This window comes from Brevibacterium litoralis (genome assembly GCF_040212315.1).
GTDB lineage: Bacteria > Actinomycetota > Actinomycetes > Actinomycetales > Brevibacteriaceae > Brevibacterium > Brevibacterium litoralis.
The window spans coordinates 1-57,671 of the sequence record NZ_JBDIUY010000012.1; the positions used below are offsets into that span (position 1 = coordinate 1).

The window sequence follows — 57,671 nt, forward strand, 5'->3', positions numbered from 1 at the left end:
TGATCTGCGACAGAGTCCGTGATCTCGCGGCCGAGGCCCCGGCCGAGGCCCCGGCACCCCGCCTCAGAGCCCGAGGGCGCGCTTCATGGGGGCGAGTTTCGCCTCGGTCTCGGCGAGCTCCGACTCCGGGTCGCTGTCGGGCATGATCCCGGCGCCGGCCCACAGACGGATGCGGTCGGGCGCCTCCAACTGGCCACAGCGCAGCGCGATGCCGAACTGCCCGTTGCCGCGCCCGTCCACCCAGCCGACCGGCCCGGCGTAGCGCCCGCGGTCGGCCGCTTCGAGCGCCTCGATCGCGGCGAGTGCCTTCTCCTTGGGGAACCCGCCGACGGCCGCCGTGGGGTGGACCGCGGCGGCCACGTCGATCGCGGTGAGGGCACTCCCGTCCGCGCGGGCGTCGAGCGTGCCGGCCGCGTCCGAGGCGAGATGGATGACGTTCCTCAGCTGCAGCAGGTGCGGCTGCTCGTCGACGTGGAGGTCCGCCGACACCGCCCCCAGGCTCGCCGCGAGCGAGTCGATCGCGAACCGGTGCTCGGTCGTGTCCTTCGCCCCGCCCAGCTGCGCGCGGGCCGCCCCGAGTTCCGCCGCCGGGTCCTCCTGCACGCGGTAGGTCCCGGCGAGCACCCGCGACGTCACCCGCCCGTCCTCGACGCCCACCAGCAGTTCCGGCGTCGCGCCGATGAGACCCGCGACGTCGAACGTCCACGTGCTCGGGTAGGCGGCGTTGAGTGCTCCGAGCACCGCGCGGACGTCGATGTCCTCCGGCGCCTGCACCACCTCGTCCCGCGCGAGCACGACCTTCCGCAGGGGTTCGTCCGGGTCGTCCTGCTCGGCGCGCATCCGCGTCGCCGCCTCACCGACGATCCGCACGAAGTCCTCGGGGCCGACCTCACCGGACTCGACGCGTGCGCCACACACCGGGGTCAAGGGCGACCGCGAGAGCGGGGGCACCGCGTTCGACTCCGCGGCCGAGGCGCACTCCGCTCCCGAGGCGCCCTGTCCTTCGGAGGCCGCACCGTGGGCACCCGGTTCCGCCATGGTGATCGAGGTGAGCCACACCCGGCCGTCGCGGCGGCCCAGCAGGAACCGGGGGACGTCGACGACGGAATCGGTGGTCGAGTGGGCGGAGAAGGCGAGCGTCGAGAACCCGATGAGGCCGGAACCCAGATGGTCGACCTCGTCGCTCACACGGGCGCGGGCGGCCAGGGCCGACCAGGTGCGGGAGAGGGTGTCGAAGCGGCGGGCGCCTCGGGCGCGGAGGCGCAGGACCCGGTCGAAGCCGACGAGGCCGGAACTGCCGCGCACCCAGCAGCTGGTGCCGCTCACCGGCAGGAGGGAGAGGAACTCCGCGGGGGTCGTGGGCAGGCCCGTGTCGAAGGGGGCGGGTGCGTGGGGTGAGACCCCGTCCACGTACCAGGTCCGCACGTCGAGGACGGGCAGCCGGTCGACGGATGTGGTCGCGGCGTCGAGGTCGGTGTAGTTCATCGTGCTCGATCGTACGACGGCCGGTGACGGGTACAGGCCTCCCGGCATCCGGCCCCGGCGCGACGCCGGCCACACTCCGGGCCGACACCCCGGCCCGGATTCGGTCCAGGGGCCCGGTCCTGAGAGAATGCCCCCATGAGTCGCGCCGACCTGGACAAGCAGAAGGACGCCGTCGCACAGATGTTCGACGACGTCGCTCGGAAGTACGACGTCATGAACGACGTCCTGAGTCTGGGGCAGGTGCGCCGCTGGCGCCGTGTCGTCACCGACGCCGTCGACACCCGGCCGGGCGAGCGGGTGCTCGATCTGGCCGCCGGGACCGGCACCTCCTCGCTGGAGTACCTGCAGGCCGGCGCCGAGGTGGTCGCCGGCGACATCTCCGAGGGCATGCTCGAGCAGGGCCGCCGGCAGTACCCGGAGGTCGACTTCCGGTACGCCGACGCGATGGATCTGCCCTTCGCCGAGGGCGAGTTCGACGTCGTCACCATCAGCTTCGGACTGCGCAACGTCCACGACCCCGATGCAGGTCTGCGGGAGATGCTCCGGGTGCTCAAGCCGGGCGGCCGTCTGGTCGTCTGCGAGTTCTCGACACCCACCTGGGTGCCCTTCGGGATCGCGTACAAGGAGTACCTCATGAACGCGCTGCCGGCGGTCGCGCGCCTGGCGAGCTCCAACCCGGAGGCCTACGTCTACCTGGCCGAGTCGATCCGTGACTGGCCCAACCAGCAGGCACTGGCCCAGCGGATCGTCGACGCCGGGTTCGACCGCGTGCGCTACCGCAACCTCACCGGAGGGATCGTCGCCGTCCACCACGCCGTGAAGCCCTCCTGGGTCTGAGGTGCACGTGACCGGATCGGCTTCACGCGCCAACCACTACACCGCGGACGCGATCGTCGTGGGTGCCGGGCCCGCCGGCTCCTCGGCCGCCACCCACCTGGCCCGGGCGGGCCTCGAGGTGATCGTCCTCGAGAAGAGCGCCTTCCCCCGCGACAAGGTCTGCGGCGACGCGCTCACCCCACGGGCCGTCCACGAGCTCCAGCTGCTCGGCTACGACACCTCGGCCGCCGGCCTGCCCGGCTGGCACCGCAACCGGGGCCTGCGGCTCATCGGTGGCGGTCACCGACTGGAGATCGACTGGCCGCAGGTGTCCGGCATGCCCGATTTCGGTCTCACGAACCCGCGCATGCGGCTGGACGAGGACCTCGCCCGGCACGCCCGTGCCCAGGGTGCCCGGATCTTCGAGCAGGTCATGGCGACGGATCCGATCATCGGTGCCGACGGCTGGGTCGAAGGGGTCCACGCCACCGGCACCGACCACCGGGGTCGCAAGGTCGGGCCCGAGGCGGTCTTCCGCGCGCCCGTCGTCATCGCCGCCGACGGGGTGAGTTCCCGGATGGCCGTCCGCCTGGGTCTCACCAAGCGCGACGACCGTCCGATGGGTGTCGCTGTCCGCACGTACTACGAGACGCCCCGCCATGCCGATCCGTACATCGAGAGCTGGTTGGAACTGCGCCCGCGGGACGAGAAGACAGGGCGCCTCGGCGACGCGATGCCCGGGTACGGGTGGCTGTTCCCGCTCGGGGACGGCACGGTGAACGTGGGGCTCGGGATGCTCGACACCTCGCCGATGTTCGGGAAGACCGACTACAAGGCGGTCCTGCGTGACTGGATCGACGCGATGGGTGACGAGTGGGGCATCGCCCCGGGCCGTGAGCTCGACACCGTGCGGTCGGCGGCCCTGCCGATGGCTTTCAACCGCACCCCGCACCACCACCGGGGTGTGCTGCTCGTGGGCGACTCCGGTGGGATGGTCAACCCCTTCAACGGGGAGGGGATCGACTACGCACTGGAGGCCGGACGCCTGGCCGCCGAGGTGGTCGCCACGCACCACCGCTACCCGCGGGCCGCACGGCGCGCCACCTACGACCGGTACCCCGAGCTCGTGCGGTCCTCGATGGGCTCGTACTTCACGCTCGGGCGGGCGTTCGCGCAGGTGATCGGACGGCCGGAACTCATGGAACTGGGTGTGAAGTACGGTATGGGGAGCACCACCCTCATGACGTTCGTCGTCAAGCTCCTGGCCAACCTCTACCAGGACCGCACGGCGGGTGACCGGGACGTGTACGACCGGCTGATCTCGGCGTTGAATACACTGGTCCCGGCCACCGACAACACGGGCCACCACGCATGAACAGGACGATTGAGCAGCACATGACGAACGCCTCCGCCGTATCGACCCCGAGCGTCTTCGGGTCCGTCGGGACCGACCTCGGACGGTTCATCGCGGACAAACTGGGGGAGGTCGAGACCTTCCTCGACGTCGCGGTCACGCAGGCCAAGCGGCTGCCCAACGAGTCCTCCCACCACCTGCTCAACGCCGGCGGCAAGCGGGTGCGCCCGATCCTCGTGTTCCTCGCCGCCCAGTACGGGGATCCGGACCGGCAGGAGGTCGTCAAGGCCGCCGCCGCGACGGAGATGATCCACCTGGCGACGCTCTACCACGACGACGTCATGGACGACGCGCCGGTCCGCCGGGGCGCCACGGCCGCCCACCTCGTGTGGACCAACAGCGTGGCGATCCTCACCGGTGACGTGCTGTTCGCCCGGGCCTCGCAACTGTCCTCGGAACTCGGCCCGCGTGCGGTGCTGCTGCAGTCGGAGACCTTCGAGCGTCTGGTCATCGGGCAGTTGGCGGAGTTCGCCGGTCCCGAGGAGGGCGCGGACCCCGTCGAGCACTACATCACGGTCCTCGCGGACAAGACGGGTTCGCTCATCGCCGCCGCCGTCGAGTTCGGCCTGCTCACCTCGGGTGCGCCGGAGGAGTACGTGGCGCCGATGCGGGAGTACGGCGAGAAGGTGGGCGTGGCCTTCCAGCTGATCGACGACGTCATCGACCTCACCTCGACCGGTGAGACCTCGGGCAAGACCCCGGGCACCGACCTGCGCGAGGGCGTCGTGACCCTGCCGGTCCTCTACGTGCAGGACGCGGCCGACTCCGGCGACGCCGGGGCCAAGCGGGTGGTCGACCTGCTGGAGGCGGACCTGTCCTCGGACCAGGCGCTCGAGGCGGCCCGTTCGGCACTGGCCGCGCACCCCGTCACCGAGCGGGTGCGCCAGGAGGCCCATCGCTGGGCCGGCGAGGCGATCGCCGCGCTCGAGGTGCTGCCCGCCGGTAAGGTCAAGGACGGTCTGGTCGACTTCGCCCGCAGCGTCGTCGACCGCGCGAGCTGAGGGGCTCCCTCAGGGCGCCTCGCCCGCGCTCAGTCCGCGGCGCCGCCGGCGCGGGTCGCCCTGTCCGACCGCCTCTTCTTCCGGCCGGCGATGACGCCGTCGGTCGTGAGGACGACGATCGCCAGCCACACGATGAAGAACCCGGCCCAGCGTTCCGGGGGCATCTCCTCGCCGAGCAGCGTCACACCGATGATGAACTGCGTGGTCGGGGCGACGTACTGCATCATCCCCATCCATGACAGCGGCACGCGGCTCGACGCCCCGGCGAACAGGATGAGCGGGATCGCGGTGACCGGCCCCAGGCACAGCATGACGATCGTGTGCCACTGCCCGTGGGTGCCGAAGTGCCCCTGCCCGAGTGCGGCGAGCACGATGACGTAGGTGAGCGCGATCGGCGTGAGCCACATCGTTTCGATCATGAGACTCTGCAACGCGCCGACCCGGCCGCCCACCCGGGACTTGATGTAGCCGTAGAACGCGAAGGTGCCGGCGAGCAGCAGGGAGATCCAGGGCACCTCGCCCATGCCGATGCTGATGACGAGGACAGCGACGGTGCCGATCCCCATGGCCGTCCACTGGAGCGGTCGGAGCCGGTCCTTGAGGACGAAGACACCCACGAGCACCGTGATGAGCGGATTGATGAAGTACCCGAGCGAGACGTCGACGACCCGGCCGATCTCCACCCCGAAGAGGAACACCAGCCAGTTGGCGCCGACCAGCAGACTCGCGAACCCGAGGGTGAGGACGAGGCGGCGGTCGCGCAGGGCGATCCGCAGGGATCCGAAACCGCGGGCGACGACGAGCAGGATGCCCGTGAAGACGAGGGACCACAGGATCCGGTGGGCGAGGACCTCGATACTGGGGGCCGGTGCCGTCGCCTGGAACACCAGGGGCAGGAAGCCCCAGAGGGCGTAGCACCCGAGTCCGAGGACCAGACCGGCCCGGCGGCGCGCGAGTTCGTCCGCGGGCAGCCCGGTGGCGGACGAATCGGTGTGCGTGGGGGAGGGGGATGAGGGAGTGCGGGTCACGCTCGAACTGTAGTCCCCATCCCGTGTGGAGCGTGAGAGCACCCTGGGAAATCACCGGGGTCGGTTGTGATGTATGACGGATATGACGTGCAGATTCGGTCACGTTCCTGTTGTGGAACTACGATGGGTGGTCGACCGATCGAAAGGTGTGACATGACGCGTCCTCTCCGTGTGGCCATCGTCGGAGCCGGGCCCGCCGGTATCTACGCCGCGGACCTGCTGACCAAGGCCGAGCGCGACTTCGAGGTGAGCATCGACCTGTTCGAGCGCCTCCCGGCCCCCTTCGGACTCGTGCGGTACGGCGTCGCCCCCGACCATCCCCGTATCAAGGGCATCATCAACGCCCTCATCAAAGTTCTCGACCGCGGTGACATCCGCCTGTTCGCGAACGTCGACTACGGCACCGACATCACCCGCGAGGACCTCCAGCACCACTACGACGCCGTGATCTTCTCGACCGGCTGCATCGAGGACGCCCGCCTGGACATCCCCGGCATCGACCTGCCCCGTTCCTACGGCGCTGCTGACTTCGTCAACTGGTACGACTCCCATCCGGACGTCTCCCAGGAGTGGCCGCTCGAGGCCGAGAAGGTCGCCGTCATCGGCAACGGCAACGTCGCGCTCGACGTGGCCCGCGTGCTCGCCAAGCAGGCCGACGACATGCTTCCGACCGAGATCCCGGACCACGTGTACGAGGGCCTCAAGAAGTCGCGGGTCACCGACGTCCACGTCTTCGGTCGTCGCGGCCCCGCCCAGGTGAAGTTCACCCCGCTGGAGCTCCGCGAGCTCGGCAAGGTGCCGGACGTCGACATCGTCGTCTACCCTGAGGACTACGAGTTCGACGAGGCCTCGATGGAGGCCATCCACTCGAACAACCAGATCAAGCAGGTGACGAAGACCCTCACGGACTTCACCCTCAAGGAGCCCACCGGCGCCAGCCGCCGCCTCCACCTGCACTTCCTCCATGCCCCCGTCGAGGTGCTCGGCGACGAGGAGTCCGGTGTCACCGGTCTGCGCACCGCCCGCCAGGAGCTCGACGGCAAGGGCGGCGTGCGCCCCACGGGCGAGACCACGGACTGGGAGATGGACGCCGTCTACCGCGCCGTCGGCTACTTCGGTTCGCCGCTGCCGCAGCTGCCCTTCGACGACCGCAGGGGCGTCGTGCCGAACCTCGAGGGCCGCGTCGTCGACACCCTCGACCAGTCCGCCGCCGCGGAATCCCCCTCCCTCCCCGGCGTCTACGCCACGGGCTGGATCAAGCGTGGACCCGTCGGCCTCATCGGTCACACCAAGGGTGACGCGCTGGAGACCATCACCCACCTCATCGAGGACCGTGCCGCCGGCCGCCTCCCCGCTCCCGAGGCGCCCGCGGAGGACGACATCGTCGCCTTCCTGCAGGCCAAGGGTGTCGACTTCATCGACTGGGAGGGCTACCACCGCATCGAGGCCGCCGAGAAGGCGCTTGGCGAGCCGCAGGGCCGCGAGCGCGTCAAGCTCGCCACCCACGAGGCGATGGTCGCCGCCGCCCGCGCGATGGCCCCCGCCACTGCGGACTGACCCGCTCCTACGACGACCGCTCCCGAGGCGCTCTGGCCCGACCCCGGCGCAGTCGGATCGTTCCCGTCCGGCGCTCGCACACGAGGCGCCCTGCACTTCCCGCTGGAAGTGTAGGGCGCCTCGTCGTCGGAGAATCTTCATGAAAGTACTTTCGGGATTGGAAAGTGATTGCTAGGGTGGAATGTTCCATCCGGAACGGATGGCACCGACCTCGGAGGGTTGTCGTGAATACGCATCAGGACCGTTCCACCCGTCCCTCGACCCTCGGTGCCGCCGAAGCCGCGGCACTCCTCGACACCGCCGCCGTCGTCGGGGCCTTCCTGGTCCTCGTGCTCGCCTTCGTCGGCATGCTCGTGGAGTTCACCCGCCAGGCGGGCGGCGCGTGATGGACCAGCAGACCGCACTGGCGCAGTTGTCGCAGGCCCTGTCCAATCCGACGCGCCTGGCGTTCGTGGCCGGCCTGCGCGACGCGGAGAAACGTCACTTCAGAGCGGTGAAGGAATCTCTCGGGATCTCCGATTCGGTGCTCTCGCGCCATGCGAGCGCCCTGGAGAAGGAAGGACTCGTGGAGATCTCCAAGTCCTTCATCGGCAAGCGACCGGCCACCTGGTACCGGATCACCGAGGAGGGCGTGCGGGTGCTCGACGCCCACCTCGAAGGGTTGCGTGCGCTCGCGGAGGGGTCGTTCCCGACGGTGGACTGATCGTCCGCGTGCACCGCTCACCTGTGGTCCGTTTGATCCCGGGTGGGGGATGGGCGAGAGTGCGGGTGTGGGGCGGAGAACGGTCTCCGTCAAGGACTTCGAAGGAGAAGCACTCATGACGAACGACATCTCGGTCGCGCTCGACGCGGGCGTCCTCACGGTCACGATCGACCGGGTGGAGAAGAAGAACTCGCTCACCGACGCGATGTACGGGGTGCTCGCCGACGCCGTGGAGCGCGGCGAGACCGACGACGGGGTGCGCGTCGTCGTGCTGCGGGCCGAGGGTGATCTGTTCAGCGCGGGCAACGACATCGGCGACTTCGCCACGCGTTCCGAGCGGGACCCGGACCAGCCTGCACCGGTCAAGCAGGTCTCGCGGTTCCTGCGGGCGCTCGCGGTCTCGACCACACCGATCGTGGCGGCCGTCCAGGGCAAGGCGATCGGTGTCGGGACGACCATGCTCCTGCACTGCGACTACCTGGTGCTGTCCGAGGACGCCCAGCTCATCACGCCCTTCTCGAATCTCGCACTCGTGCCGGAGGCGGGATCGAGCATCCTGCTCACCGAGCGGATCGGGCATGCGCGTGCCTTCGCGATGTTCGCCCTCGGGGAACCGTTGGACGCGCAGTCCGCCCTCGAGGCCGGGGTCGCGAACGCCGTGGTCCCGGCCGCGGAGCTCCACGACCGTGCCGCGACGGTGGCGGCGGCTCTCGCGGCCAAGCCGGCGGGTTCACTGCGGGCGACCAAGCAGCTCATGCGGGAGCCGGAGCGACTGCTCGCGCAGATCGAGAAGGAGTCCGCCGTCTTCGAGGAGCGCCTGGGAAGCGCCGAGGCCAAGGAGGCGTTCGCCGCCTTCGCAGAGAAGCGCAGGCCCGACTTCTCGCAGTTCGGCTGAGGCCTGCGGGGCGCCTCGGCCGCGCGGGCGGGGAAAGCGCGAGGCCCCGGTTCTGGTGAGCCGGGGCCTCGCGTGAGGGTGGCAGGTAGAGGATTCGAACCTCTGAAGGCTACGCCGTCTGATTTACAGTCAGATTCCTTTGGCCGCTCGGACAACCTGCCCTATTGAGTTGTGTGATCGACGTCCGGCGAACCGGAGCGCTGAGCACCTGAACAATAGTAGTCAGCAGGACGGGTACAGGACAAATCGCGCGCGCGTGCCGCTCGTCACACCTGTCGCCTCGCCTAGACTCGCCTGCGAACTCGAACACGGCCCGCGACACCCGACACCTCGATCCCGCGGGCCCTCCACCGACGGAACGGAGACGGTAATGGCGAAGGACTCGTCGTTCGACATCGTGAGCAAGGTCGACCGCCAGGAGGCGGACAACGCACTGGGCCAGACGGTCAAGGAGATCAACTCCCGCTACGACTTCCGCGGCGTGGGCGCCTCCATCGAATGGCAGGGCGAGACCCACGTGATGATGAAGGCCAACGCCGAGGAGCGCGTGAAGGCCGTCCTCGACGTCTTCCAGTCCAAACTCGTCAAGCGTGGGATCTCCCTGAAGTCGTTCGAGTCCGGTGAGCCCTACGCCTCGGGCAAGGAGTACCGCCTCGAGGGCGACCTCAAGGAGGGCATCGACAAGGAGAACGCGAAGAAGATCTCGAAGATCATCCGCGACGAGGGTCCCAAGGGCGTGAAGGCCCAGATCCAGGGTGACGAGCTGCGGGTGACCTCGAAGTCCCGTGACGACCTGCAGGAGGTCATCGCCCTCCTCAAGGGTCAGGACCTCGACGTCGACCTCCAGTTCATCAACTACCGCTGAGGCGTCTCGTGATCGAGAGGGCACATATCGTCGGATCCGAGCCCGGAATCCGACGATATGTGCCCTCTCGACTTCTGGGATTGGCCGCGGACTAGTGTGAAGGCATGAACTTCGGGCAGTACGTCACCGCACGGACCTCCGCCCTGGGCACCGCACGCCCGGGTGGGGGCTCCAAACCGTGGGTCATCGCGCACCGCGGCTACTCGGGGGCCGCCCCGGAGAACACGATGGCCGCCTTCGACGCCGCCCAGGCGATCGGGGCGGAGTTCATCGAGATCGACCTCGGTCTCACCGCCGACGGAACCCCCGTCGTCATCCACGACTCGACGATCAACCGCACCACCAACCTCCAGGGTCGCGTCTCCGACCTCACGGACGAATCCCTCTCCCTCGCCGACGCCGGCTCCTGGATGGGTCCGGGTTTCGCCGGCCAGCGGGTGCCCGCTCTGCGCACCGTCCTCGAAGACCTGCACGTGAGCGGCGGCGACGTCCTCCTGGAGTTCAAGGACGACTGGTCACCGGGCGCCATCGCCCACGTGGCCCGGGACGTCGTCGAGACCCGCACCGCGGACCGGGTCCTCATCCAGAGCTTCTCCGTCCGCACCCTCGAGGTCTGCCGCGACCTCCTGCCGATGGTCCCGCGTGCCCTCCTCCGTCTCGTCCCCCGGCCGGACGACAAGGCACTCCTCGAGGAGCTCGACGCCGTCGGCTACAACCTTTCGCTGCGCGGATTCCTGGCCCGTCGCCAGGTCGCCGAGGAGTTCATGGCCGCCGGCTACGGCGTCTTCGTGTGGACCGTCAACGAGGCGCCCGACTGGGAGAAGGTCCTGGGAGCCGGCGTCCACGGCATCATCACCGACCAGCCCGCCCGCCTCCAGGGCTACCTCTCCGCCAAGTTCGACTGACCCCGCGGTCCGTCAGCACCGCCACAGCTGCGTTGTCGATCGCTCGACGTACAAAACCCACGTACGCCTTCGCTCCTCCGCCTTGCTGTGACGGCACTGCCGAACCGCGGGGCACGTGGTGCGAAGGCGCGCCCGCGCTCACCTGGTGCGTTGCCGGACGGCAACGGTGCGCGCGAGATGTACGTCGGTGCCCGCGGATAGGGTGTGACGGGTGAGACCTGAATCGTTCCATGCTGCCCGGCGGATCCTGTTCCTGTGCCTGTCCGCCCTGCTGGGCACGCTGCTCGCGGTCACGGCGGTGCCCGTGGCGGCGGGCGCCTCGACGGCGGAGGGCACGGACCTGACCCCGGCGGAGTCCGCGGTCGCCGCCTATGTCGCCGAGCACGTCGACCTCGTGTACGAGGCCTGGGGACCGGAGGCGCGGGAGTTCGCGCCGGACACGGAGTACCAGTCCTTCTGGGAGCCGGGGCTCGTGTACGCGGACCCCCTGTCCTCCTCGTTCTGGGACGAGCGCCAGCAGGACCTCGTGATGCCACAGGTGGAAGCGGCCCGTGCCGCGGGCATGGAGGTCCACGTCGCGCTCGTCGGGTCCTTCGGTGCCACGGGGCGGGATCCTTCGGCTTCTTCGGGACGGGCGAGTGAGACGGGCGCGGCCCTGTGGCGCCAGATCGTCGCGGGTTACGCCGAACGGGTCCCGGAGGAGGACGCGATCGTCGTCGTGTGGGACGCCGATCTCGGGTACATCTTCCGTGCACGGATCAGCGGTGGCGAACTCACCGACGACCTCTCGCGGCTCGACCCGGATACGCAGGTCAACGGCATGTGGGACCACTACTCGCGGTGGACGGTGTTCCCCGATGTCCAATTGGGCCGTGACGTACCCGGACCCGGGATCCACTATGCGATCCGAACGGCGGTGGAACCGAGCGCCCCGTCGAAGGTGCAGCACGTCGAGTCGGAACCGATGCCGGTGCTCGGCTCCCAGTTGCGGCCCTACGAGGTCGCGGACCGGTCCTCGGCCGCTGACGGCGGAGTGTCGTTCCTCCGGGTGTTCCTCCTGGTCCTCGGACTGTTCGTCCTCTCGTGGGTGGTCCAGGCCGCGCGGAACCGTCTGCGCGGCACCGACAGGTCGAAGGCGCGGGCCCCGAAGCTCGACGAGAAGCAGCGTGCGCTCACGGACCTGCACCTGCGGGCGGCGCGGGCGCACGAATTCCTGGATCGACGGAAGACCAGGATCTCGCAGACCGTGCTCGACGCCATGCGGCGCCTGCCGGAACCGAACGACTCCTTCAATCCCCTCGTGTGGGCGGCCTGGGTGCAGCTCGAGCGCGAGGCCGACCCCGGGCGGGGTGGCGGGGAGGTCGGGTTCTTCCGTCCCGACCTCGAAGCCGAGACCCGGGTGTACTGGGACGGACTGGGCGCGGACCTGGAGATCCCGGTCTCCCGGCAGGCGGCCCGTGACCTCGATGAGGACCGCATGCCCTCCTACCTGTCGGCGGACGGGATCTCGACGGGCACCCCGTACTGGCGGGAGGACCGATCGCCCTTCGCCGCCTCCGGTATGGGCGCCTTCGGTCCCGTCTCGGCGGCACTCATCGCCATGCCGTCCGGGTGGACGCCGGAGCACGGCACCGTCGACATCGACGCGTTCACCGGGGAGGACGATCTCCCCGGCGCAGCCCCGGAGGGTTCGGGGACGGTGACCCGGACGACGACCACGACGCGGTCGGGCACCACGCGGACGACCACGACACGGACGACGGTGACGCAGGAGACCAATTCGCTGCACCGGTCCGTCGAGCCCTCCGCACGCGAACGCTATGTGGAGATCCGCGACGAGCAACGTCGGCAGAGCGCGCGGACAGGTCTGAGCGCGCTCTTCCTCGGGAAGTATCCGGACCAAGGCCCCGAGCCCTCCTCGCTCCTTACGGTGCGCAGGCAATCGTCGGCACGCGACGAAGCGGACATCAGCGCCGCGGGCCGGGCCGAGGACGTCCCGGGTCCGGTGTTCGGGAAGGTCGTCCTCGGTCTCGCCGCGGTGCTCACGCTCGCAGGGATCGCCGCCGGGATCTGGAACGTCACGGAGTACCAGCGGCTCGCCACCCCGGCTGAGCTGGACGAACGCGAGGTGGCCGCCCCGGGTGAACCGGGACCGGACCCCTCGGGTGGGGAGTTCTCCGCGCAGGTCGACCCCCGTCGGGCGGCAGCGATCTCCACGGCACTGGCGGACACGGGGCTCTACATCGATCCCGAACTCCGCCGTCGTGTGGCGCCCGAGGAAGAGGAACAGTTGCGCGCACTCGTCGCGGAGGCGGACCTGCCCTTCGACCTGTTCATCGCCGTGGCGGGGTCCACGAATGAGGACGAGTACCGCGGTGCGGAGGACAACCGTGTGGCCGAGTACTCCCGGATGCTCGAATCGATCGCCCCGGACGCGGTGCTGCTCGACGTGAGCCTCGACCCCGGAATGGGCTCCGCCGAGATGGACCACCACAGTCACACTTGGGGTGCGGGCCCCGCGGAGGACGGATCGACTCCCGAGATCGAGTTCTACGAACTCGGGTGGAACGCGGACGAAGGGCCACTGGTCCCCGTGATCGAGGACTACGTGACGCTCATGGAACAGCACGATTGGAGCGACGGATCGGGAATCGCCGATCGGAGCGAGTTCACCGGGAACGGACGCGACGTGGGCAGCGACGGGCATTTCGTGGCGGCGTCGATCTTCATCGTGATGGGTGGGCTCCTGGCCGCCGGGTTGGCGCTGTGGCTCCACCGCGTGGCTCTCACCATCCTCCGGGCCGACGCCGCACGGGTCCGAACGGCTCGTGCCGAGAAGGAACGGACGAAGCGATGACGACGGGGACAGAACTGAACGATGAGCAGGGGACTGGACACATGACGTACATCCGTAGGACCGGCGCACTGCTCGCGACCCTCGCACTCGGGATCGGGGGAGTGCTGCTGCCGGGCGCTGCAGCGGCGAGCGCCGACCTGAACAACACGACGCCGACCGCCACGGAACTGCCGGACCCCGACACTGTCGAGAGGTTGTCCCTCGAAGAGCTGAGTCCTTCGCCTGAACGGGCAGGGGAGATCGCGCAGGCGCTGGCCGAGGATCCGCTGTACCTCGCCGAGGGTCAGGAGAACTACTTCACGAGTACCCAGATCGAGAGCCTGGAATCGGGGCTCGCGACGACCGAGTACCCGATGTACGTCGTGGTCGTGGCGGAGCCCGAGGTCCAGTCGGGCGAACAAGTGGTCCCGTCCGACTACCTGTCCGACCTCGCGGGGATGATCAGTGTGCGGCTGGAGGGGGAAGGGCTGCTCTACGTGGTCGGCCCGGACTCCTTCGGCGCGCAGGACAGGGTGCGGGCGCTGGAATCCGAGACCTATTGGCTCCTGCAGGAACAGACGTACACGACGGTCCACGACCCGGATCGGGACATGTCGTTGCAGGAGTTCACTCTCGACACGGTCGAACGCATGCAGGACCCCCAGGAGACCGAGAGCCCGAGTACCAACCCGATCGAGCGCCTCTTCCGGGACATGCTCTATTTCGCCGGCAGGTATCCGGCGATCGCGATCGGCATCGTGGTCGCCGTCCTCGCGGGGGCGGGCGCGCTCATCTGGTTCATCGCGCGGCGGGCCCCGCGGGTGAAGAAGAAGTACGTGGTCCCGGACGCCGTCCTCAAGGCCGCGAAGTCCGCGAGCCGCAAGAAGCTGGAGCAGGAACTCGGCCAGGACGCCCTGCAGGTGAGCACCCGTTTGCAGAACCTGCAGGCGGGCTCCCTGAGCGAGGCCGACTCCCGCCGGGTGCAGCACGGGCTCGACGCCTACACGCTCGCCCGACGCATCGCCGAGGACGAGGCGTCCCGTCCCGACGACCTCATGGGTGCCCTCGTGCTGTTCGAGATGGCCGAGAACGACCTGGCCCGCGTCGAGGCACCCGCCGGCGGCACGAGCCCCCACCGACCGTGCGCCGTGAACCCCGGCCACGGGGAGTCGAAGGGGGAGATCTCCGTGACCGAGTACCGGACCCGCGCCGGGAAGGTGCTCGACCGCCTCGACGTCCCGGCCTGCGGCAAGTGCATGCGGGACCACCGCGCGGACAACCCGCTCCAGTGGCTGCGCGTGGACGGTCAGCCCTACCTGGAACGCGACACCGCCTGGGCGAGGACCCTGTTCGGCTCGACCGATGCGGACCTCGTCGCCGAGGTGATCCGCGAACGCGCCCTCTCCTGAACCGGCCGCACGCCCACCCGATCCGAACGGACCCGAGCCATGGCGCCCGGACCCCGATGCGCAGAGCCCCAGGAGGGCCGGGATCTGTGAGCGAGACCACGCGAAAAGGTTTGCGGGGGCGGGGGAGCCCGAGAGGCCGCTTGCCCAGTGTTGGCGTGGGAGAGCGGTGTTCGCGGGGTCGATTTGGAATCCGCGCGGAACGCCCTGTAGAGTTATATCTCGTTCCGCCCCAATAGCTCAGACGGCAGAGCGTTTCCATGGTAAGGAAAAGGTCAAGGGTTCGATTCCCTTTTGGGGCTCTCTGCGAGCGGAAGTTCGCAACACGGCGGGATAGCTCAGCTGGTTAGAGCGCACGACTCATAATCGTGAGGTCGGGGGATCGAGCCCCCCTCCCGCTACTGCCAGCAGAAGCCGGTGGACGGTCGGAGAGATCCGGTCCGGACACCGGCTTCCGTGCATTCACCCCTCTTCGCGCGGCCACACCGGCGGCCGCCGCGCCCCCGCCGCCCACCTCACATCCCGCGACAGCGCGCCCACCGGCCCGAACGTGCGTCTTCTCGGTAGTGTGTACCGCATGGCCACCATCGACGGATCCGGAAGCCCGGGCGCAGCCCCGCCGGCAGGCGCCCGTGTCCGGGCCGCTCGCGGCGCGGCCGGGCTCACCCTGGAGCAGGTCAGCAGCCAGATCGGCGTGAGCCCCGCGACCCTGTCCCTCATCGAGCGCGACAAGGTCGCCGTGACCGACGAGCGCCTGGACGCGATCGCCGGTGTCCTGGGCATGAGCCGCACGGACCTGCTCAGCGGTCAGGGCGTGCCGAATCCCGACGCGGACGGGATCGACGACACCCGCCCCAAGGTCCTCGACGCCGCGATCACCTGCTTCCTGAAGTGGGGCTACCACGGCACATCGATGCGGCAGATCGCGCACGAGGGCAATGTGAGCGTCGCCGGTGTCTACCACTACTACGCGTCCAAGCAGCAGATGCTCGTCGCGATCCTCGACTACACGATGCGTGAGCTCATCGACGCGCTCACCGCCGTCCGCACCAAGGTGGCCGACGAACCCCCGGTCGAACGTTTCCGCGCGCTCGTCGAGGCGCTGGCCTTCTTCCACGCGAGCTCGCAGCGGATCGCTTTCATCGGCGCCAGCGAGATGCGCAGCCTGGAAGAACCGCACCGCACCCGGATCGCGGACCTGCGCCGTTCCGTCCAGTACATGCTCGACGAGCAGGCGCGCGCCGCCGTCGCCACCGGGGACTTCACCACGCCCGACCCGCGGTTCGCCTCGCGCGTGGTGTCGACCATGTGCACGTCCCTGGCACAGTGGTACCACCCGGACGGCGAGGTGGACGCCCAGACGGCGGCCGCCGACCTGGCCGGGTACGCGGTGGCCCTCATGCGCTCGACCTGAGGCCGTCACCGGCCACGGCCACGCACCACCGTCACCGACCACCGCTGCCGAGGCGCCCCGCCCGCGGGCACCAGACCCGACCCCACCGTCCCCACCGACCGTCCGAGCCCGGCCGGCCCACAGGAGGGGACCCGAACACAGGAGTACACGTGAGCGTGAACACCGACCTCCAGGGGACCAGCTACACGCTGGAGACCCCCTACCAGGTGAGCCGGGAGGCGATCGCCGCCTTCGCCCGTGCCACCGGTGCGACCGACCCGGCGCACTTCGACGTCGCTGCCGCCAGGGCCCTGGGCCACGCCGACGTGGTCGCCCCGCCGACCTTCGCCGTCATCCCCGCCCAGCGCACCGAGGGGCTCTACATCTCCCGCCCCGACGCCGGGATCGACTTCTCCCGGGTCGTCCACGGCGAGGAGAGGTTCGGCTTCTCCCGCCCGATCGTCGCCGGCGACGAACTCGCCGCCACCTGCCACGTCGACGGTCTGCGTGAGGCCGCCGGCAACGCGATGATCACCACCCGGACCGAACTGACCGACGCGGCGACCGGTGAGCCCGTCGTCACCGTCACCTCCACCATCGTCGTGAGGGGAGAGGCCTGATGAGCGAGAACACCACCACCCCCGTCCTGTCGGAGCTCGAGGTCGGCCAGGTCGTCCTCACCGACACCGTCGACCTCTCCCGCGGGGACCTGGTCCGCTACGCGGGTGCCTCCGGCGACTTCAACACGATCCACTGGAACGAGCGGTTCGCGAAGGAGGTGGGTCTGCCGAACGTCATCGCCCACGGCATGCTCACCATGGGCGCCGCCGGCTCCCGCCTCACCGACTGGGCCGGCGACCCGGGTGCTGTCGTCGACTACCGCACGCGGTTCACCTCGCCCGTCGTCGTCCCCGACGCCGAGTCCGGCTCGCCCGAGCAGCCCACGGCCTCCCTGGAGCTGGCCGCCACGGTCAACGCGATCGACGCGGAGGCCGGTACCGTCACCCTCGCCCTCGAGGTGAAGGCCGACGGGACGAAGGTCTTGGGCCGCACCCTCGCCGTCCTCCGTCTGCCCGCCGCACGGTGATCGACTGGTGACCGACCTGCGTCCCGACACCGTGCGCCTGGCGGACCTCACCACCATGCGGGTGGGAGGCCCGGCGGCCACCCACGTGCGGGTGGCCACCCGGCAGGAGCTCGTCGACTTCTGCCGGTCCCACCCGCTCGCCGGGCCCGCCGAGGCGTCTCCCGCAGCGTCCTCTCCCGCCTCCCTCCCCGACACAGCGTCCTCTCCCGCCTCCCTCCCCGACGCCGAGGCGCCCCGCACTCTCCACGCCCCCACCGACCGCGTCCTCTTCGTGGCCGGCGGGTCGAACCTGCTCGTCTCCGACGCCGGGTACCCCGGTACGGTGTGCGAGGTGGCGACCCGGGGGATCGAGGTCGAGCACCTGTCCGGTGGGCGGCTGCGGATCACCGCGGAGGCCGGCGAGAACTGGGACGACTTCGTCGCCCACTGCGCGGAGCTCGGTGCCCGGGGGCTCGAACCGCTCTCCGGGATCCCCGGCTGCGTGGGTTCCACCCCGGTGCAGAACGTCGGTGCCTACGGCGCCGAGGTCTCCCGCACCATCGAGTCCGTCCTCGTCCACGACCGGACGAGTGGCGACGAGCACTGGAAGCCGGCGGAGGACCTGGGCTTCGGGTACCGGACCTCGCTGCTCAAGCGGTCGGCCCGCGAGTACGGCACCCCGCGGTTCGTCGTCCTCGCCGTGAGGTTCGTGCTCGACCGGGGGGAGGAGTCCGCCCCGATCGCCTACCCGCAGCTGGCCAGGGCGCTCGACGTCGATCTCGGCGACACCGTGCCCGCGGCGGACGTGCGCCGGGCCGTCCTGGCCCTGCGCGCCTCGAAGGGCATGGTGCTCGACGAGGCCGACCACGACACGTGGTCATGCGGGTCGTTCTTCACCAATCCCGTCCTCGACTCCGACCACCCGCTGCCCGACGAGGCGCCCTACTACCCGGTCGTCGACGCGCTCACTGGCGAACCGGTGCCGGGGAGGAAGAAGACCTCGGCCGCCTGGCTCATCGACACCGCCGGGTTCGGCAAGGGGTTCCACGTGGGCGCCGGCCGCGCGAGCCTGTCGACCAAGCACACCCTGGCCCTCACCAACCGGGGCGAGGCGACCTGCGAGGACGTCCTCGAACTCGCCCGGCACGTCGTCGCGGGCGTGCAGGAGACCTACGGCATCACCCTCGTGCCGGAACCCGAACTCGTCGGGGTCCACCTGTAGTTCCATGGCGCGCACGGATCGGAACGCGGGGAAGGACGACCGGATGACCACGCTGCTGAGCTCCGAGGGGCACCCGGGGCAGGGCGCCTCGGCGGCTGGGGAGGGTGGCGGGAGACCACCCGCGGTCGGAGATCGGAGCTCCCGGGCACCCTGGGTGCACGTCGGACGGTTCCTCCTCGTGTGGGTGACCTGCCTGCTGCTCGCCGCGCCCTGGGCGCTGTTCAGCGCGCGGACCACGGCCCCTTTCGGTCCGCACATGGCCGAGTACTCGCTGAGCACGGACTCCGTGCTCACGGTCGACCTCGGGCCGTTGGGCAGACTGCGGATGCCGGTGGACGAGCAGATGCCGGGGCCGCTGGGCGCGGATATCCGGGTCGCGGAGATCCCCGAGGGCTCGGCGGCCGGTGGTGAGACGCTCGACGCGCTCGGTGCCGACGTCAATTCCTACGCGACCTTCTTCTCCGCGCCCGAGGCGGCCGTCCGACCCGTCGTCCGTGGCCTGGCCGGGGACATGATCCTGCGCACCCTCGGCGCCGGGACCGCCCTGGCCGTCGGGGTGGGTGTCTTCGTGCTCGTCCGGCCCCGACCCTTCGAGGAGGGGTTCGGCGCGGTCGGCGTGCGGCTGCGGTCCACGCATCCCTCGGCCCGGCGGGGGTTCGGGATCGCCTCGGCGGTGGCGCTCGTCATCGTCGTCGAGCTCGCGCTCGTCCCGAACCCGCGGTCCGAACCCGTGGTGGCCACACCCTCGCTCGACGGTACGCCGCTCGCCGGTGCCCAAGTGACGGGGCGGATGAGCGGGCTCGTGGACGAGGTCGCCGCACTCGTCACCGACTGGGTGACGGAGAACGACGACTTCTACGCCCACGCGGAGCGCAACCTCGACGCGGCGTGGTGGTGGCGTGGGGACTCGACGCGGATGTCCTCCGAGGAGCCCCGACAGGAGCCGGTGGCCGCAGCCCCCACGCCGGTTCCGGAGTCCACGGCGGAATCCGTGCCGGCAACGGAACCGGTCGTCGCGGAGTCCGACCCGGACCGCGTCATCACCTCCGTCATGTCCTCCGACATCCACTGCAACACCGGGATGGCGGCCTTCGCCGGCGAGGTGGCCCGGAAAGCCGGTGCCGACCTGTTCATCGACGGCGGTGACGTGACGATGACGGGCACCCCCGCCGAGAACCTGTGCGTCGACGTCCTCGACTCCGCGATCCCCCGCGGTGTCGACAAGGTGACGGTCAAGGGCAACCACGACTCGCGGGACACGATCGAGCACTTCGACGCCCTCGGCTGGACCGTCCTCCGAGGACGGGCCGTCGAGGTCGGTGGGCTCACCTTCCTGGGCGATTCCGACCCGCGCCGGACGGTGTTCCCGGACGGGTCCGAGCCGGAGCCGAACGCGGCGGGTGTGATCGAGACCCAGCAGGAGTTCGGCGAGCGGATCGCGGACACGGCCTGCCGGACCCCGGCGGACGTCCTGCTCATCCACGACCCCGCCCATGCCGAGGCGGCGCTGGAGACCGGCTGCGTCCCCGTCGACCTCGGGGGACACCGGCACGCCCGGTCCGGGCCCGAACCGGTGGGCGGCGGTGTGCGCTACACGAGCTCGACGACGGGTGGTGCACTCGCGAACGCGCTGACCCCGGGACCCCTGCGGATGACCGCGGAGGTGACGATCATCCGCTGGGACGCCGTGACCCGGGAACCGATCGACCTCCAGGTGGTCTCCGTGGACCAGGACACCTCGGTGACGATCGGTGAGTGGGAGGACTTCCCCGACGTCTCGATCCCCAGCCCGGCGCAGACGGAGGGGGAGTGATGCGGACCACCCCGTGTCCGATTCGCGTTCGTCCCGGTCATGGCTGTATGCTTTTTCCTCGGTAGCGGCCGCGGTCGCTCCTAGGGGTGTGGCGCAATTGGTAGCGCAACGGTCTCCAAAACCGTAGGTTGCAGGTTCGAGTCCTGTCACCCCTGCAGAAGGATCGTGAGGGCCGGTCGGCTCCGGTGTGAACCGGTACCGACCGGCTTTCGCGTAGTATTCGACCCACGGCCCGGGGCCCCGGACCGTGAGGAGCACACATCTACCGAGTGAGGGCGCGTGGCGGATTCGACAGCGGACGCAGCACAGCCGGGCAAGAAGACCCAGAGCGGCAAGGTCGCACGGAAGCAGGGCTTCTTCGGGACGATCCTGCAGTTCTTCCGCGAGGTCGTCGCGGAACTGAAGAAGGTCGTCACCCCGACCCGCAAGCAGCTGCTCAACTTCACGCTCGTCGTGCTCGCCTTCGTCGTCGTGATGATGCTCATCGTCACGGGCCTCGACTTCGCCTTCGGCAAGCTCGCCGCCCTCGTCTTCGCGGGCACACCCCTCTGGTGACCGCCGCCGGGTGACACCGGTCGGTGACCGTGCACCCGCGGACGACGACGATCCGCTCACATCGGGCGCCCAGGACCCCACGGCGACCGGTCGCGTCTTCTATCCTGGAGACGAACGTCCGGTGAACCGGGCCCGCAACGTCAAGCGCCGCCGGCACTCCGGCGGCGCGCCTGCATGACTCAAGACCAAGGAGAAACGGTGTCCGAGAACACTCCGGAATTCGAGAACCTCGAGGAGAACCTGCCGCAGGACGCGGTCGTGGAGGAGTCCACGACACCCGCCGAGGACACCACCTCCGTTGAGGAGGCCGCCCCGGCTGCCGAGGAGGCCACTGACGCCGACGAGGCCGTCGTCGCCGCCGAGGACGCCGCCGACGTGGTCGACCCCGCCGAGGCCGCCGCCGAGGAGTTCCGTGCCGAACTCGCCGAGCAGGTCGGCGACTGGTACGTCATCAACTCCTACGCCGGCTACGAGAACCGCGTGAAGACCAATCTCGAGAACCGCGCCGTGTCCCTGGACATGGAGGACTACATCTTCGAGATCCAGGTCCCCATGGAGGACGTCGTCGAGATCAAGAACGGTCAGCGCAAGACCGTCCGCCGCGTGCGGATCCCCGGCTACGTGCTCGTCCGCATGGACCTCACCGACGAGAGCTGGGGCCTGGTCCGCAACACCCCGGGTGTCACCGGCTTCGTCGGCAACGCCTACGATCCGGTGCCGCTGACCCTCGACGAGGTCTTCTCGATGCTCGCCCCCGTCGTCAAGGAGCGCCAGGCCGAGGCCACCGCCGCGGCCGCCGAGACCGACGAGAACGTACACGTCGACCAGGCCGGCCGCCAGGTCAAGGTCGAGTGGGAGATCGGCGAGTCCGTCATGGTGAAGGAGGGCTCCTTCGAGGGTCACCCCGCCACCGTGCAGGAGATCAACGTGACCACCCAGAAGATCACCGTGCTGCTGTCGATCTTCGAGCGCGACGTCCCCGTCGAGCTCGGCTTCGACCAGGTCTCCAAGATCTGATCGACCGGCACCGGCCGGACCGGGCGAAATCCTGGCCCGCTGAATCGCTTGGCCCCCTGAGATGCCCATCTCAGGGGGCCAAAGCGATTCAGCGGTCCGGAACTTTCCGGGGTTACTCGTGAGTATCTGGTTGGATTGGGCCCATGGAGACCGCACCGGAACCCACCCTCGTGCCCACCGACCTCGGCTACTCCCTCGGGCTCGACGGGTCGACCGTCTACGTCGTCAACGCCAAGGGCAAACGGCTCAAGTCCGTGCCCGCCAAGGCGAAGAAGACCGACGAGTACCTGCGCATCACCCAGCTCGGGGAGTTCCTGGCCCGCCACGACGCCGAGGCGGGCGCCCAGGTGCAGTCCTGGGTCCTCGGGGCCTTCCCCGTCCAGGCCGCGGTGCTCGCCGCCGTGTGGCCGGACGAGGCCTGGCGGTCCTGGCTCGTCGACGTCGTCGTCGCCGATGCGGCCGCTCCCACCACACCCCTCGGGTTCCTCCGCGAGGTCGAGGCGCCCGAGCCCGCCGAGGCGCACCAGGACTCCGAGCCCCTGGACTCCGTGCGGATCGGCGTCGTCGATCTCGATGGGGAGACCGTCCACGCCGACGTCACCGCGGTCGTCTTCCCGCACCCGCTCCACCTGGGCGAGGACCTGGCGGAGTACGCGGAGTTCAGCGCGGAGCTGGGTCTGACCCCGCGGTTCGACCAGCTGTTCCGGCAGGTCCACGTGAAACCCGATCCGGCGCCGGCCGGGCACGCGGTCACCGATTTCGCCGGCGCCCACTTCGAACTCGTCCGCCATGCGATCTCCCGGGCCCGGTCGCTCGGTTTCGAGGCCGACACGATGTCCGCCCGGTGCACGACCGTCGCGGAGGGTCGCGTCGTCGAGGCGCGCCTGGGCCTCGGCGAGGGCTACCCGGACGTCGAGACCTGGCTGGGCGACCTGGAGTTCCTGGAGAACGGACGGTTCCTGGATCTCGCCGACGTCCCCGCGATCGCCTGGAGTGAGGGGATGCGGATGGCCACGCTCATCCATGCCGCCCGCGCCGTCGAGGAGACGGAGGAGGAGTCGTGAGCGCGGTGACGCAGGGCAGTGCCTACACCCAGGAAAGTGCGTACACCGAGGTCCTCCTCGACGCCGGCCTCGTCGTCCCCGGGACGCCTACGGGCGCGGCACCGTCGGCGAACGCCGAACGTGCGGTCGCCCGCACCTACACCCACGGGCTGCTGGCCGACCGGTCGATCGTACGGATCCTGCCGGAACCGTTGGTCCTCGCCGAGGACGCCACGCTCGGCGCCCTCGACCTGGCACCGGCCCGTCCCGCCACTTCCGATCCCGCTCCCGAGGCGCCCCGCCCGGTCGGCTTCGTCCGTGCACGGGCCATGGGCTTCCCGGCCTGGCCGATCCTCCAGGACCCGGACAACGCCCACCACGCGATCGCGCTCGTGAAGGACCTGGAGAAGGCCGCCCGGAAGGCGAAGGGCAACAAGCTCGAGGCCAAGGAGATCGTCGAGGACCTGGCGTCCCGGCTGGCCGGCTCCGCCCCGCACTTCCTGCCGACCTTCTACGAGGAGGCCGCCCGGATCTTCCTGGCCGTCGGGACGACCAACTACGGCACGCAGTACTTCGGCCGGGCCCGGGACGCGGAACGCGACTACGGCCTCGCCGTCGACGAGGCCCGGCACCGGCAGGTGTTCCAGGAGTTCGCCGCGGCCGGAGCCCTGCCGACCAAGGCGATCACCGCGGAGGTCGACCGGCTGCTCGCCACCTTCGACCCGGCCGAGGCCTTCACCCGGTACCTCGACCTCGTCGTCGAACGCGCCGGGAACGGTGCACGTCTGCACGCCGGGTTCCCGGCAGAGGTGAAGAAGCTCGGCAAGGCGGCCGGGATGAAGCCCGCGGCCGCCCTCGAAGAATCCATGACCCGGATCCTGCCGACCGGTGCGATGCTGTCGGCCGGCGCCAAACTGTGGGACCAGCTCGGGGCGGCCGTCCGGGCCGTCGTCGCCGCGGACCCGACGGTCCGGGAGCACCTGGCCGGGGAGTTCCCCAAGGACCTGCTCTTCGACACGTGGATGGACACGGTCGATGAGCTCGATCTCCTCGGGTGGTTGGCCGAGCACGGGACACCCGAGCAGATCGCCGGCTGGATCCTCGCGGCCTCCCGGAAGCGGGTCGGCTGGGTCCGGGGTTCCGGGACGACCCATGGTGATCCCGCCCGGATGGTCGCGGCCCTCGAACGTCTGCCCCTCCACCGTCTGCGGGAGGCCGGGGTCTCCGTCGATCTCGGGATGCCGACGGCTTCCGGGACGCTCGCCGCACTCGACGTGGCACTGGAGGCCGGCCTCGAGGTGAACATCGGGATCGCCGGTGGGCACACCCTGCCCACCCGCACCGTGTGGGAACACCTGGAGACCGGGGTGGAGCGGGACCTCGTGCACGTGGCCGCAGACCCCGCGTGGTCGGAGTTCGTGGTGGCGTGCACCGCGCGCTGGGGGAGTGACCGGCACGAGGATCCGTACCCCGACGAGATCGTGGCCCGCCTTCTCGCCCAGCCGAGCACTCTCGGACTGGTCCGGTCCGCGCTCGACCGGGTCCTGCCCGTCGACGGCTCCCGGGCGATCAACGTGCGGGAGTCCCGGGACCTGTACAACCGGTTCACCCCGATCCTCCACCCGGACCTCCTGGGTCCGCTCGACCTGGAGGAACGGACGCTCGCCGTCCTGGACCCGAGCCCGGTCTTCGCCGAACACCTGCGGGTCGGGCTCGGCTCGGAACTCGCCTGGCCGGAATGGGAGGACCTCTCCGCACAGGTGCCGCTCGGCCACGAGGTCGACCGCGAAGCGTTCGAACCGGACGTCGTGTGTTGGCCGTACGTCGGCATGGTCGTCGGGACGGAGGTCGTCATGCTCGGACCGGAGGGCGAGGCGCTCCGGCACCGGTTCGAACCCGTCCCGGGCCATTTCGGGAAGGGACGGGACGCACTCGTCGACGCGACCGAGGCCGGGGGACGCTGGATGGTGTCGCTCGCCGCGAAACGCTGGCATGAGAACCTCACCTATTGGGTCGACGATCCCGCGAACGTGGTGAAGGACCAGGCGATCTTCTCGACGGGGTCCGTGCCGGTCGGGGACGTCCGGGTCTTCCAGGAGGGCTCCGTCCTCCGCGCGACCGACGAACCGGGTCCCCGCGTGACCTGGGCGAGCCTCATCTCGGACGGCGAGCGGGTGTGGCAGCAGCGGGCCCGCGGGTTCCTTCCGATGGAACTCGACCCGCACACCGGAGAGATGATCGGGGAGTCGTGGCCGGACTGGATCCAGGCCGTGCTCGACGGACTCCCGGAGGACGCGGTCCTGCTGCCGGCCTCGGCGCGTCAGGTCCCGGGTGGTATCGGCGTCGTCACCGTCGTCGAACCCCAGGACTTCCACACCGACATGGTCACCCACACCTCCGACGGTCGGGAGACCCGGCGGCGGCTGCCGGTGCGGTTCTCCGGTCGGATCACCATGGGTCGACGGTACAAGGGCCCCATCGAGGCGAACCGGACCGACGCCCTCATCGACGCCCCCGGGAGGACCTGGCTGGCCGTCGGCGAACAGCTCATCGACGTGGACAGTGGCCTGTCGGTCGATCCGTTGCCGAGTCTGTCCGTCGGCTCCTACGAGGGTCGGAAACTGCCCTACGAGTTCTGGAACGGACTGGAGGTGCGCAATCCCGAGGTGTCCGCGCGGATGCGGACGATCACAGAGGACGAGGCCGAGCCCCTCCTCGAGGTGATCGTGCCGGGCATGTTGTCCTACGTCCAGGGGGAGATCACGGACCCGGACTACCTCGACGCCCCACCGCGGGCCGAGGAGGAGGACGCCCTCGACCGGATCCTGCCCGGGACGACCGGGGCCCTGCGGACCGCGGTCATCGGGGCGGCCCGACGGACCGTCCATCTCGCGATCACGTGGTCTCTCGCACTCCGGGGCCTCATGCCCACCGCGGCCCAGGAGGAGGAATGGGCGCGGGAGGACGCCGTGGAGGAGGACTCCTCCCTCGACCCGGTCGAGCGGCAGCGACGTGCCGACGCCACCTGGGAGATCGACGACGGGGCAGCCGATGCCCTCATGCCCCTGCGGCGTGCGGGGTGGCGGATGCGTGACCGCTACGCGGCGGAGCCCGCACTCTTCGCCGCGCTCTCGGCCTGGGTGCACGACCAGTTCGACGGGCGGGTGGCCCACGACGAGATGACGGTCGGGTACCAGCAGGTGCGCGGCGGGGAATGGACTGTCCGGGACCACCTCATGTATCCCGGCGTCGCGCTCGTGGCGGCGGCCACCGAGACCGACCCCGCGCGCCGGGCCACGCTCCTGGAGCTGACCGGGCGTCTGGGTCGAGGGATCTTCGACGGCTCGACCTGGCTGCGACATCTCAAGCAGGACTGGTGGGCCGACCGCGAGGAGATGTCCTACGTCCTCCCGACCGCGGACCTCCCCGCCGAGGCCGCCTCGGGTGCCGAGCCGACCCGCGCCGTCGTCATGGAGCTCACCAACCACACCCCGATCGCCTACGGCCGAGGCGCCCCGGAGAGCATCGACCACCTGGCGGTCGCCGACGTGGTGCCGACGACCGGCCCCGTGGGACCCGACCTCGTCACGGCCCACACCGTGGTCGAGCAACACCTGGAAGCCGCCGGCCCGGTTCCCGTCCGGTGGTCCGAACTCGACCGCGTCGCCGAGGCGACCGGGATCGACCGGATCGCCGTCGCCCTCCTGTTCGCCACCCCGTCCGGCCGCTTCTCGTCGGAGGAGGACGCCCGCGCGTACGCGGGGCACCTGGGTGTCAAGGTCACCGAGGCGAAGAATGCGGTGAAATCCCTCGTCGGCTACTCGACGCATGCGCTCGGTGAGGCGATCGCCCTGTCCATTCCGCGGCCCGTGAATGCCTGGTGGAACGACGACGAGGCGTCCCGCGCCGCCCGGACGGCCGCTCTCGACCGGGCGGCCCACCGGCTCCTGCGGGACCGACCGCGGTTCCCCGTGAGTGCGGAACTGCGGGCCCGGGCGGACGTGGAACTCGACGCCTCGGCCGGGATGGTGGACCGCCTCGTCACCCCGATCGAAGCGGACCGTGTGACCGGGGCCGACGCGGTGAGCCACTGGGACATCGGGCGGGCCTGGCGCGCGACGGCCTGGCTGTCGGCCACGCTGCCGCCCGACCACGAGGTCCGCGACGAGCTGGCCGGCTACACGCGCTGGTTGGCGCGCGTGGTCCCGGCCTCGGTGACGGAGAACTATCCGCGGGACGTCCTCGGTGTCCCCGAGGACCCCGTGCTCGACCGGTTCGTCGAGCACCTGGACCCCCGGCGGACCACCGAGGAGGTCCGGTCCTTCGCCGGGCCGGGTGCCGCGGAGTTCCAGAACCCCCGCTTCTCGGTGCCGGACCTGGTCCCGGTGGTCGCCGCGGACCTGGGCGTCGACGAGGACGCGGCGGTGTACTTCCTCCAGCTCCTCGCACTGCCCACCCCCAAGGACGCGGACGTGAAGAAGTGGAACGGTTGGAAGAAGGCCGCCTTCGAGTCCGCCCGGACCGCACTGGTGGAGAAGGACCTCGTGACGGAGGCGTCCCGCAAGGGTGCCGGCCGCACCGTGTTCCTGCCCGGCGGCTGGACCCGGATCCGTGGACCGAAGCCGCTGTTCACGGAGGAGTGGAAACTGCCCTTCGTGCACGTCGAACGCGGGGAGGGCACCAGTTGGTTGAACGCGAAGGTGATCCTCCCGCTGGTCGGTTACGCCCGGCTCTTCGAGTGGGCCTGGGAACGGTGGACGGCCGGTGACCGGCCGACCTTCACGGATCTCGACGACGCGATGGGGAGTGGACGATGACGACGGAGGAACGTGCCCGGCAGGTGGTGCCGCCGGAGGACCGGTACGCGGAGGAACTCGCCTTCCTCGCCGCCCACGACCCGGGTCCGCGGCCGCACGCCTGGCGGCTGACCCCGCGGGCGGTCGTCACCTTCGTCATGGGGTCCGAGGGACCGCTCGCGCTGGAGGAACCGACGGGAGACCTGCCCGACTCGCTCACGATCTCGCAGAAGTACGTGGGTGACCGGGCGCTCGTCGAACGGTGCGTCGTCACGCTCGCGGGTTCCCGCGGTCTGTTGCTCACCGGGGAGCCCGGCACCGCGAAGTCGATGCTCTCGGAACTCCTCTCCGCAGCGATCTGCGGATCGAGCGCCTTCGTCGTCCAGGGCACGGCGGGCACGACCGAGGACCACCTGCGGTACGGCTGGAACTACGGGCAGCTGCTCGCCACCGGCCCGAGCACCGAGGCGCTCGTCCCCAGCCCCCTCATGATGGCGATGGAACGCGGCGCGGTCGCCCGCGTCGAGGAGATCACCCGCTGCCTGCCGGAGGTCCAGGACGCGCTCGTCTCACTCCTGTCGGAACGCCGGATCGCGGTACCCGAGCTCGGTGACCACGCCGTCGCCGCGCGCCCCGGCTTCGCGCTCATCGGGACGGCGAACCTGCGGGATCGCGGCGTCACCGAGATGAGCGCGGCGCTCAAACGGCGCTTCAGTTTCGAGCGGATCGACCCGATCGCCGACCGGTACACCGAGGTCGCGCTCGTCACCGCGCAGGTCCGCTCGGCGCTCGCCGAGTCCGGGGTGCCGACCGCACACGCGGAGCCCGATACCGCCGTCATCGACGCCCTCGTCACCGCCTTCCGTGACCTGCGCACCGGCCGCACCGCCGAAGGGTGGTCCGTCGAGCGGCCCTCGACCGTCCTCTCCACCGCCGAGGCGGTCGCCACCGCGAGCACCGCCGCGCTGTCGAGTGCGTGGTTCCCGGCGGACGCGGACGTGCAGGGCAGTGGGGACACGGTCGGCGCCTCGGGTGCGGGTGCGTCGGTGTCGACGGCGGCGCTCGCGCAGGTCCCGCGCCTGCTCATGGGAGCGGTGCGGAAGGACGACCCCGCCGACGCCGACACCCTCCGTGGCTACTGGGACCTCGCGGTCTCGCGGCGGGCCGAGGCGGGTGACCCCGTCTGGTCGGCCCTCTGGGACCTGCGTGACCGGATTCGAGTGTGGGAATAATGGCGTCCGAGGGCCTCGAGGCCGCCATTCTTTCCACACTGGAATCCGGGTTGATCGGCGTGCGGCACCATTCGCCCGCGCTCGCCCGGGTGATGCCGGAGCTCCTGGACGCGGTCGCCCCGGCGGTCCTCGCGATCGAACTCCCTCCCGAGGCGGCTGCATGGGTCGACCTCATCGCCCATCCACAGGCGCGGGCGCCCCTGGCCCTCGCGCTCGCCCCGCGGGTGGGGGACGATGCGGGTGGTCCCTTGGGGTCGGGTGGTCCCGGTGGTGGCTGGGAGGACTCCCCGTCCTTCTACCCCTTCGCCGAGGTGAGCCCCGAGCTCGTTGCCCTGCGCTGGGCGCGGGAGAACGGGGTCCCGGTCGAGTGCATCGACCTGAGTGTCACGGTGCGGTGGGTGTCGGACGACGTGCCGCTCGTCGTCACGGATCCATCGGGTGATGACGGAGCCGGCGAGGACGGAGCTGCGCGGCGGCGGGCGCGCGAAAGGCTGCCCGACTGGGACACCGCCGTCGAGGCCCGCACCGTGGGCGCAGGCGCCACCGCGGTGCGGCGTGCCGCGCTCGCCTACGGCACGGGTCTGCGCATGCTGACCCCGCCTCGGGCGTCCGGACCGGGCGAGGATCGGCGCACGCTCCTGCGCGAATCGGCCATGCGCGAGGGACTGCGCCGCGCAAGGGAGTCGGCCCGGGAACGATCGGCGGACGGGCCCGTCGTCGCCGTCATCGGCGCCTTCCACGCCCCGGCGCTCGTGAACGCACTCGTGACGGACACGGAGCTCGCCGCCGCGGACCGGGCAGCGCTCCGGGGTGCTTCGGCGTCGGGGAGGGCGGCGGGAGACAACGCTGCGGCGGGGACGGCAGGACGGTCCCGCGAGGTCGTCACCTCGCTCGTGCCCTACGAGTCCTCGCGGCTCGACGCACGCTCGGGGTATCCGGCCGGGGTGCTCGACCCCGAGTGGCACCACCGCGTCCTCGAGGTCGGGGAGGACCCGGACGGGGTGCAGCGGGTGGCCGCGGAGATGCTCACCGACACCGCCCGCCGGGTTCGCGCCGAAGGGTACCCCTGCGGCACCGGCGAGGTGACGGAGGCGGTCCGCCTCGCGCAGGACCTCGCGAGCCTGCGGGGTCTGCCGGCCGCGGGGCGCAGCGAACTGTGGGAGGCCGTCGACACCGTCTTCGCCCAGGGTGAGGACCACGGCCGCGGCCGTGCGGTCCGGGAGGCGGCGCACCGTGCGCTCGTCGGGACGCGGCACGGGAAGGTGGCCCCGGGGACCCCGGAACCGGCGCTCGCCGAGGCGGTCGTCGAGGACCTGCGGGACCTGCGGCTCCTCGACCGGGCGCTCGACCCCGTGCGGCGCCGGGAGGTGCTGCGCCTCGACCCCTTGCGCAGTCCCCTCGACGCCCGGCGCGAGGTGTTCTTCGCACGCACCGCTACGGCCGGGATGGCGGTCGCGAACCCGGTCGAGGGCACCGGTGTCGGCGGAGTGGCGACCGTGACGACGCGATGGCAGCTGGTCGACCCCGCGGTCGTCCGGGCCCGGGCGGCGGGACGGGTGGCGCTCGGGACCCGGACCGATCAGGTGGCCCGCGCCGTGCTGCGGCACGAGTTGCGGGCCGTCGCAAGTGAGCAGGGGGATTCCGGTGGGTCCCCGGCCGCGGGTTCGCCCGTGACGGGACTCGGGCACGGGGGAGCGGGACCGGCCGAGCGGGCCTCGCGGGTGTTCCGGAAGGCGGTGGCCTGCGGACTGACGGAGGTCGCCGCCCAGGCACTCGCCGCGGTCCGGGCCGGTCTCCCGGGGGCCGGCCTCGACACGGTGCTCGACGTCGTCGGGGACCTCGATTCGCACACTTCCCGCTCGGTGGCCGGTGCCCGGGTCGCGGGGATGGAGCGCCTCGATGCCGCCGTCGCCCAGGTGCGGAAGGAGGCGCTCGCCGCGCTCGTTCCCCTGCTCGACGGGCTGGCGGGGAGTACGGACCCGGCGGACGCACGCCGTCTGGGCGACCTCGCGCGGACGGTCGGCGGTGAGGGCGTCCGGTTGCACGCGGTGCTCGACCGTCTGGCCACCACCGCCGCCCCGACCCTGGCCGCCGGTGCCCTGGCCGCACGCGAGGTGATGGACCCGGGATCGCGCCTGGGCACCCTGGTCGCGGAGGCCCGGCGGCACGTGACCGGGGGTTCGACGGCGGACCGGCGGCACCGGATGCAGCAGTGGCTTGCCGGGTTCCTCGCCGCGGCGGGACACCTGGTCATCGAGAGCGAGGAGGTCCGCGCCGGGCTGGCCGAAGCGGTCGAGGCGCTCGCCGACCGGGACTTCGTCGCCCGCCTGCCCGCGTTGCGCAGCGGGTTCGAGGTGCTCGACGACCGTGCCTGTGACCGACTCCTCGCCCAGCTGGGACGGACGCGTGGTGAGGGGAGCGGAGGCCGCGTTGGGAGTGGACGGGGAGCGCGGGGTGACGTGAACGGAAGCCACGCCGGGAGCGGACGGGGAGCGAGGCCCGAGGTCGATCCCGACCTCCTCGTTCTGTGGGCCCAGGAAGACCAGGAGGCGGCCGACCGGGTGGCGGCGGGGCTCGCCTCGGCGGCGTTCTCGCCGGCAGAGCGGTGGAAGCTCGTGCTCGGACGGCACGGTGGCAGCCTGCGGGCGGGCAGCCCGGCGGGGCGGTTGGCGCGGGTGCTGGAGAGGAGTCACGGGGCGCGCACCTCGCCGGGCGAGGACGACGGGCTGGGCGGGTACGGCGGCGACGGTGCGGACGGTGGCACGCATCCCGGCGACGGCGCCGGTGACGGGCCGCCGGAGCCGATGGTGCGACGGTGGGACGAGATCGACCTCGCGGACCTGTTCGGTGAGGACGTGCGGGACGAGGTGCTCGCGACGGCCGCCGCTCACGGCGACACGAGTGCGCTCCTGGCGCTCGATCCGGAGGCGGTCACCCCCTCGGCGGACCTGCTCACGGACCTGTTGAACCTCGCCCGTGGCATGCCGGAGGGGCGCGTGGAGAAGCTCCGACCGCTCGTGCAGCGGTGCGTCGACGCGCTGGCCGCGGCCCTGCGGACCGAACTGCGCCCGGCGCTCACCGGGCTCGGCACCAACCGGCGGACCCGGCGGCGCACGCGGCTGTTCGACGCGGCGGCGACGATCCGGGCGAACCTCACCCAGGTCGTGGCGCTGCCGGACGGGACCCGGCGGATCGTGCCGCGTGACCCGATCTTCCGGCAGCGGGCCATGCAGCACGTGGGGTGGCACGTGGTCGTGCTCGTCGACGTGTCCGGGTCGATGGAACGGTCGACGGTGTTCGCCGCGCTCACCGCGGCGGTGCTGGCCGGGGTGCCCTCCCTGTCGGTGAGCTTCCTGACCTTCTCGACCCAGGTGGCCGACCTGAGCGAGCACGTGGACGACCCCCTGTCGCTCCTGTTGGAGGTGGCGATCGGGGGCGGGACGGACATCGGACGCGGGCTCGACGCCGCGGCCGCCGCGGTGCAGGTGCCCGAACGCACCCTGCTGGCCGTCATCACCGATTTCCAGGACGGGGGAGAGCGGTCGCACCTGCTCGGGCGGGTGCGGGCGCTGGCGGAATCAGGTGTGGCGATGCTCGGGTGTGCGGCGCTCGACGACGACGGGCAGGCGGTGTACGACGTCGCGGTCGCCCGCCAGGTGGCCGCGGCCGGCATGCCGGTGGCCGCCGTGACCCCGGCCGGTCTGGCCGGATGGGTCCGCGACGTGGTGGGGAGCCGGAAGTGAGCGGGGTGGTGGCAGCAGCGGGAGAATTCTGGCCCCGTGAATCCGTTCGGCCCCGTGAGATGGGCATATATCGGGGCCAAAGCGATTCACGAGGCCGGAACTGCGGGGGAACCCGATGAGCGGGGTGTCGGCTCTCGTCGCCGCGGTCTCCCCGGCCACTTTCGCCACCGCGATCGAGGGTGCGAAGCCGCGGATCCGGAAGAAGGCGGAGTCGCTGGTCGCCGAGCACGACTCGTGGGAGTTCGGCAGTGCGGAGGTGCGGATCGGGACGGCGACCGTCGGTGTCGACGGTTCGGGTGCGCTCGTCTGCGACTGCCTGCTGTCCCCGAAGTGCGCGCACGTGCTCGCGGTGGCCCTCGCCGTGCAGGAATCCCGTTCGCAGGACGACCAGGGACCACCGTCCGCCCCCGAACCGTCGACTGGGCAGATATTCCCCGGCGGGAACCGTTCATCGGGCACTTCCTCCCGGTCGATCGGGCAGGATCCGGCACACCTCACCGAGGCCCAGCGTGCGGCGCTCGACGCGGCGGAGGATGCCCTCGACCTCGTCCTCAGGCGGGGGATCGCCGGGCTCACCTCGACCGATGTCGCCGGGATCCTCCGGGTGGTGCACATCTGTCGGGTCGTGGGACTCGTGCGCCTGGGAGCGACCCTGACCGCGCTGCACACCGTCGTGCGGGACCGGCGAACGGAGGGCCACCACCCCGTGGTGACGAGGTCCGGGCTCGGAAACACTGGGTCAGGACACTCCGGTGTCGCGGCACGGGGGTACAGGGCCGGTCCGGCCACCGCAGGCACAACCGGCGCGGGCGCGGCCGGGGCCGGAGGGTCCGGGCCGGGAGGGACGGGCACCTCGGGAGCGGGGGAGACGAGGGAGAAGCCTCCGCTGCACGTGGTGGAGGTCGTCCGGGCGACCTGCCTGGCGGTGCTCGCGCTGCGGCGGGCGGACGCGGTGGGCGCGGTCGGGACGGCGGAACTCGGCGAGGCGCGGCGGACCTACCGACCGGTCGGCAGCCTGTGGGTGCGCGGGGTGGCCTGCGAACCGGTCGTGACGGACGCGGGGTATGCGGGCGTGGTCACCTGGTTCGTCGGCGCGGACGGCGGGACGTACCGGCTGTCCTCCGTGCTGCCCGGCGAGGTCGAGTCGGTGGCGCGGGCGTACCGAGCGGGTGCGCGGCTCGCGGATCTGGGGCTCGCACCCCGGGACCTGGCACGCGGCGCGGTGCTGCTCACGGGTGCGACGGTGAGCGAGGACGGGACGCTCGGCCGGCCGAAGGACCTCCGCGCGATGGTGGTGGCCCCGGATCCGGTGGGTGCTGGGTCGGTCGGTACCGGGTCGGTGGGTGCTGGGTCGGTGGGCACCGCTACGGCCGGTGGCGGGGCACCGGGACTTCCGGCGGGTTGGACGCGGGTGACCGGGCGGATCGCGTCCGATGCCCGCGGCCTCCGGGTCGGTGCGGAGCGGTACCGGTGGACTCCGGCGGCCAGGCGACTGGGCGTCGGTGAGGTGCCGGGAGGTCACGACGCCGAGGTGGCGGGCGGTCCCGATGCCGAGGTGGAAGGAGGCCACGACGCCGAGGTGGCGGTCCTCGTCCGCGGCCGCGAGGTCATGGCGGTCGAGTACACGGATCCGGGCAACGACGGCGGTGACACTGAGACGCGCCTGTGGTTTCCGGGACTCGATCGCTACACCCCGCCGAATGACGAGAACACCGCGGACGGATCGGGCCGGAGCGGTCGGGTCGAGGGTCGGGCTGATGGTCGGGGTATCGGTCGGACCGCGGGTGCCGGTGTCATGGATCGGGCCCGGCTCGCCGCGGATGCCTTCCCGGAATCCCGACGTGGGCCACGCGCGGTGCTCGGTACCTGGGTCCGGGCGATCGTCGAGCACGGAAGCGGAGTGCTGCAGCGTGACCACCGCACGCTCGAAGCCGACGTCGTCTGGTTGCGGGCCCACGGGTCACCCCACCGCGCGGGGTTGTTGGAGGAATCGGGCGCCTCGGCGGCGGGTGGTGGGGACACTGCTGGTGCCGGAGAAGCGGGCTTGATCCGCGCGTGGACGAAGGCAGCTGTGGCCCTCGGTGACCTCTAGGCGGCGAGCCGGGACCCGTGCGAAGCAGAGTCGGCCACGCTCGCCAACCGCGCCCATCGCGCCCGCCACACCCTCCACTGTGACCGGAGGAACACCGGTGCGGGTTTCGCCGCGGTCCGGGCTGTGGAATGATGGTGTGGTTTGATTGCCCGGACTCTCATCGGAATTCGTGCGCGATCGGACGCTCCCGCGGTAGACGCCGCGGGGGAAGCAACAGATTAAGGACCGCACAATGCCTCCCAAGAAGAAGGTTTCCGGCCTGATCAAGCTCCAGATCCAGGCAGGTGCTGCCAACCCGGCACCGCCGATCGGTCCGGCGCTGGGTCAGCACGGTGTCAACATCATGGAGTTCTGCAAGGCGTACAACGCCGCGACGGAATCCCAGCGCGGAAACGTCGTGCCGGTGGAGATCACCGTGTACGAGGACCGCTCCTTCACCTTCGTCCTCAAGACCCCGCCGGCCGCCGAGCTCATCAAGAAGGCCGCCGGTATCAAGTCGGGTTCGGCGACCCCGCACACGGTCAAGGTGGGTCACCTCACCGTCGACCAGGTGCGCGAGATCGCCGAGGTCAAGATGCCCGACCTCAACGCCAACGACATCGACGCCGCCAACAAGATCGTGGCCGGCACCGCACGTTCGATGGGTATCACCACCGACGTCGAGATGTGATCCGCTCCCCGGATCGCGCACGGTCACCGTACCGGTGACCACAGGGTCACCCGACCGGTGACCACCTCCGTCTCCCACAGGGACGACTGGACGCGACACGGGGAACAGCACCACTCATCCCACCGTGGAAGGGCCGGCGCGGCCCGGACCACGACTGCAAGGAGAAAAGCAGATGGCAAAGCGCTCGAAGGCCTACCTGGCCGCCGCCGAGAAGATCGCGGCAGACACGTTCTACGAGCCGGCACAGGCGATCAGCCTCGTGCCGGAGACCTCCGTGGCGAAGTACGACGCCACCGTCGAGGTCGCCCTCCGCCTCGGGGTCGACCCCCGCAAGGCGGACCAGATGGTGCGCGGCACCGTCAACCTCCCGCACGGCACCGGCAAGACCGCCCGGGTCCTGGTGTTCGCCGCCGGCGACCGTGCAGAGGCAGCCCGCGAAGCAGGTGCCGACTTCGTCGGTTCCGATGACCTGCTGGAGAAGGTGGCCGGCGGCTGGACGGACTTCGACGCCGCCGTCGCCACCCCGGACATGATGGGCAAGGTCGGCCGCCTGGGTAAGGTGCTGGGTCCCCGTGGCCTCATGCCGAACCCCAAGACGGGCACGGTGACCATGGATGTCGCCAAGGCCGTCAACGACATCAAGGGCGGAAGGATCGAGTTCCGCGTCGACAAGCACTCGAACCTCCACTTCATCGTGGGCAAGGTGTCCTTCGGTGCCGAGAAGCTCCAGGAGAACTTCCAGGCCGCCGTGGACGAGGTGCTCCGCCTCAAGCCGACCTCCGCCAAGGGTCGCTACATCTCCAAGGCCACCGTCACCACGACGAACGGCCCCGGCATCCCGATCGATCCGGCCGCCTTCCGCGCCTGATCGCTCCCGAGAGCCTGCCGCAGGCCCGGTCCGTTCCCCTCTCGTGGGGGCCGGGCCGGGCCTGCCGGCGTTCCGGCGGGAAGTGCAGGGCGCCTCGTCGACGCCCGCCGCCGAGGCGCCCTGCCCTCCCGACGGAACCTTCCTCCCGACGTGAACCGCACCACAATCGGCCGCGTCGAGTTGTGTGCGGCCCGCCGGTCCCTCTAAGCTTGTATCTGCCCAAGACCGTCGGTCTCCTCGGGCGTGAACCCTCCTGAACATCCGGTCCCTTACGGATGCGACGGCGGCGGAACCGAAGAGGACGAAGACTCGTGAAGAGTGACCCACGCAGGTGAAACCAGAACGACAGTTCTCCTCCGCAGGATCCGGTACCTCACGGTGCCCGGCTCCCGGCAGCAGATCGCAGGCGTTCCGTGCTCACTTGCGCGGGACGCCTTTTCTCGTGTCTGGGACGGCCGACATCGTACGAAAGGAACACCATGGCGACGCCCGAAAAGGCAGCCGCGATCGCGGAGATCAAGGAACTCCTTGAGTCCTCCGACGCCGCAGTGCTGACCGACTACCGTGGCCTCACCGTGGCGCAGCTGAAGGATCTGCGCCGCTCGCTCGGTGAGCACGCCACTTACGCCGTGGTGAAGAACACGCTGACCAACCTCGCTGCCAAGGAACTCGGCATCGACGCGTTCGACGGTCACCTCAACGGTCCGACCGCCGTCGCGTTCGTGAAGGGTGAACCGTCCGAGGCCGCGAAGGCTCTGCGTGACTTTGCCAAGGCGAACGACAAGCTGGTCATCAAGGCCGGCCTCCTCGAGGGCAAGGCTCTGTCCGCCGAGGACATCAAGAAGCTCGCCGATCTGGAGTCCCGCGAGGTCCTGCTCGCGAAGGCTGCTGGTGCGATGAAGGGTGGCATGGCCAAGGCCGCCGCCACCTTCCAGGCACCGCTCGTCAAGTTCGTCCGGACCGCCGAGGCTCTTCGCGAGAAGACCGCCGGCGCCGAGGCCGCCTGACACCGAGCTTCACCACACCGAAAACCACCCCGGCGGGACGGGCCGTACGCCCACCTGTGTCCTGCCACCTCACGGAAGGAACTTGCCACCATGGCCAAGCTCACCGCTGAAGAGCTCATCGAGGCTTTCAAGGAGCTCTCCCTCATCGAACTGTCCGACTTCGTGAAGCTCTTCGAGGAGACCTTCGAGGTCGAGGCCGCTGCCCCCGCCGCTGTCGCCGTTGCCGGTGCCCCGGCTGCCGGTGGCGACGACGCTGCTGCCGCTGAGCAGACCGAGTTCGACGTCATCCTCGAGTCCGCAGGCGAGAAGAAGGTCCCGGTCATCAAGGAGGTGCGTGGTCTCACCTCCCTCGGTCTGAAGGAGGCCAAGGAGCTCGTCGACGGCGCACCCAAGGCCATCCTCGAGGGCGTCGACAAGGACGCCGCCGAGAAGGCCAAGGAGGCCCTCGAGGGCGCCGGCGCCACCGTCTCCCTCAAGTGATCCGGGGTGCGACGGTGACGGCGCACAGCCGTCACCGGCCTCGCACCACGCTTCGCTGACGTACGAGGCCCCGACAGGAATCCGTTCCTGCCGGGGCCTCGTCGTATTCATCGAGCGTACGGTCGGTGGCGTTCCCGGGTCGGGATTTTGCCACTGACCGTACGCTCGAACGCGTCAGACCATCGTGCGGGCGGGTGCGCTGTCCGCTTCGTCGGCTGCGACCGCCGCGATGTCGGCGGCCTGCTGCTCGACGAAGGCCCGGTCCACGGGCCGACCGTGCCCCGGCAGGAACGTCCCGATCCCCGCTCCCGAGGCGCCCTGCAGCCCCAGCAGATCCTGCAGGCTGTTCGCCCAGGCCGCCGGCAGCGCGTCGTCGAACTGGGGTGGCGCACCCTCCTCGACCAGGTCACCGACGATCGCCACGTCCCCGACGACGAGGACGAGGTCCGTCTCCGTGTGCCCGGTGAACACGCGCGCCGTCACCTCGACGCCCCCTCCGAGGTCGATCGTGTCCCCGGTGGCGATCGGCTCGATCTCCCCGTGTCCGAGGGTGGACAACTCGCCGATGAGCACGTCGCCCGGGTTCTCGGGCAGCCCGGGTGCCACGGCACCGGCCTCCTCGAACTGCAGATAGGCCGAGGCCGCCCGGTCCCGCACGAAGCCGGCGGAGGCCCGGAACTCGCGCACACCCGGTCCGGTGGGTCCGGATGCCTCCGCGCCCCACCCCGGTACACCACCGGAGAGGAACTGGGCGTTGCCGAAGAAGTGGTCCCAGTGGTCGTGGGTGAGGGCGACGACCAGCGGCCGGTCCCCGGCGATCCGCCTCCACGCAGTGAGCAGTTCCTCGCTCGGTTCCCCACCGGGTCCGGTGTCGACGACGAGGACGGCCTCGGGACCTTCGACGAGGTAGGAGTTCACCGGGACGGTGAGAGTCCCGTCGGTGAGCACGGTCGTGTGCACGTGGATGCGCGGTCCGGGTGTGCCCGGGGAGATTTCGTTCGGCATGCGCCCAGGGTAGTGGTCGGGTGGGCCTGCACGGTCGCCCGGATCGAGTGCGAGGTGAGTGGCATCTCGCACTCGAGGGAGAGGCCGTGGGAGTCGACGTGGTGGGCGGATTCCTCTTCGGTCCGTGAGGGCGGGTTGGTCTTCGGTCCCTGAGCAGGGTTCGGTGTCCGAGGGGCGGCGTAGGCTGGATCACATGACGATGATCAGGGAGGAACTGCTGGCATACGCGGTGGAGATCCCGGGCGTCGAGGGGTACCGGGCGGTGTACGGCTCGAGGGTGTGGGGCCTGCCGGAGCCGGAGCGTGAGGGGCTCTTCCGTGAAGTCACCGAGGTCGAGTACGCCCTCGACGTCATCGGCTGCGAGACCGACATGGGCCTGGCCGAGTTCGCGGACCGGCCGGGGACCATCCGCGGTCGGTGGCAGGAGTCGGTGAGTAAGAAGTACGAGATCGTGCTCGTGGTCGATTCCACGGGCGACGCCCGGTTGTTCGCCGACGTCGAACTGCCACTCACCGAGAACCGCGATGCCGCGGAGGTCTGGCACTCGCCATCGGCACGCGGGTGGTCCGATCCCGGGTACGACGCACTGTTCGCCGCCGTCGATGTGGTGCTGGCCCGGGAGGACCGGACCAAGACCTTCATGTACATCGGTCAGAAGGACGTCCCACGGGTCGGGTACTCACACCTGGCGTTGGCGGAGGAGCCGGAGGCCACGGGTGGTGCAGGGGTGCCGGGAATCTCTGGAGGACAGGGCGCCTCGGCGGCGGACGGAGGCGACGGTACCGGTGCGGTCCCGGAAGACGACGGCCGGGCGGTGCTGACGCTCGGCGACCGGCGCGGCTCCCTGTGGGCGGACGACCCGGCGGTCGTGCAGGTGCGCTCGCGCGGGTTCCGGCTCGCGCAGATCGAACGGTGCTCGGTGCTGGAGGTCGGCGCCGACCTGGAGGTCCCCGCGGTGCCCGCCGGTATGGAGGTCGTCACGTGGGTCGACACCCTGCCGGAGGAGCACCTGGCGCGGATGGCCGACGTCAACACGGTGTTCGCGCGGGACGTGCCCAAGGGGGACCTCGACTTCGAGCTGGAGATCGACACGCCGGAGAAGATCCGGGAACGGGAGAAGGTGCGGGCTGCCTCCGGGACCCGTTCCTACGGCACCGCGCTGTGGGACCGGGAGGCGGACGTGTTCGCGGGCATGACGGCCTTCGGGGTCGACGCCGGGAACGCCCATGCCTACCAGGGTGCGACGGTGACCCGTCCGGAGTACCGGGGGAGGGGCCTGGCCGGGGCGCTCAAGCTGCTCAACGCGGCGCATCTGCGGAGTGCGGCGCCGGGGGTCGGGCGGGTCTACACGTGGAACGCCGCGGAGAACGACGCGATGCTCGCGATCAACAACCGGGTGGGGTTCCGTCCGGTCTTCATGGAGTCCGCCTGGGAGCGGGTGACCGACTGACACCGGGCGACCCGACACCGACCGGCAGGGCGCTCACCTGGCCCGGCGTGGAGGAGTGTGACGGAGAACAGGTGACCTTACCACACAGGACTTGCCAACCGGCAAACGCAGGTCTACTCTGGATATTTGCGTTGCTTTGCCTTCGTGGTGCCTTCATATAGCGGTGGGCCCACCGGAGTTCCAAGGAAGTTCGTGACGGTCCGGATTGGGACTCGCGGTCGGACACACGTCCACCCCGCGTCCCGCCCGTGACCCGCCACATCGGCTTCCGATGGTGTCTCCGAACCCCTGCACACAGCGAGGGTGCAGCAGAGCCGGACTGATCAGGTGAACCCTTCGGAAGGATCCCATTGGCCGCCGCCAACGAACACACCAGGACCGCCAATCCGCCCCAGCGAGTGTCTTTCGCCAAGATCCACGAGCCCCTCGAGGTCCCGGATCTGCTCGGTCTGCAGACCGACAGCTTCGACTGGCTGATCGGCAACGAGGCATGGCAGGACCGCGTCATCGAGGCGACCGAGCGTGGGGACGACTCCGTCGCGACCACCGCCGGCCTCGAGGACATCTTCGAGGAGATCTCCCCGATCGAGGACTTCGGGGGCTCCATGTCCCTGTCCTTCCGGGAGCACCGCTTCGAGCCGCCCAAGTACTCGATCGACGAGTGCAAGGAACGCGACATCACCTACTCGGCTCCGCTGTTCGTCACCGCGGAGTTCATGAACAACAACACCGGTGAGATCAAGTCCCAGACGGTCTTCATGGGTGACTTCCCGCTCATGACCGACAAGGGCACCTTCATCATCAACGGCACCGAGCGCGTGGTCGTCTCGCAGCTCGTCCGTTCCCCGGGTGTCTACTTCGAGCGTGCGGCGGACAAGACCTCGGACAAGGACATCTACTCGGCCAAGGTCATCCCGTCCCGCGGTGCATGGCTGGAGTTCGAGGTCGACAAGCGTGACCAGGTGGGTGTGCGCCTGGACCGCAAGCGCAAGCAGTCCGTGACCGTCCTGCTCAAGGCGCTCGGTTGGACCGAGTCGCAGATCCTCGAGGAGTTCGGCGAGTTCGAGTCCGTCCGGGAGACCCTGGCCAAGGACACCGTCGAGACCCGCGAGGACGCGCTGCTCGACATCTACAAGAAGCTGCGTCCCTCGGAGCCGGCGACCGTCGAGGCCGCAGAGAACCTCCTGAAGAACCTGTACTTCAACCCCAAGCGCTACGACCTGGCGAAGGTCGGCCGCTACAAGGTCAACCGGAAGCTGGGCCTCGACGCCCCGCTGTCGGACTCGGTGCTGTCCGTCGACGACATCGTCGCGACCATCCGCTTCATCGTCTCGCTGCACGCCGACAAGGAGACCATGAAGGGTCAGGCCGGCGAGGACGAGGTCCGCGTCGCGCTCGACGACATCGACCACTTCGGCAACCGCCGCATCCGCGCCGTCGGTGAGCTCATCGAGAACCAGCTGCGCACGGGCCTGTCCCGCATGGAGCGCGTGGTCCGTGAGCGCATGACGACGCAGGACGTCGAGGCCATCACGCCGCAGACGCTCATCAACATCCGCCCGGTGAACGCCGCGATCAAGGAGTTCTTCGGGACCTCCCAGCTGTCGCAGTTCATGGACCAGAACAACCCGCTGGCCGGTCTGACGCACAAGCGTCGTCTCTCCGCGCTGGGTCCGGGCGGTCTGTCGCGCGACCGCGCCGGCATGGAGGTCCGCGACGTCCACCCCTCGCACTACGGACGTATGTGCCCGATCGAGTCCCCAGAGGGCCCGAACATCGGTCTGATCGGTTCGCTCGCGTCCTTCGCGCGCATCAACCCCTTCGGCTTCATCGAGACGCCCTACCGCAAGGTCGTCGACGGGGTCGTCACCGAGGAGACCGAGTACCTCACGGCGGACGACGAGCTGGCCTACAACATCGCGCAGGCCAACGCCCCGCTCACCGACGACCAGCGCTTCGCCGAGGACCACGTCCTGGCCCGTCCGGCCGGTGGTGGCGGTGAGGCGGAGCTCCTCCCCTCGACCGAGGTCCACTTCATGGACGTCTCGGCCCGCCAGATGGTGTCCGTCGCCGCCGCGCTCATCCCGTTCCTCGAGCACGACGACGCCAACCGCGCCCTCATGGGTGCGAACATGCAGCGTCAGGCGGTCCCGCTGGTCCGTGCGGAGGCACCCTTCGTCGGTACCGGCATGGAGTACCGTGCCGCCGTCGACGCCGGTGACGTCATCGTGGCAGAGAAGGCCGGTGTCGTGACCGAGGTGTCCGCCGACCACGTGACGGTGCAGAACGACGACGCCTCGTACTCCACGTACAAGGCCGCCAAGTTCGTCCGGTCCAACCACGGCACCTCCTACAACCAGAAGGTGCTCGTCGACGAGGGCGACCGCGTCGAGGTCGGTGCCGTCCTGGCCGACGGTCCGGCCACCGAGAACGGTGAGATGGCCCTGGGCAAGAACCTGCTCGTCGCCATCATGTCCTGGGAGGGTTACAACTTCGAGGACGCCATCATCCTGTCCCAGCGCATGGTGCAGGACGACGTCCTCTCCTCGATCCACATCGAGGAGCACGAGGTCGACGCCCGCGACACCAAGCTCGGTGCCGAGGAGATCACGCGGGACATCCCGAACATCTCCCCGGACGCGCTGGCCGACCTGGACGACCGCGGCATCATCCGTATCGGTGCCGAGGTCTCCGACGGCGACATCCTCGTCGGCAAGGTCACCCCGAAGGGTGAGACCGAGCTGACCCCGGAGGAGCGCCTGCTGCGCGCCATCTTCGGTGAGAAGTCGCGCGAGGTCCGCGACACCTCGCTCAAGGTGCCGCACGGCGAGGAGGGCACCGTCATCGGCGTCAAGGTCTTCGACCGCGACAACGACGACGAGCTGGCCCCCGGCGTCAACCAGATGGTCCGCGTCTACGTGGCCCAGCGCCGCAAGATCAAGGTCGGCGACAAGATGGCCGGCCGGCACGGCAACAAGGGCGTCATCTCGCGCATCCTCGCGCAGGAGGACATGCCGTTCATGGAGGACGGCACCCCGATCGACATCATCCTCAACCCGCACGGCATCCCGCGTCGTATGAACATCGGTCAGGTGTTCGAGGTCCACCTCGGCTGGATCGCCAAGCAGGGCTGGAAGATCGAGGGCAACCCCGAGTGGGCCAAGGACCTGCAGGCGCACTTCGACCGTGAGGTCGAGCCGGGTGCCCGCGTCGCCACGCCGGTGTTCGACGGCGCGCACGAGGAGGAGCTGCGGGGTCTGCTCGACTCCACGATCCCCAACCGCGACGGCGTGCGCATGATCGACTCCTCCGGCAAGGCCCGTCTGTTCGACGGCCGTTCCGGTGAGCCGTTCCCGTACCCGATCTCGGTCGGCTACATGTACATGCTGAAGCTCCACCACCTGGTGGACGACAAGATCCACGCACGTTCGACCGGTCCGTACTCGATGATCACCCAGCAGCCGCTCGGTGGTAAGGCGCAGTTCGGTGGTCAGCGCTTCGGTGAGATGGAGGTCTGGGCCCTGGAGGCGTACGGCGCCGCCTACACCCTGCAGGAGATCCTGACCACCAAGTCCGATGACGTCGTGGGCCGCGTGAAGGTCTACGAGGCCATCGTCAAGGGTGAGAACCTGCCGGACCCGGGCATCCCGGAGTCCTTCAAGGTCCTCATCAAGGAAATGCAGTCGCTCTGCCTGGACGTGGAGGTTCTCGCCTCCGACGGCATGGAGGTGTCGATGCGCGACCAGGACGACGAGGTGTACCGCGCCGCGGAGGAGCTGGGCATCAACCTGTCCCGCAACGAGGCCAACACCGTCGAAGAAGTCTGACAACCACACCTTCAGCCTTTACGAACGTGAGAACGACGACCCGAACCCGCGGTCGTCACGAGAAAGAGGATTTTCGTGCCTGACGTCAATTTCTTCGACGAACTGCGCATCGGCCTGGCCACGGCGGAGGACATCCGCAAGTGGTCCCACGGTGAGGTCAAGAAGCCCGAGACCATCAACTACCGCACCCTGAAGCCGGAGAAGGACGGTCTCTTCTGCGAGCGGATCTTCGGTCCCACCCGGGACTGGGAGTGCGCCTGCGGCAAGTACAAGCGTGTCCGCTTCAAGGGCATCATCTGCGAGCGCTGCGGCGTCGAGGTGACCCGTGCCAAGGTGCGCCGTGAGCGGATGGGCCACATCGAACTCGCCGCCCCGGTCACGCACATCTGGTACTTCAAGGGTGTGCCCTCCCGTCTGGGCTACCTGCTCGACCTCGCCCCGAAGGACCTGGAGAAGGTCATCTACTTCGCGGCGTACATGATCACCGACGTGGATGAAGAGTCCCGTCACCGTGACATGCCGTCCCTGCAGGCCCAGGTCGACGTCGAGCTCAAGCAGATGGAGGAGCGCCTCCACGCCAACATCCACAAGCGCCAGGTCAAGATGGAGGAGGACATCGCGGCACTCGAGGCCGACGGTGCCAAGGAATCCGCCATCGACAAGGTCAAGACGCAGGCGGAGAAGGAGATCAAGGCCCTCCGCCGGCGCCTCGACCGCGACCAGGACCGCCTCCGCGAGGTGTGGGACAGGTTCAAGAACCTCAAGGTCTCCGACCTCGAGGGCGACGAGATGCTCTACCGCGAGATGTTCCGTCGCTTCGGCATGTACTTCGAGGGCTCCATGGGTGCCCAGGCCCTCCAGAAGCGTCTCCAGGACTTCGACCTGGAGGCCGAGGCGGAGAACCTGCGCGAGCTCATCAAGACCGGCAAGGGTCAGCGCAAGACCCGTGCGCTCAAGCGCCTCAAGGTCGTCAACGCCTTCCTCACGACGGACAACCGTCCCGAGGGCATGGTGCTCGACGCGATCCCGGTGATCCCGCCGGAGCTGCGTCCGATGGTCCAGCTGGACGGTGGCCGCTTCGCGACCTCCGACCTCAACGACCTGTACCGTCGCGTGATCAACCGCAACAACCGCCTCAAGCGTCTGCTCGACCTGGGTGCGCCGGAGATCATCGTCAACAACGAGAAGCGGATGCTCCAGGAGGCCGTCGACTCGCTGTTCGACAACGGTCGCCGTGGTCGTCCGGTCACCGGTCCGGGCAACCGCCCGCTCAAGTCGCTGTCCGACATGCTCAAGGGCAAGCAGGGCCGCTTCCGGCAGAACCTGCTCGGTAAGCGCGTCGACTACTCGGGCCGTTCGGTCATCGTCGTCGGCCCGACTCTGCAGCTGCACCAGTGCGGTCTGCCCAAGACGATGGCACTCGAGCTCTTCAAGCCCTTCGTCATGAAGCGTCTGGTGGACCTCAACCACGCGCAGAACATCAAGTCGGCCAAGCGCATGGTCGAACGCCAGCACGGTCAGGTCTGGGACGTCCTCGAAGAGGTCATCACCGAGCACCCCGTGCTGCTCAACCGCGCACCGACGCTGCACCGTCTGGGCATCCAGGCCTTCGAGCCGCAGCTCATCGAGGGCAAGGCCATCCAGCTCCACCCGCTCGTCTGCTCGGCCTTCAACGCCGACTTCGACGGTGACCAGATGGCCGTGCACCTCCCGCTGTCGGTCGAGGCCCAGGCCGAGGCCCGCGTGATGATGCTCGCCGCGAACAACATCCTCAAGCCCTCGGACGGCAAGCCCGTGACCATGCCCTCGCAGGACATGATCATCGGTCTGTACCACCTCACCTCCGTGCGCACGGGTGTGCCGGGTGCCGGTCGTGCCTTCACCTCGATCGCCGAGGCCCAGATGGCCGCCGACCGCGGTGAGCTCGACTACGGCTCCGAGGTCACCATCCGCATCCACGACGTGGTGCCCGGTGGCGACATCGTGTCCGAGGACGGTTCGACCGAGCCGCGCGAGATGACGGTGCAGACGACCCTGGGTCGCGCCCTGTTCAACGAGCTGCTGCCGGCCGACTACGGCTTCGTCAACCGCACGGTCGACAAGAAGACGCTCTCGGCGATCATCAACCGCCTGGCGGACAAGTTCCCCACGGGTGTCACGGCACGCACGCTCGACGCCTTCAAGGCCGCGGGCTTCTACTGGGCCACCCGGTCCGGTCTGTCCGTCGCCATGACGGACGTCGTCTCCCCGTCCTCCAAGGAGGGCATGCTGGAGGAGGCGGAGGTCGCCTCGGCGAAGATCCAGGAGCAGTTCGACTTCGGTATGCTCACCGACGACGAGCGCCGTTCCGAGCTCGTGAAGATCTGGTCGGAGACCACCGACAAGGTCGCCGATGCGATGCAGGAGAACTTCCCGGAGGGCAACTCCGTGCTCCGCCTCGTCGAGTCCGGTGCCTCCGGTAACTGGACGCAGGTCCGTCAGCTCGCCGGTATGCGCGGCCTGGTGACGAACCCGAAGGGTGAGATCATCCCGCGTCCGATCAAGTCGAACTACCGCGAGGGCCTCTCCGTCCTCGAGTACTTCATCGCCTCGCACGGTGCCCGTAAGGGTCTGGCCGACACCGCTCTGCGTACGGCCGACTCGGGTTACCTGACCCGTCGTCTGGTCGACGTCTCGCAGGACGTCATCATCCGCGCCGAGGGCACCGACTCGAAGGTGGGCATCACCCTGCCCGTCGCCGAGGAGGACGCGAACGGTGTGCTCGTGGCGCACGAGAACGTGGAGACCAGCGTCTGCGGTCGCCTCACGGTCCAGGACGTCACGGACGCCGACGGCAACGTCATCGTCCCGGCCAAGACCGACGTCACCATGGAGCACGTCGAGGCGCTCGTCGCCGCCGGTGTGCGCGAGGTGAAGCTGCACTCGGTCCTCACCTCGGACAACGACGTGGAGATCAGCTCCGAGCACTACGGCCGGTCGCCGGCCACCGGTAAGACGGTGGATATCGGTGAGGCCGTCGGTACGGTCGCCGCGCAGTCCATCGGTGAGCCCGGTACCCAGCTGACGATGCGTACCTTCCACACCGGTGGTGTGGCCGCCGGCGGCGGGGGCGACATCACGCAGGGTCTGCCCCGCGTGACCGAGCTCTTCGAGGCCCGGACGCCCAAGGGTTACGCCCCGATCGCTGAGGCCGGTGGCCGCGTGAAGGTCGACGACAGCCGCAAGAGCCGTTACGTCATCATCGTCCCGGACGACGGTGGCGAGGAGGTCGAGCACGCCGTCGGTCGCCGCGCCAAGCTGCTGGTCGAGGACGGGCAGTCCGTCATGGCCGGGCAGAAGCTCATCGAGGGTGCGGTCGACCCCAAGCAGGTGCTGCGCATCCTGGGTCGCCGTGCCGCCGAGCGCTTCCTGGTGGACGAGGTCCAGAAGGTGTACCGCTCGCAGGGCGTGGGCATCCACGACAAGCACATCGAGGTCATCGTGCGGCAGATGCTCCGTCGCGTGACGGTCATCGAGCCCGGCGACACGAACCTGCTGCCCGGTGAGCTCGTGGACCGCGGTCGGTACAAGCAGGAGAACCAGCGCGTCGTCGCCGAGGGTGGTACCCCGGCCTCGGCACGTGACGAGCTCATGGGTATCACCAAGGCCTCGCTCGCCACCGACTCCTGGCTCTCGGCCGCCTCCTTCCAGGAGACGACCCGCGTCCTCACCGAGGCCGCGCTCGAGGGCAAGTCCGACCCGCTGCTCGGTCTCAAGGAGAACGTCATCCTCGGTAAGCTCATCCCGGCCGGCACGGGCCTGCACAAGTTCCGTGACCAGATCGTGGAGCCCACCGACGAGGCGAAGTCCGAGATCTACTCGAACCCCTACGGCGACTTCTACGCGTCGATGGACACCAGCGCCGTCCCGCTGGACGAGTACAACTTCGGCGGTTTCACCAACTGAGGTGAACCCTGAGGTGCCGGCTCCCTGAGCGGGCATGAGGAAGGGCCCGGATCCGAGAGGATCCGGGCCCTTCCTCATGCCGCCGACGAGGCGCCTCGGCGGCGTGGAACTCAGCCGGTGGGGTGCCGGGGGTGGGGCGGCGTCAGGCTCAGCCCAGCAACACCTGGATCTCGTCCCAGCGTTCCTGCGGGACGGTGTTGAGGCGGTCGACGGCGTCCTTGAGCTGCACGTGTGCGATGTCGGTGCCGGACAGGGCGGCCATGTGTCCCCACTTGCCCTGGTGGGCGATGTCGACGGCGGCCATCCCCAGGCGGGTGGCGAGCACCCGGTCGAACGCGGTGGGGGACCCGCCGCGCTGCAGGTGGCCGAGGGTCACCGGCCGGGTCTCGATCCCGGTGCGCTCCTCGATGATGGGCGCCAGGTGGTCGCCGATCCCGCCCAGGCGCACTCGCCCGTGCTTGTCGGTGCCGCGGTCGGACACCTCCTCGTCCATGCCGACCGGCTTGAACCCTTCCGCGACGACGACGATCGGCGCACGGCCACGGTCCCAGGCGCTCGTCACCCATTCGCAGATCTGTTCGTAGCTCTGCGGGAACTCGGGGATGAGGACGGCGTGCGCACCGGAGGCCATGCCGGCCTGCAGGGCGATCCAGCCGACGTTCCGCCCCATCACTTCGATAACCATGCACCGGTGGTGGGACTCCGCGGTCGTGCGGATCCGGTCGATCGACTCACTGGCGATCGCCTGGGCGGTGTCGAACCCGAAGGTGTAGTCGGTGTCGTCCAGGTCGTTGTCGATCGTCTTCGGCACGCCGATGACGTTCATGCCCTCGTCGTTGGCCAGGCGGGCGGCCCCGGACAGGGTGCCCTCGCCACCGATGGCGATGAGTGCGTCGAGCCCGCGGCGCACCATCACCTGCTTCATCTGGTCCGGCCCGCCGTCCGAGTAGGGGTGTGTGCGGCTGGTGCCGAGGATCGTGCCGCCGCGTCCGCTCAGACCCCGGACGTCGTGCTGGTGGAGGGGGAACATGTCGTCCTCGAGCAGCCCGCGCCAGCCGTCGCGGATGCCGGTGAACGAGTACCCGTAGCCGCGGATGCCCTTGCGGACCGCGCCACGGATGACGGCGTTGAGACCCGGCGCGTCGCCGCCGGAGGTGAGGATGCCGATGTGCATGGAGAAGCTCCTGGGTCACGTCGAGACGGTCGGATCCGAGAACGGGGAGGATCTGGGTTGATCACCGCCCACTCTAATGTGCGCGGGTGACGAGCAAGTGTCCTCTCCCGGTAGAGGACGGTGGCGGCTGCCGAGGGCAGGGCGCCTCGGCCGCGGTCACCCGGCGGTGCGGTTCGCGTCCTTGGGATAGCGCCGGTGGAGCTTGACGTCGCTTCCGCCGAGCACGTTGACGCCGGTGAGGACCAGGGTGCCGTTCGAGCCGTCGCCCTGGGCGTTCTTCTTGATCCCGGACCCGCCGAGCACGTTCGCGGTGCGGTCGATGATCCGTACACCCGGCGGTACGTAGAGGTTGTTGCCGCCCATGAAGGTGTGGCATTCCATGGTGACCTCGGCGTCGGGGTGGGTGAGGACCTCGGTGAGGTCGACGTTGTCGCCGCCCAGCAGCGCCCAGGTCTGCGTGTGGGTGGTGCCTTCCGGCAGGGTCACGTTCTTGCCGCCGAGCACGGCGAGCGAGGTGTCCCCGCCCATCTGCCCGAAGGTCGCCGGCAGGTGCGGGTCGCGCAGGTGCGGGTCGCGCGGGACCGGCGGGTGGGCTCCGGGTCGGCGGGCCAGGTCCGTTCCCGGACCACCCGCTCCCGAGGCGCCCTGCCCCCGGCCCCGTCCCTGTCCTTCCGGGTCCACCTGGCGCACGATAGTCGCGGCGAGGTCCTGTCCCTCGGGGAGGTCCTCGAGGTGCGCGGGGAGTTCGTCCAGGAACTTGGTGGCCATGACGGCGGACTGGCGTTCGTCGACTTCTTCAACGTCGAGGCGGCCGTTCGCGTGGGCGCGGGCGAGGACTTCGAGCACGGCGTCCCGGTCGGCGTCCGAGGCGCGCATCCGTCGCTTCCGGGCGGGTGGGGAGTCCGCGGAGTCGGGGGAGCGGTCGTCATCGGTCATGTCTCCACTCTACGGGGAGGTGTCCACGGTCGGTCCCGGATCGACCCCTTACATGAGGTGGTGATGGAGGAGTAACGTGCGGGCCATGCGTGCAGTCGTCTTCGAGAAGTTCCAGACGTTCCCGTCCCTCACCGACATCGAGAAGCCCACTCCCGGACCCGGCGAGGTCCTGCTCAAGGTGGCCGGTTCCGGTGCCTGCCACTCCGACGTCGCTCTGTACAAGGAGTTCGCCGAGGGTGATCCGGGCGCCTCGGCACCGCCCTTCGTGCTCGGGCACGAGATCTCCGGCTGGGTCGAGGAGGTGGGTGACGGCGTCTCCGGCCTGGAAATCGGTTCGGCGCACCTGGTCTACGGGCCGATCGGCTGCGGCCGGTGCAAGGCGTGCACCCGCGGGCAGGACACCTACTGCGAGAACCAGGCCTCGATGCCCTACCTGGCGAGCGGGATCGGCAGGAACGGCGGCATGGCCGAGTACGTGACGGTGCCGGCGCGGAACCTCGTGCCGCTCGGGGACGCCGACCCGGTCGACGCCGCCCCGTTGTCCGACGCCGGGCTCACGCCCTACCACGCGATCAAGCTGTCGCTGCCGGTGTTGAACGGCGGTGGGAAGTTCGCCCTCGTCATCGGCCTGGGCGGGTTGGGCCTCGTGGCCGTGCAGATCCTGCGGGCGCTCACCGGGGCGACGATCATCGCGACCGACATGAAGCCCGAGGCGATGGCGAAGGCCGAGGAGTACGGGGCCGTCACCGTGCCCGGCGGTGACGACCAGGTCGAGAGGATCCGCGAGATCACCGGTGGTCGGGGCGTCGACGCGGCCTTCGACTTCGTCGGGGCCACACCCACGATCGCGGCGGCGCACGCCTCGGTCGCGGTGCAGGGAAGGGTGACGATCGTGGGGATCGCAGGCGGGGAGCTGCAGGGCTGGAATTTCTTCACCAACCCCTATGAAGCCGTCACGACGAACACCTACTGGGGCACGATCGAGGACCTCCACGAGGTCGCGGCCATGTACCGGGCCGGGCAGATCGTCCCGCAGATCGAGCGGTACTCACTCGACGACGCCCTCGAGGCCTACGGGAAGCTGGAGGCCGGGAAGATCGACGGCCGCGCGGTCATCGTGCCCCACGCCGTGGCCGGCGAGGACTGAGCCCGACGCCGCCCGAACCCCGGGACCCCACCACTGAGCCCGACGCCGCCCGAACCCCGGCACCCCACCACCGAGCCCGACGCCGCCCGAACCCCGGCCATCTCCGCCGGAAATCACGGACTCTGTCGCAGATGCCGGGTTCCGGAGCCCGGCATCTGCACTGAAACTCGTGATCACGGAGTCGGCGCCGCCCCCAGGCGCCCAAAAGATCTAGTTATCATTCATGATAACTAGAGTATTTTAGATATCGCTAGATTCCGCGTGACCGCGTCATCGCCCCGTCACTCCAGCATGCGGTGGTCGTTCTCGCCGCCACGCAGGCGGACGGCCGTCCCGGCCATGAGGTGCCCGCCGGTGAGGACCAGGGTCCCGTTCGAACCGTCGCCGCGGGCCCCGGGTTCGATCTCGACGCCGGCCATGACGTTGAATGTGCGGTCGACGATCCGCACCCCCTCCGGGACGAAGATCGCGTGCCCGCCCCACATGGCGAACAGGTGTGCGGTGAATTCGACGCCGGGTCCCATGACGGTCGACAGGTCGGTGGTCGTCCCGCCCATGAGGGCGAAGGTCCGGCTCGACGGGGTGCCCGCCTCGGGCACCAGTTCCTTGCCCGACCACAGGACGAAGGCACTGCTCGGCGCGCCGGACCCCGGGACGGCCGGGACCGCTGGCACGGGCGCGCCGCCGGCCGGGCGAGGTGCCAGGGTCCCGGCATCTCGCCGGGTGATCGCGTGCCCTCCGGTCGACCCCGCTCCCGAGGCGCCCGCACCACTGGCACCGGCCTCACCCCCGGCTAACTGTCCGTAGATCTCCTGGGCCACTGCGCGCCCTTCCGGCAGGTCGACGACGACCGGCGGCAGCTCGTCCAGATAGCGGGAGGCGAACACGGTCTGTTGGCGCTCGTCGACCTCCGTGGCGTCCAGGCGTCCGGCGGCGTGGGCGGCGGCGAGGACGTCGAAGACCGCGTCGCGGCCGGCATCGGCGGCGCGCAGGCGGGGGAGGGGAGTGTCGGTCACCCGCCCAGCCTACGGCCGTGTCGTCGTCTGTACGTTGCGTCCTCCCGGGGCGCTGCCGAGGCGCCCTGCCCCGGGCAGTACTGTGACCTGAAACGGTGATGTGTCGAAAACCGAATCACCATCCGGGATGCGGAACGGTGGTAGTGCGCCGGGTGGGCGGGCGCTCGGTTCGCGGGGGTGCGGGAGGACTCCGGGGGAGTCGGCTCGTGGAGCAGCCGATCCACCGCCGCGTGTGAGTCCCGGCGGCGATCCGATGAGCACATGCGTGCTGATCCGAGGAGAACACGGGCTCTTCACAATTCGGGGTGTAGTCGGGGTCTGAATCCGCCGGTCTCGAGCAGGCTTCGGGCGATGTAGTTGGTCAGGTTGCGGAACCCGAGTGCGGAGCCGCGCAGGTGTTCGAGCCGTCCGTTGAGTGCCTCGGTCGGCCCGTTGCTGGTGCCGAGTCGTTCGAAGTAGGCGAGCACGTCGGCGGCTCGCTTCTTCAGGGTCCGGCCCAGGGTGGTGAGCTCGGTGAGCACCTTGGGGACGCCGGCGCTGAGGTCGGTGATCAGCTTCTCCATGAGCTCGCGGCCACGTTGCCGGTCCTCGTGGCGATAGGCGGCGATCATCCGCTGGTAGACACCCCAGGTCGCCTCGACCTCGACGTGAGCGTCATCAACGAACAGCGCGCGTAGCCTGTCGCTCTGCTTGTCGGTGAGCAGGTCCGAGCCGGTGTGCAGCGTGCGCCGCGACTTGTAGAGCGGATCGTCCCTGAACCCACGGTGCCCGTGGATCGCGAGTTGGACCCGGCGCCGGCACCTGTCGAGGGCGTCACCGGCCAGGCGCACGACGTGGAAGGGATCCATCACCGTGACCGCGTCCGGGACCTCCTCCGCAGCGGCGGTCCTGAACCCGGTGAAGCCGTCCATCGCGACCACCTCGACCGCGTCACGGAAGGCGACGTCGCGGTCGGCGAGCCAGGTCGTGAACGCCGCCTTCGACCGGCCCTCGACCATGTCCAGCAGCCTTGCTGGGCCGGCGCCATCGCGGACCGGGGTGAGGTCGATGATCACGGTGACGTACTTGTCGCCACGCCTGGTGTGGCGCCAGACGTGCTCATCGACGCCAATCACCTTCACGCCCTCGAACCGCGTGGGGTCGTTGATCAGCAGCCGCTTGCCTTCGGCCAGGACCGCGTTGTTGGCGGTGTCCCACGCGCCCCCGAGTCCCTCGGCGACACGGGCGACGGTGAGGTGTGCGACCACGGTCCCTTCCAGCGCCCACCGCAGCCCGGTGCGCGAGAGCTTCGCGCGTGGCTCCGCCGCGGTGCTGGTGTCTTGGCGTCACACGTGTCCGCAGTCTGCACAGCGGTAGCGGCGCACTACAACTTCCAGCACGGTCGGTCGCCAGCCCAGCGGCTCGTGGGCCAACCGCCGGATCACGGTGTCACGAGCGGCGCCTTCGCTGCCGCACCGTCGGCACCACTGATCTGGTTCCACCACGCGGCACGCGAGGACCGCACGATCCGGTTCAAGTCGTTGCCCGATGACGCTCAGACCGAGGCCGTCGAGTCGAGCGAAGGCGGTCAGGTCAGGGCGGCCGAAGCCGGCCGGCGGGGTAGCGTCGGGCACGTCGAGGTCTTTCCGATGGATGGCGTAGGAGCCTCCATCGGAAAGACCTCGACGTCTATCTGCGGACTGACTCGGCGGGGCGCGATCGTCTCGTGCGTCGGCGGACTACGGGAGCTTGGACGCGAGGACGTCGGCCGCCAGGATCTCGGGTGCTGCGCTGAGGAGGTGCTGGTTGGCCGTCAGGGCTGCGACGATGGCGCCGTTGGCGTGGGCGTCGCGAGCGGCCTCGTCGGGGAATGCATCGAAGATCCAGAAGGTGTCGGCGTGGGTCCTGACCGCGAACCAGACAATCGTTCCTACTTCTTCGTTGGCGAGTGCGACAGCGCCGGCGAGCAGATCGGCGAGCGCGTCGTGCTGTCCATCGGCCGCGACGATCTTGGCGACGAAGGCATACGGAAGTGATGCGGGTGTGGACATGAGGGACTCTCCTAGGTGTCGGGGTTCTTCGTGGGACGAGTTCAGCGTATGACGAGCGAGGGCCGGTGGGGAGTGGCGTATACGGCAGTATTGCTATCATTAGCGCCATGCGTATCGGACTGATCGCGATCGACGGCTGCTTCGGTTCGGCTATCGCGTCGATCATCGACATCGTGCGGGTGGCCGACGGAGCTCGCGGCGATGTCGACCCGCGGATCGACCCGATCGAACTCGCCATCCTCGGACCGAAACGGCGGGTGACCACGACGGCATCGATGACCCTGTCGGTGGACCAGCCGCTGTCGGAGTCCGGAGAGTTCGACGTGGTCGTCGTCCCTGCGCTTGGAACCCTTACGGCCGCCGCTACCAACGACGTCCTCCAGAGCCGAGATGCTCGTTCGGTCATCGCCTCGCTCGGGCGCCTCGACGACGCGACCACCCGGATCGCCGCGGCGTGCACCGGCGTGTTCGCCGTCGCCGAGACAGGACGGATGCATCATCGGCGGGCGACGACCAGCTGGTTCCTGGGGCCGGAGTTCCGGAAGCGCTATCCGACCGTCGCCCTCGATCTCGACACCATGGTCGTGGTCGACGGGAACCTCGTCACCGCCGGCGCCGCCTTCGCCCACATCGACCTCGCGCTCTCACTCGTGCGATCGATCAGCCCCGACCTGGCCCAACATGTCGCCAAGCTCCTCATCATCGACGAGCGCCCGTCGCAGGCGGCTTTCGTCGCCTACGAACATCTCCGGCACGAGGACCCGATCGTCGTCGAGTTCGAACGCTTCGTGCGCGCCCGCCTGGACGAACCGTTCGACGTCGCCTTCGTCGCGCAGTCGCTCGGCACCAGCCGGCGCACCCTCGAACGACGAGTCCGTGCGGCGCTCAACCTCACTCCGCTCGGCTTCGTCCAACGGCTTCGCACCGAACGAGCTCGACACCTCTCAGCAACCACGGACCTCACCTCCGCCGAGATCGCGCTACGGGTCGGCTACGCAAACGCCGAGACTCTGCGCTCCCTCCTACGCAGGGAGCGACGCCGTTCCTGACCTATCGCCATGCCTGTAGCCTGTGTCCTAGCGCTCGGTTGGAACCACCTCTCAGCACGTCGCGTCGACGCTCCTGCGTCGCCCCTGGACTACCCTCTCGACACGCCCGCAGCACAGCCCATGTGACGTGCCCCGACTTCCCGGACTGTCGGGGTTGGGTGGCTGTGATGTCGCTGCGTTCTCGTCGAGCGGGTCAGCAGACCCGATCAGAGTCGATTGGGATGAGCCGCGAAGGCGGTTGGGTCAGGGCGGCCGAAGCCGGCCGGCGGGGTAGCGTCGGGCACGTCGAGGTCTTTCGGACGGATGGCGTAGGAACCTCCATCGTCGGGAGACCTCGACGTCTATCTGCGGACCGACGCGCCCGGCCGACCTACACCTTCATCTGGGAAGAGCCCTCTCTCCGCTGCCCGACGGTGCCGAGGAGGGCACGCTCACCGTGGTGGTCGTCGACCCGGCGGGCAACGAGTCCGAGGAGACCGTCGTGATCGTCGGGGAGTCGGATCCGGTCGAGCCCGACCCGGAACCGACGCCCCCCGAGCCCGAGCCGAGTGACGATCCGACGACCGAGGACCCGGCACCCGAACCGGTGCCGACGGACCCGGAGACCGAGGATCCTGCCACGGAGGACCCGTCGACCGATCCGACGGACCCGGGAGAAGACCCGGTGACGGAGGATCCGGCTGAGGACCCCGACGCGCCGCAGGTACCGCCGGCCGAAGATCCCGCGGTGGATCCCGGCCAGGACCCTGCAACCGATCCGGCCAAGGATCCGGCTGAGGACCCGTCCGAGGACTCCGCTGAGCAGGAGGAGACCGCGGCCGGTGAGGATCCGGTGGCACCGAAGTCCGGACGCGAATCCGAGCACGCGGTCGACGGGGAGGACGAGGCCGACGAGGCCACACCTCTGCCGCGGACCGGAGCTCTCGGCACCCGGGTGATGGGCGGTATCGGAGCCGGGTTCCTGGCGGTCGGTGGGTTGATCCTCGCGGTCGTCCGGCGCATCCGGAACCGCGAGGAGTAACTCCGGCTACGACATCACGGCCGTATGTCGTGGTCACGGTGGACGAACACCGTGGCTACGGCATACGGCCGTGTCGTCTTGTGCGCCAACGTCGCGATGCCCTGACCCGGGCAGACGTGTGATCCATATCGGTGATGTATCGAAAACCGAAGTGTCATCCGGGATTCGGAACGGTGGGGGTGTGTCCGGTGGGCGGGCGCCTCGGCGGCGGGGGAGTGGGAGGACTCTGAAGGAGTCGGCTCGTGGAGCAGCCGATACACCGCCGCGCACGTGAAACACGGCGACGATCCGATGAGCACACCAGTGCTGATCCGAGGAGAACACCGTGAACCGGTCCCGCACCCATCGCACCCACCGAGCACGCACGTCGCTGGCCCAGGCGCCCGTCCTCGGGAACGTCCGTCCCGTCGCCCAGGAGCCCTCCCATACCCAGTGGACCGCTGGTTGGTCGTTGCTGTCCGTCCCGTTGTCGATTCTGGGCCTCGCTGTCATGGCGTTGGCCCTCGTGGGGTGCAGCCGCGCGGTCCCGCGGGATTTCCCCGACGAGGTCCCTCTCGTCACCGGTGACGTCCTCGAGCTCCAGGAGCTGGGCGACGGCTGGTCGTTCGTGAGCGAGGCCGGGGCCGACGAGCTCGAGGCCGCGCTGTCCGCATTGCAGGACGCCGGCTTCGAGGTGATCGGATCGACCGGGATCGACGAGGAGACCGGTGGGACCGAGCCGGGTGCCGCCTACTCGCTGGCGAACCCGGACTACTCGGTTCGTCTGGGTGTGTCGGCGAACGGCGAGCACCTCACGTATGGGGTGGCCGAGCGATGATGTGAGTGTGTCTTCAACGAGGGCCATTACGATCGCCCGACCCCGTCGGAACTACGAGGAGTGATTCCGACTCGTTGATCAGGGTTGCGGCCTCAAACGCTGTCGCTTCCCTTCGAGTGCGAGCTGAGTGGTGGATCTCCGTCTTGTACGAGAATCCGCCATTCAGCTCGCACTCGACTGTGGTGGGTCCGACGTCGTCCGACGGACTCGGGTGGGAGTGACCGGGATGTGGACCTTTGTGTATGCGGTCCCGGACACCTGTCGTGACTGATGGATCACCACCTACCGTGGAGGGTAGAGGCACGTGGAAGACATCCACGGCCCGTGCGTTCGAGGAGAACACCAT

The 57,671-nt window shown here is 69.8% G+C and carries 42 protein-coding genes, 4 tRNA genes and 1 pseudogene (1 of these 47 running past the window's edge); 38 read left to right on the top strand and 9 right to left on the bottom strand.

The window, feature by feature from the left end; genetic code table 11:
- Positions 1-63 precede the first annotated feature (63 nt).
- A complete protein-coding gene (locus AAD496_RS03685) occupies positions 64-1,485 on the bottom strand; it encodes an isochorismate synthase (protein ID WP_349827292.1) in 1,422 nt (473 codons plus the stop codon).
- A 135-nt stretch (positions 1,486-1,620) separates the two neighbouring features.
- Here AAD496_RS03685 and AAD496_RS03690 point away from each other — a divergent pair, with 135 nt between their 5' ends.
- Genes AAD496_RS03690 through AAD496_RS03700 form a run of 3 tightly spaced genes read left to right on the top strand, consistent with a single transcriptional unit; the run spans position 1,621 to position 4,716 of the window.
- The gene (locus tag AAD496_RS03690) at positions 1,621-2,322 is read left to right on the top strand and encodes a demethylmenaquinone methyltransferase (protein ID WP_349827294.1); all 702 of its coding nucleotides are present in this window, start codon (positions 1,621-1,623) and stop codon (positions 2,320-2,322) included.
- Between the two features lie 7 nt (positions 2,323-2,329).
- Positions 2,330-3,676: a geranylgeranyl reductase family protein gene (locus tag AAD496_RS03695; RefSeq protein WP_349827295.1), complete on the top strand. Its 1,347-nt coding sequence runs from the start codon at positions 2,330-2,332 to the stop codon at positions 3,674-3,676.
- Positions 3,673-4,716 carry a polyprenyl synthetase family protein gene (locus tag AAD496_RS03700; protein WP_349827296.1) on the top strand — a complete coding sequence of 348 codons (1,044 nt, stop codon included), beginning with the start codon at positions 3,673-3,675 and terminating at the stop codon, positions 4,714-4,716. Before AAD496_RS03695 ends, AAD496_RS03700 begins: the two co-directional genes overlap by 4 nt.
- A gap of 29 nt (positions 4,717-4,745) precedes the next feature.
- On the opposite strand, the gene rarD is transcribed toward AAD496_RS03700, so the two are convergent.
- Entirely contained in the window at positions 4,746-5,744 is a 999-nt protein-coding gene (gene rarD / locus AAD496_RS03705; protein WP_349827297.1) for an EamA family transporter RarD, read from the bottom strand.
- A 153-nt stretch (positions 5,745-5,897) separates the two neighbouring features.
- On the opposite strand from rarD, the gene AAD496_RS03710 reads away from it, so the two are divergent.
- From AAD496_RS03710 to AAD496_RS03725, 4 genes are all read left to right on the top strand, one after another.
- Positions 5,898-7,301 carry an FAD-dependent oxidoreductase gene (locus tag AAD496_RS03710; RefSeq protein ID WP_349827298.1) on the top strand — a complete coding sequence of 468 codons (1,404 nt, stop codon included), beginning with the start codon at positions 5,898-5,900 and terminating at the stop codon, positions 7,299-7,301.
- A gap of 224 nt (positions 7,302-7,525) precedes the next feature.
- Entirely contained in the window at positions 7,526-7,687 is a 162-nt protein-coding gene (locus AAD496_RS03715) for a hypothetical protein (RefSeq protein WP_349827299.1), read from the top strand.
- Positions 7,687-8,004, top strand: a complete 318-nt coding sequence (locus AAD496_RS03720) for a transcriptional regulator (RefSeq protein WP_349827300.1) — start codon at positions 7,687-7,689, stop codon at positions 8,002-8,004. Before AAD496_RS03715 ends, AAD496_RS03720 begins: the two co-directional genes overlap by 1 nt.
- Before the next feature lie 115 nt (positions 8,005-8,119).
- On the top strand, positions 8,120-8,899 hold the full coding sequence (locus AAD496_RS03725; protein ID WP_349827301.1) for an enoyl-CoA hydratase-related protein: 780 nt from the start codon (positions 8,120-8,122) through the stop codon (positions 8,897-8,899).
- Positions 8,900-8,978: 79 nt separating this feature from the next.
- Here the strand turns inward: AAD496_RS03725 and AAD496_RS03730 are convergent.
- Positions 8,979-9,060 (bottom strand) — tRNA-Tyr (locus AAD496_RS03730).
- A gap of 209 nt (positions 9,061-9,269) precedes the next feature.
- On the opposite strand from AAD496_RS03730, the gene AAD496_RS03735 reads away from it, so the two are divergent.
- The 23 genes from AAD496_RS03735 (at position 9,270) to rplL (ending at position 37,908) form a co-directional block, all read left to right on the top strand.
- Positions 9,270-9,764 carry a YajQ family cyclic di-GMP-binding protein gene (locus tag AAD496_RS03735; protein WP_349827302.1) on the top strand — a complete coding sequence of 165 codons (495 nt, stop codon included), beginning with the start codon at positions 9,270-9,272 and terminating at the stop codon, positions 9,762-9,764.
- 104 nt (positions 9,765-9,868) lie between these two features.
- On the top strand, positions 9,869-10,669 hold the full coding sequence (locus tag AAD496_RS03740) for a glycerophosphodiester phosphodiesterase (RefSeq protein ID WP_349827303.1): 801 nt from the start codon (positions 9,869-9,871) through the stop codon (positions 10,667-10,669).
- Positions 10,670-10,880: 211 nt separating this feature from the next.
- On the top strand, positions 10,881-13,526 hold the full coding sequence (locus tag AAD496_RS03745) for a hypothetical protein (RefSeq protein WP_349827304.1): 2,646 nt from the start codon (positions 10,881-10,883) through the stop codon (positions 13,524-13,526).
- A gap of 41 nt (positions 13,527-13,567) precedes the next feature.
- Positions 13,568-14,914: a hypothetical protein gene (locus tag AAD496_RS03750; protein ID WP_349827305.1), complete on the top strand. Its 1,347-nt coding sequence runs from the start codon at positions 13,568-13,570 to the stop codon at positions 14,912-14,914.
- A gap of 226 nt (positions 14,915-15,140) precedes the next feature.
- Positions 15,141-15,213: transfer RNA gene (locus AAD496_RS03755), tRNA-Thr, on the top strand.
- 25 nt (positions 15,214-15,238) lie between these two features.
- A tRNA-Met gene (locus tag AAD496_RS03760) sits at positions 15,239-15,312 on the top strand.
- Between the two features lie 176 nt (positions 15,313-15,488).
- The gene (locus AAD496_RS03765) at positions 15,489-16,325 is read left to right on the top strand and encodes a TetR-type transcription factor C-terminal domain-containing protein (RefSeq protein ID WP_349827306.1); all 837 of its coding nucleotides are present in this window, start codon (positions 15,489-15,491) and stop codon (positions 16,323-16,325) included.
- 149 nt (positions 16,326-16,474) lie between these two features.
- Complete coding sequence (locus tag AAD496_RS03770) at positions 16,475-16,924, top strand: FAS1-like dehydratase domain-containing protein (protein WP_349827307.1); 450 nt, start codon at positions 16,475-16,477, stop codon at positions 16,922-16,924.
- Positions 16,924-17,391, top strand: coding sequence for a MaoC family dehydratase (locus AAD496_RS03775; protein ID WP_349827308.1), 468 nt, complete (start codon positions 16,924-16,926; stop codon positions 17,389-17,391). The genes AAD496_RS03770 and AAD496_RS03775 overlap by 1 nt, the downstream gene beginning before the upstream one ends.
- A gap of 7 nt (positions 17,392-17,398) precedes the next feature.
- Positions 17,399-18,592, top strand: a complete 1,194-nt coding sequence (locus AAD496_RS03780) for a UDP-N-acetylmuramate dehydrogenase (RefSeq protein ID WP_349827309.1) — start codon at positions 17,399-17,401, stop codon at positions 18,590-18,592.
- A 43-nt stretch (positions 18,593-18,635) separates the two neighbouring features.
- Positions 18,636-20,405, top strand: coding sequence for a metallophosphoesterase family protein (locus AAD496_RS03785; protein ID WP_349827310.1), 1,770 nt, complete (start codon positions 18,636-18,638; stop codon positions 20,403-20,405).
- A gap of 82 nt (positions 20,406-20,487) precedes the next feature.
- A tRNA-Trp gene (locus tag AAD496_RS03790) sits at positions 20,488-20,560 on the top strand.
- A 124-nt stretch (positions 20,561-20,684) separates the two neighbouring features.
- Positions 20,685-20,960, top strand: a complete 276-nt coding sequence (gene secE / locus AAD496_RS03795) for a preprotein translocase subunit SecE (protein WP_349827311.1) — start codon at positions 20,685-20,687, stop codon at positions 20,958-20,960.
- A 198-nt stretch (positions 20,961-21,158) separates the two neighbouring features.
- The gene (nusG, locus tag AAD496_RS03800) at positions 21,159-21,977 is read left to right on the top strand and encodes a transcription termination/antitermination protein NusG (protein WP_349827312.1); all 819 of its coding nucleotides are present in this window, start codon (positions 21,159-21,161) and stop codon (positions 21,975-21,977) included.
- A 143-nt stretch (positions 21,978-22,120) separates the two neighbouring features.
- The gene (locus tag AAD496_RS03805) at positions 22,121-23,041 is read left to right on the top strand and encodes a DUF4132 domain-containing protein (protein ID WP_349827313.1); all 921 of its coding nucleotides are present in this window, start codon (positions 22,121-22,123) and stop codon (positions 23,039-23,041) included.
- Entirely contained in the window at positions 23,038-27,837 is a 4,800-nt protein-coding gene (locus AAD496_RS03810) for a hypothetical protein (protein ID WP_349827314.1), read from the top strand. The genes AAD496_RS03805 and AAD496_RS03810 overlap by 4 nt, the downstream gene beginning before the upstream one ends.
- Positions 27,834-29,048, top strand: coding sequence for an ATP-binding protein (locus AAD496_RS03815; protein WP_349827315.1), 1,215 nt, complete (start codon positions 27,834-27,836; stop codon positions 29,046-29,048). Before AAD496_RS03810 ends, AAD496_RS03815 begins: the two co-directional genes overlap by 4 nt.
- Positions 29,048-32,791, top strand: coding sequence for a DUF5682 family protein (locus AAD496_RS03820; RefSeq protein WP_349827316.1), 3,744 nt, complete (start codon positions 29,048-29,050; stop codon positions 32,789-32,791). The genes AAD496_RS03815 and AAD496_RS03820 overlap by 1 nt, the downstream gene beginning before the upstream one ends.
- 115 nt (positions 32,792-32,906) lie before the next feature.
- The gene (locus tag AAD496_RS03825; RefSeq protein WP_349827317.1) at positions 32,907-34,883 is read left to right on the top strand and encodes a hypothetical protein; all 1,977 of its coding nucleotides are present in this window, start codon (positions 32,907-32,909) and stop codon (positions 34,881-34,883) included.
- 232 nt (positions 34,884-35,115) lie between these two features.
- A complete protein-coding gene (gene rplK, locus AAD496_RS03830; RefSeq protein ID WP_349827318.1) occupies positions 35,116-35,553 on the top strand; it encodes a 50S ribosomal protein L11 in 438 nt (145 codons plus the stop codon).
- A 172-nt stretch (positions 35,554-35,725) separates the two neighbouring features.
- Positions 35,726-36,421, top strand: coding sequence for a 50S ribosomal protein L1 (gene rplA / locus AAD496_RS03835; protein WP_349827319.1), 696 nt, complete (start codon positions 35,726-35,728; stop codon positions 36,419-36,421).
- 479 nt (positions 36,422-36,900) lie between these two features.
- On the top strand, positions 36,901-37,428 hold the full coding sequence (gene rplJ / locus AAD496_RS03840) for a 50S ribosomal protein L10 (protein ID WP_349827320.1): 528 nt from the start codon (positions 36,901-36,903) through the stop codon (positions 37,426-37,428).
- Positions 37,429-37,518: 90 nt separating this feature from the next.
- A complete protein-coding gene (gene rplL, locus AAD496_RS03845) occupies positions 37,519-37,908 on the top strand; it encodes a 50S ribosomal protein L7/L12 (RefSeq protein WP_349827321.1) in 390 nt (129 codons plus the stop codon).
- Between the two features lie 174 nt (positions 37,909-38,082).
- Here rplL and AAD496_RS03850 read toward each other — a convergent pair whose 3' ends face one another.
- On the bottom strand, positions 38,083-38,913 hold the full coding sequence (locus AAD496_RS03850; RefSeq protein WP_349827322.1) for an MBL fold metallo-hydrolase: 831 nt from the start codon (positions 38,911-38,913) through the stop codon (positions 38,083-38,085).
- Between the two features lie 193 nt (positions 38,914-39,106).
- Between AAD496_RS03850 and AAD496_RS03855 the strand changes: the two genes are divergently transcribed.
- The 3 genes from AAD496_RS03855 to AAD496_RS03865 all read left to right on the top strand — a co-directional run bounded on the left by AAD496_RS03855 (position 39,107) and on the right by AAD496_RS03865 (position 48,135).
- On the top strand, positions 39,107-40,363 hold the full coding sequence (locus tag AAD496_RS03855) for a GNAT family N-acetyltransferase (protein ID WP_349827323.1): 1,257 nt from the start codon (positions 39,107-39,109) through the stop codon (positions 40,361-40,363).
- Positions 40,364-40,713: 350 nt separating this feature from the next.
- Positions 40,714-44,190: a DNA-directed RNA polymerase subunit beta gene (rpoB, locus tag AAD496_RS03860; protein ID WP_349827324.1), complete on the top strand. Its 3,477-nt coding sequence runs from the start codon at positions 40,714-40,716 to the stop codon at positions 44,188-44,190.
- Between the two features lie 75 nt (positions 44,191-44,265).
- A complete protein-coding gene (locus AAD496_RS03865) occupies positions 44,266-48,135 on the top strand; it encodes a DNA-directed RNA polymerase subunit beta' (protein ID WP_349827325.1) in 3,870 nt (1,289 codons plus the stop codon).
- Positions 48,136-48,283: 148 nt separating this feature from the next.
- On the opposite strand, the gene AAD496_RS03870 is transcribed toward AAD496_RS03865, so the two are convergent.
- Both AAD496_RS03870 and AAD496_RS03875 read right to left on the bottom strand, forming a co-directional pair.
- A complete protein-coding gene (locus AAD496_RS03870) occupies positions 48,284-49,309 on the bottom strand; it encodes a 6-phosphofructokinase (protein WP_349827326.1) in 1,026 nt (341 codons plus the stop codon).
- 156 nt (positions 49,310-49,465) lie between these two features.
- On the bottom strand, positions 49,466-50,245 hold the full coding sequence (locus AAD496_RS03875) for a DUF1707 SHOCT-like domain-containing protein (protein WP_349827327.1): 780 nt from the start codon (positions 50,243-50,245) through the stop codon (positions 49,466-49,468).
- An 85-nt stretch (positions 50,246-50,330) separates the two neighbouring features.
- Between AAD496_RS03875 and AAD496_RS03880 the strand changes: the two genes are divergently transcribed.
- Positions 50,331-51,392, top strand: a complete 1,062-nt coding sequence (locus tag AAD496_RS03880; RefSeq protein WP_349827328.1) for an NAD(P)-dependent alcohol dehydrogenase — start codon at positions 50,331-50,333, stop codon at positions 51,390-51,392.
- Positions 51,393-51,673: 281 nt separating this feature from the next.
- Here the strand turns inward: AAD496_RS03880 and AAD496_RS03885 are convergent, their stop codons facing one another.
- The 3 genes and pseudogenes from AAD496_RS03885 to AAD496_RS03895 all read right to left on the bottom strand — a co-directional run bounded on the left by AAD496_RS03885 (position 51,674) and on the right by AAD496_RS03895 (position 54,438).
- Positions 51,674-52,408: a DUF1707 SHOCT-like domain-containing protein gene (locus AAD496_RS03885; protein ID WP_349827329.1), complete on the bottom strand. Its 735-nt coding sequence runs from the start codon at positions 52,406-52,408 to the stop codon at positions 51,674-51,676.
- A gap of 293 nt (positions 52,409-52,701) precedes the next feature.
- Positions 52,702-54,021 (bottom strand): annotated as a pseudogene (locus tag AAD496_RS03890) (ISL3 family transposase).
- 105 nt (positions 54,022-54,126) lie between these two features.
- Positions 54,127-54,438, bottom strand: coding sequence for a putative quinol monooxygenase (locus AAD496_RS03895; RefSeq protein ID WP_270106395.1), 312 nt, complete (start codon positions 54,436-54,438; stop codon positions 54,127-54,129).
- Positions 54,439-54,545: 107 nt separating this feature from the next.
- Between AAD496_RS03895 and AAD496_RS03900 the strand changes: the two genes are divergently transcribed.
- The 4 genes from AAD496_RS03900 to AAD496_RS03915 all read left to right on the top strand — a co-directional run.
- Positions 54,546-55,487: a GlxA family transcriptional regulator gene (locus tag AAD496_RS03900; protein ID WP_349827330.1), complete on the top strand. Its 942-nt coding sequence runs from the start codon at positions 54,546-54,548 to the stop codon at positions 55,485-55,487.
- Positions 55,488-55,923: 436 nt separating this feature from the next.
- Positions 55,924-56,508 carry a hypothetical protein gene (locus tag AAD496_RS03905; RefSeq protein WP_349827331.1) on the top strand — a complete coding sequence of 195 codons (585 nt, stop codon included), beginning with the start codon at positions 55,924-55,926 and terminating at the stop codon, positions 56,506-56,508.
- A 325-nt stretch (positions 56,509-56,833) separates the two neighbouring features.
- Complete coding sequence (locus AAD496_RS03910; protein WP_349827332.1) at positions 56,834-57,325, top strand: hypothetical protein; 492 nt, start codon at positions 56,834-56,836, stop codon at positions 57,323-57,325.
- A gap of 344 nt (positions 57,326-57,669) precedes the next feature.
- On the top strand, positions 57,670-57,671 hold a 2-nt sliver of the coding sequence (locus AAD496_RS03915) for an SDR family NAD(P)-dependent oxidoreductase (RefSeq protein ID WP_349827333.1). It continues 751 nt past the right edge of the window; only 2 of the gene's 753 nt are visible here; the start codon is cut by the window's right edge — 2 of its three bases fall inside, at positions 57,670-57,671; the stop codon falls past the right edge of the window.

Excerpts from the sequence above, each read along its gene's own strand:
- AAD496_RS03685 (WP_349827292.1), bottom strand. The coding sequence starts at position 1,485 with ATGAACTACACCGACCTCGACGCCGCGACCACATCCGTCGACCGGCTG.
- AAD496_RS03690 (WP_349827294.1), top strand. The coding sequence starts at position 1,621 with ATGAGTCGCGCCGACCTGGACAAGCAGAAGGACGCCGTCGCACAGATG.
- AAD496_RS03700 (WP_349827296.1), top strand. The coding sequence starts at position 3,673 with ATGAACAGGACGATTGAGCAGCACATGACGAACGCCTCCGCCGTATCG.
- AAD496_RS03710 (WP_349827298.1), top strand. The coding sequence starts at position 5,898 with ATGACGCGTCCTCTCCGTGTGGCCATCGTCGGAGCCGGGCCCGCCGGT.
- AAD496_RS03720 (WP_349827300.1), top strand. The coding sequence starts at position 7,687 with ATGGACCAGCAGACCGCACTGGCGCAGTTGTCGCAGGCCCTGTCCAAT.
- AAD496_RS03725 (WP_349827301.1), top strand. The coding sequence starts at position 8,120 with ATGACGAACGACATCTCGGTCGCGCTCGACGCGGGCGTCCTCACGGTC.
- AAD496_RS03735 (WP_349827302.1), top strand. The coding sequence starts at position 9,270 with ATGGCGAAGGACTCGTCGTTCGACATCGTGAGCAAGGTCGACCGCCAG.
- AAD496_RS03740 (WP_349827303.1), top strand. The coding sequence starts at position 9,869 with ATGAACTTCGGGCAGTACGTCACCGCACGGACCTCCGCCCTGGGCACC.
- AAD496_RS03750 (WP_349827305.1), top strand. The coding sequence starts at position 13,568 with ATGACGTACATCCGTAGGACCGGCGCACTGCTCGCGACCCTCGCACTC.
- AAD496_RS03765 (WP_349827306.1), top strand. The coding sequence starts at position 15,489 with ATGGCCACCATCGACGGATCCGGAAGCCCGGGCGCAGCCCCGCCGGCA.
- AAD496_RS03775 (WP_349827308.1), top strand. The coding sequence starts at position 16,924 with ATGAGCGAGAACACCACCACCCCCGTCCTGTCGGAGCTCGAGGTCGGC.
- AAD496_RS03785 (WP_349827310.1), top strand. The coding sequence starts at position 18,636 with ATGACCACGCTGCTGAGCTCCGAGGGGCACCCGGGGCAGGGCGCCTCG.
- AAD496_RS03805 (WP_349827313.1), top strand. The coding sequence starts at position 22,121 with ATGGAGACCGCACCGGAACCCACCCTCGTGCCCACCGACCTCGGCTAC.
- AAD496_RS03815 (WP_349827315.1), top strand. The coding sequence starts at position 27,834 with ATGACGACGGAGGAACGTGCCCGGCAGGTGGTGCCGCCGGAGGACCGG.
- AAD496_RS03820 (WP_349827316.1), top strand. The coding sequence starts at position 29,048 with ATGGCGTCCGAGGGCCTCGAGGCCGCCATTCTTTCCACACTGGAATCC.
- AAD496_RS03825 (WP_349827317.1), top strand. The coding sequence starts at position 32,907 with ATGAGCGGGGTGTCGGCTCTCGTCGCCGCGGTCTCCCCGGCCACTTTC.
- rplK (WP_349827318.1), top strand. The coding sequence starts at position 35,116 with ATGCCTCCCAAGAAGAAGGTTTCCGGCCTGATCAAGCTCCAGATCCAG.
- rplA (WP_349827319.1), top strand. The coding sequence starts at position 35,726 with ATGGCAAAGCGCTCGAAGGCCTACCTGGCCGCCGCCGAGAAGATCGCG.
- rplJ (WP_349827320.1), top strand. The coding sequence starts at position 36,901 with ATGGCGACGCCCGAAAAGGCAGCCGCGATCGCGGAGATCAAGGAACTC.
- rplL (WP_349827321.1), top strand. The coding sequence starts at position 37,519 with ATGGCCAAGCTCACCGCTGAAGAGCTCATCGAGGCTTTCAAGGAGCTC.
- AAD496_RS03850 (WP_349827322.1), bottom strand. The coding sequence starts at position 38,913 with ATGCCGAACGAAATCTCCCCGGGCACACCCGGACCGCGCATCCACGTG.
- AAD496_RS03855 (WP_349827323.1), top strand. The coding sequence starts at position 39,107 with ATGACGATGATCAGGGAGGAACTGCTGGCATACGCGGTGGAGATCCCG.
- AAD496_RS03870 (WP_349827326.1), bottom strand. The coding sequence starts at position 49,309 with ATGCACATCGGCATCCTCACCTCCGGCGGCGACGCGCCGGGTCTCAAC.
- AAD496_RS03875 (WP_349827327.1), bottom strand. The coding sequence starts at position 50,245 with ATGACCGATGACGACCGCTCCCCCGACTCCGCGGACTCCCCACCCGCC.
- AAD496_RS03880 (WP_349827328.1), top strand. The coding sequence starts at position 50,331 with ATGCGTGCAGTCGTCTTCGAGAAGTTCCAGACGTTCCCGTCCCTCACC.
- AAD496_RS03895 (WP_270106395.1), bottom strand. The coding sequence starts at position 54,438 with ATGTCCACACCCGCATCACTTCCGTATGCCTTCGTCGCCAAGATCGTC.
- AAD496_RS03900 (WP_349827330.1), top strand. The coding sequence starts at position 54,546 with ATGCGTATCGGACTGATCGCGATCGACGGCTGCTTCGGTTCGGCTATC.